53 protein-coding genes are annotated in these 57,671 nt (G+C 38.8%); 25 read left to right on the top strand and 28 right to left on the bottom strand.

Annotation, left to right across the window (positions count from 1 at the left end; genetic code table 11):
* The first annotated feature begins 48 nt into the window (after positions 1 to 48).
* Genes I6F65_RS09265 through I6F65_RS09255 form a run of 3 tightly spaced genes read left to right on the top strand, consistent with a single transcriptional unit; the run spans position 49 to position 2,151 of the window.
* Positions 49 to 873 (top strand): hypothetical protein, encoded by an 825-nt coding sequence (locus I6F65_RS09265; RefSeq protein ID WP_197112552.1) that lies wholly within the window; start codon positions 49 to 51, stop codon positions 871 to 873.
* Entirely contained in the window at positions 870 to 1,343 is a 474-nt protein-coding gene (locus tag I6F65_RS09260) for a pilin (protein ID WP_197112550.1), read from the top strand. Before I6F65_RS09265 ends, I6F65_RS09260 begins: the two co-directional genes overlap by 4 nt.
* Before the next feature lie 19 nt (positions 1,344 to 1,362).
* Positions 1,363 to 2,151 (top strand): PhzF family phenazine biosynthesis protein, encoded by a 789-nt coding sequence (locus I6F65_RS09255; RefSeq protein ID WP_197112548.1) that lies wholly within the window; start codon positions 1,363 to 1,365, stop codon positions 2,149 to 2,151.
* 68 nt (positions 2,152 to 2,219) lie between these two features.
* Here the strand turns inward: I6F65_RS09255 and I6F65_RS09250 are convergent, their stop codons facing one another.
* Complete coding sequence (locus I6F65_RS09250; RefSeq protein ID WP_197112546.1) at positions 2,220 to 4,727, bottom strand: zinc-dependent metalloprotease; 2,508 nt, start codon at positions 4,725 to 4,727, stop codon at positions 2,220 to 2,222.
* A gap of 287 nt (positions 4,728 to 5,014) precedes the next feature.
* Between I6F65_RS09250 and I6F65_RS09245 the strand changes: the two genes are divergently transcribed.
* Complete coding sequence (locus tag I6F65_RS09245) at positions 5,015 to 6,193, top strand: efflux RND transporter periplasmic adaptor subunit (protein WP_197112544.1); 1,179 nt, start codon at positions 5,015 to 5,017, stop codon at positions 6,191 to 6,193.
* Between the two features lie 14 nt (positions 6,194 to 6,207).
* Positions 6,208 to 9,381: an efflux RND transporter permease subunit gene (locus I6F65_RS09240; RefSeq protein ID WP_197112542.1), complete on the top strand. Its 3,174-nt coding sequence runs from the start codon at positions 6,208 to 6,210 to the stop codon at positions 9,379 to 9,381.
* Between the two features lie 359 nt (positions 9,382 to 9,740).
* Here the strand turns inward: I6F65_RS09240 and I6F65_RS09235 are convergent, their stop codons facing one another.
* Positions 9,741 to 10,193 carry a cytochrome c gene (locus tag I6F65_RS09235; RefSeq protein WP_166112664.1) on the bottom strand — a complete coding sequence of 151 codons (453 nt, stop codon included), beginning with the start codon at positions 10,191 to 10,193 and terminating at the stop codon, positions 9,741 to 9,743.
* Positions 10,194 to 10,286: 93 nt separating this feature from the next.
* Positions 10,287 to 10,757, bottom strand: coding sequence for a DUF2721 domain-containing protein (locus I6F65_RS09230; protein WP_024609978.1), 471 nt, complete (start codon positions 10,755 to 10,757; stop codon positions 10,287 to 10,289).
* A gap of 192 nt (positions 10,758 to 10,949) precedes the next feature.
* Between I6F65_RS09230 and I6F65_RS09225 the strand changes: the two genes are divergently transcribed.
* Positions 10,950 to 13,124, top strand: a complete 2,175-nt coding sequence (locus I6F65_RS09225) for a S9 family peptidase (protein ID WP_197112540.1) — start codon at positions 10,950 to 10,952, stop codon at positions 13,122 to 13,124.
* 43 nt (positions 13,125 to 13,167) lie between these two features.
* Here the strand turns inward: I6F65_RS09225 and I6F65_RS09220 are convergent, their stop codons facing one another.
* From I6F65_RS09220 to I6F65_RS09205, 4 genes are all read right to left on the bottom strand, one after another.
* Positions 13,168 to 14,655 carry a cell wall metabolism sensor histidine kinase WalK gene (locus I6F65_RS09220; protein WP_166112659.1) on the bottom strand — a complete coding sequence of 496 codons (1,488 nt, stop codon included), beginning with the start codon at positions 14,653 to 14,655 and terminating at the stop codon, positions 13,168 to 13,170.
* Positions 14,656 to 14,665: 10 nt separating this feature from the next.
* Complete coding sequence (locus I6F65_RS09215) at positions 14,666 to 15,391, bottom strand: response regulator transcription factor (protein ID WP_007580488.1); 726 nt, start codon at positions 15,389 to 15,391, stop codon at positions 14,666 to 14,668.
* 62 nt (positions 15,392 to 15,453) lie between these two features.
* On the bottom strand, positions 15,454 to 16,191 hold the full coding sequence (locus I6F65_RS09210) for a spondin domain-containing protein (protein ID WP_197112538.1): 738 nt from the start codon (positions 16,189 to 16,191) through the stop codon (positions 15,454 to 15,456).
* An 11-nt stretch (positions 16,192 to 16,202) separates the two neighbouring features.
* Entirely contained in the window at positions 16,203 to 16,904 is a 702-nt protein-coding gene (locus tag I6F65_RS09205) for a spondin domain-containing protein (protein ID WP_024609974.1), read from the bottom strand.
* Between the two features lie 183 nt (positions 16,905 to 17,087).
* Between I6F65_RS09205 and I6F65_RS09200 the strand changes: the two genes are divergently transcribed.
* Together I6F65_RS09200 and I6F65_RS09195 are read left to right on the top strand one after the other, a co-directional pair.
* Complete coding sequence (locus I6F65_RS09200) at positions 17,088 to 17,453, top strand: DUF4870 domain-containing protein (RefSeq protein ID WP_024609973.1); 366 nt, start codon at positions 17,088 to 17,090, stop codon at positions 17,451 to 17,453.
* 193 nt (positions 17,454 to 17,646) lie between these two features.
* Entirely contained in the window at positions 17,647 to 19,428 is a 1,782-nt protein-coding gene (locus tag I6F65_RS09195) for a tetratricopeptide repeat protein (RefSeq protein ID WP_331461420.1), read from the top strand.
* Here I6F65_RS09195 and I6F65_RS09190 read toward each other — a convergent pair whose 3' ends face one another.
* On the bottom strand, positions 19,429 to 20,109 hold the full coding sequence (locus I6F65_RS09190; protein ID WP_166112656.1) for a hypothetical protein: 681 nt from the start codon (positions 20,107 to 20,109) through the stop codon (positions 19,429 to 19,431).
* Positions 20,110 to 20,311: 202 nt separating this feature from the next.
* Here I6F65_RS09190 and I6F65_RS09185 point away from each other — a divergent pair, with 202 nt between their 5' ends.
* Both I6F65_RS09185 and I6F65_RS09180 read left to right on the top strand, forming a co-directional pair.
* Positions 20,312 to 21,337 carry a hypothetical protein gene (locus I6F65_RS09185; protein ID WP_024609970.1) on the top strand — a complete coding sequence of 342 codons (1,026 nt, stop codon included), beginning with the start codon at positions 20,312 to 20,314 and terminating at the stop codon, positions 21,335 to 21,337.
* Between the two features lie 115 nt (positions 21,338 to 21,452).
* Positions 21,453 to 21,887 (top strand): YqaA family protein, encoded by a 435-nt coding sequence (locus I6F65_RS09180; RefSeq protein WP_024609969.1) that lies wholly within the window; start codon positions 21,453 to 21,455, stop codon positions 21,885 to 21,887.
* Between the two features lie 14 nt (positions 21,888 to 21,901).
* Here I6F65_RS09180 and folX read toward each other — a convergent pair whose 3' ends face one another.
* From folX to ycaO, 7 genes are all read right to left on the bottom strand, one after another.
* The gene (gene folX / locus I6F65_RS09175; RefSeq protein ID WP_024609968.1) at positions 21,902 to 22,258 is read right to left on the bottom strand and encodes a dihydroneopterin triphosphate 2'-epimerase; all 357 of its coding nucleotides are present in this window, start codon (positions 22,256 to 22,258) and stop codon (positions 21,902 to 21,904) included.
* 3 nt (positions 22,259 to 22,261) lie between these two features.
* On the bottom strand, positions 22,262 to 22,816 hold the full coding sequence (folE, locus tag I6F65_RS09170; protein ID WP_024609967.1) for a GTP cyclohydrolase I FolE: 555 nt from the start codon (positions 22,814 to 22,816) through the stop codon (positions 22,262 to 22,264).
* A 24-nt stretch (positions 22,817 to 22,840) separates the two neighbouring features.
* The gene (gene folM / locus I6F65_RS09165) at positions 22,841 to 23,560 is read right to left on the bottom strand and encodes a dihydromonapterin reductase (protein ID WP_166112647.1); all 720 of its coding nucleotides are present in this window, start codon (positions 23,558 to 23,560) and stop codon (positions 22,841 to 22,843) included.
* Positions 23,561 to 23,693: 133 nt separating this feature from the next.
* A complete protein-coding gene (gene nadE, locus I6F65_RS09160) occupies positions 23,694 to 24,530 on the bottom strand; it encodes an ammonia-dependent NAD(+) synthetase (RefSeq protein WP_166112642.1) in 837 nt (278 codons plus the stop codon).
* A gap of 70 nt (positions 24,531 to 24,600) precedes the next feature.
* A complete protein-coding gene (locus tag I6F65_RS09155; protein ID WP_166112639.1) occupies positions 24,601 to 25,230 on the bottom strand; it encodes a YceH family protein in 630 nt (209 codons plus the stop codon).
* 43 nt (positions 25,231 to 25,273) lie between these two features.
* Positions 25,274 to 28,636 (bottom strand): ATP-binding protein, encoded by a 3,363-nt coding sequence (locus tag I6F65_RS09150; RefSeq protein ID WP_197112536.1) that lies wholly within the window; start codon positions 28,634 to 28,636, stop codon positions 25,274 to 25,276.
* 115 nt (positions 28,637 to 28,751) lie between these two features.
* Positions 28,752 to 30,512 (bottom strand): 30S ribosomal protein S12 methylthiotransferase accessory factor YcaO, encoded by a 1,761-nt coding sequence (gene ycaO / locus I6F65_RS09145; RefSeq protein WP_024609963.1) that lies wholly within the window; start codon positions 30,510 to 30,512, stop codon positions 28,752 to 28,754.
* Positions 30,513 to 30,668: 156 nt separating this feature from the next.
* Between ycaO and I6F65_RS09140 the strand changes: the two genes are divergently transcribed.
* The 4 genes from I6F65_RS09140 to I6F65_RS09125 all read left to right on the top strand — a co-directional run bounded on the left by I6F65_RS09140 (position 30,669) and on the right by I6F65_RS09125 (position 35,831).
* Complete coding sequence (locus tag I6F65_RS09140; RefSeq protein WP_197112534.1) at positions 30,669 to 32,954, top strand: penicillin acylase family protein; 2,286 nt, start codon at positions 30,669 to 30,671, stop codon at positions 32,952 to 32,954.
* A 79-nt stretch (positions 32,955 to 33,033) separates the two neighbouring features.
* On the top strand, positions 33,034 to 33,882 hold the full coding sequence (locus I6F65_RS09135; RefSeq protein ID WP_024609961.1) for an MBL fold metallo-hydrolase: 849 nt from the start codon (positions 33,034 to 33,036) through the stop codon (positions 33,880 to 33,882).
* A gap of 99 nt (positions 33,883 to 33,981) precedes the next feature.
* Entirely contained in the window at positions 33,982 to 35,514 is a 1,533-nt protein-coding gene (locus I6F65_RS09130) for a bifunctional GNAT family N-acetyltransferase/carbon-nitrogen hydrolase family protein (RefSeq protein ID WP_166112624.1), read from the top strand.
* Complete coding sequence (locus tag I6F65_RS09125) at positions 35,514 to 35,831, top strand: multidrug efflux SMR transporter (RefSeq protein ID WP_197112532.1); 318 nt, start codon at positions 35,514 to 35,516, stop codon at positions 35,829 to 35,831. Before I6F65_RS09130 ends, I6F65_RS09125 begins: the two co-directional genes overlap by 1 nt.
* Positions 35,832 to 35,887: 56 nt before the next feature.
* Here the strand turns inward: I6F65_RS09125 and I6F65_RS09120 are convergent, their stop codons facing one another.
* Together I6F65_RS09120 and I6F65_RS09115 are read right to left on the bottom strand one after the other, a co-directional pair.
* Positions 35,888 to 36,583 carry a hypothetical protein gene (locus tag I6F65_RS09120; protein WP_231613140.1) on the bottom strand — a complete coding sequence of 232 codons (696 nt, stop codon included), beginning with the start codon at positions 36,581 to 36,583 and terminating at the stop codon, positions 35,888 to 35,890.
* A gap of 17 nt (positions 36,584 to 36,600) precedes the next feature.
* Positions 36,601 to 37,479, bottom strand: coding sequence for a DMT family transporter (locus tag I6F65_RS09115; protein WP_197112530.1), 879 nt, complete (start codon positions 37,477 to 37,479; stop codon positions 36,601 to 36,603).
* A gap of 235 nt (positions 37,480 to 37,714) precedes the next feature.
* Here I6F65_RS09115 and I6F65_RS09110 point away from each other — a divergent pair, with 235 nt between their 5' ends.
* Complete coding sequence (locus I6F65_RS09110) at positions 37,715 to 38,098, top strand: MAPEG family protein (protein ID WP_197112528.1); 384 nt, start codon at positions 37,715 to 37,717, stop codon at positions 38,096 to 38,098.
* Positions 38,099 to 38,171: 73 nt separating this feature from the next.
* Here the strand turns inward: I6F65_RS09110 and I6F65_RS09105 are convergent, their stop codons facing one another.
* The 3 genes from I6F65_RS09105 to I6F65_RS09095 form a co-directional block, all read right to left on the bottom strand.
* A complete protein-coding gene (locus I6F65_RS09105) occupies positions 38,172 to 39,383 on the bottom strand; it encodes a TonB family protein (protein WP_197112526.1) in 1,212 nt (403 codons plus the stop codon).
* Positions 39,384 to 39,392: 9 nt separating this feature from the next.
* Complete coding sequence (locus I6F65_RS09100; RefSeq protein WP_007580531.1) at positions 39,393 to 39,767, bottom strand: BlaI/MecI/CopY family transcriptional regulator; 375 nt, start codon at positions 39,765 to 39,767, stop codon at positions 39,393 to 39,395.
* A gap of 108 nt (positions 39,768 to 39,875) precedes the next feature.
* Positions 39,876 to 40,574, bottom strand: coding sequence for a pseudouridine synthase (locus I6F65_RS09095; RefSeq protein WP_197112524.1), 699 nt, complete (start codon positions 40,572 to 40,574; stop codon positions 39,876 to 39,878).
* A gap of 109 nt (positions 40,575 to 40,683) precedes the next feature.
* Here I6F65_RS09095 and I6F65_RS09090 point away from each other — a divergent pair, with 109 nt between their 5' ends.
* Together I6F65_RS09090 and I6F65_RS09085 are read left to right on the top strand one after the other, a co-directional pair.
* Positions 40,684 to 40,989 carry a DUF6482 family protein gene (locus I6F65_RS09090; RefSeq protein WP_166114027.1) on the top strand — a complete coding sequence of 102 codons (306 nt, stop codon included), beginning with the start codon at positions 40,684 to 40,686 and terminating at the stop codon, positions 40,987 to 40,989.
* 41 nt (positions 40,990 to 41,030) lie between these two features.
* Positions 41,031 to 41,438 carry a GNAT family N-acetyltransferase gene (locus tag I6F65_RS09085; RefSeq protein WP_197112522.1) on the top strand — a complete coding sequence of 136 codons (408 nt, stop codon included), beginning with the start codon at positions 41,031 to 41,033 and terminating at the stop codon, positions 41,436 to 41,438.
* Between the two features lie 10 nt (positions 41,439 to 41,448).
* Here I6F65_RS09085 and I6F65_RS09080 read toward each other — a convergent pair whose 3' ends face one another.
* The 8 genes from I6F65_RS09080 to I6F65_RS09045 all read right to left on the bottom strand — a co-directional run bounded on the left by I6F65_RS09080 (position 41,449) and on the right by I6F65_RS09045 (position 47,570).
* Positions 41,449 to 41,805, bottom strand: coding sequence for a HopJ type III effector protein (locus tag I6F65_RS09080; protein WP_024609952.1), 357 nt, complete (start codon positions 41,803 to 41,805; stop codon positions 41,449 to 41,451).
* 22 nt (positions 41,806 to 41,827) lie between these two features.
* A complete protein-coding gene (locus tag I6F65_RS09075) occupies positions 41,828 to 42,931 on the bottom strand; it encodes a retroviral-like aspartic protease family protein (RefSeq protein WP_197112520.1) in 1,104 nt (367 codons plus the stop codon).
* A gap of 28 nt (positions 42,932 to 42,959) precedes the next feature.
* A complete protein-coding gene (locus I6F65_RS09070; protein ID WP_197112518.1) occupies positions 42,960 to 43,667 on the bottom strand; it encodes an HAD-IA family hydrolase in 708 nt (235 codons plus the stop codon).
* Between the two features lie 10 nt (positions 43,668 to 43,677).
* Positions 43,678 to 44,622, bottom strand: coding sequence for a tyrosine recombinase XerC (locus tag I6F65_RS09065; protein ID WP_197112517.1), 945 nt, complete (start codon positions 44,620 to 44,622; stop codon positions 43,678 to 43,680).
* Positions 44,619 to 45,230: a DUF484 family protein gene (locus tag I6F65_RS09060; protein WP_024609949.1), complete on the bottom strand. Its 612-nt coding sequence runs from the start codon at positions 45,228 to 45,230 to the stop codon at positions 44,619 to 44,621. The genes I6F65_RS09065 and I6F65_RS09060 overlap by 4 nt, the downstream gene beginning before the upstream one ends.
* On the bottom strand, positions 45,227 to 46,057 hold the full coding sequence (gene dapF, locus I6F65_RS09055) for a diaminopimelate epimerase (RefSeq protein WP_024609948.1): 831 nt from the start codon (positions 46,055 to 46,057) through the stop codon (positions 45,227 to 45,229). The genes I6F65_RS09060 and dapF overlap by 4 nt, the downstream gene beginning before the upstream one ends.
* Before the next feature lie 64 nt (positions 46,058 to 46,121).
* A complete protein-coding gene (lysA, locus tag I6F65_RS09050; protein WP_197112516.1) occupies positions 46,122 to 47,375 on the bottom strand; it encodes a diaminopimelate decarboxylase in 1,254 nt (417 codons plus the stop codon).
* Positions 47,376 to 47,570, bottom strand: coding sequence for a lipoprotein (locus I6F65_RS09045; protein WP_197112515.1), 195 nt, complete (start codon positions 47,568 to 47,570; stop codon positions 47,376 to 47,378).
* 157 nt (positions 47,571 to 47,727) lie between these two features.
* On the opposite strand from I6F65_RS09045, the gene cyaY reads away from it, so the two are divergent.
* The 8 genes from cyaY to add all read left to right on the top strand — a co-directional run bounded on the left by cyaY (position 47,728) and on the right by add (position 57,554).
* Entirely contained in the window at positions 47,728 to 48,051 is a 324-nt protein-coding gene (gene cyaY, locus I6F65_RS09040) for an iron donor protein CyaY (protein WP_024598825.1), read from the top strand.
* Complete coding sequence (locus tag I6F65_RS09035; protein WP_024609944.1) at positions 48,048 to 48,704, top strand: alpha/beta hydrolase; 657 nt, start codon at positions 48,048 to 48,050, stop codon at positions 48,702 to 48,704. Before cyaY ends, I6F65_RS09035 begins: the two co-directional genes overlap by 4 nt.
* A 22-nt stretch (positions 48,705 to 48,726) precedes the next feature.
* Complete coding sequence (locus I6F65_RS09030) at positions 48,727 to 49,773, top strand: DUF2914 domain-containing protein (protein ID WP_197112514.1); 1,047 nt, start codon at positions 48,727 to 48,729, stop codon at positions 49,771 to 49,773.
* A 36-nt stretch (positions 49,774 to 49,809) separates the two neighbouring features.
* Positions 49,810 to 50,748, top strand: a complete 939-nt coding sequence (hemC, locus tag I6F65_RS09025) for a hydroxymethylbilane synthase (RefSeq protein ID WP_197112513.1) — start codon at positions 49,810 to 49,812, stop codon at positions 50,746 to 50,748.
* Positions 50,749 to 52,581, top strand: coding sequence for a uroporphyrinogen-III synthase (locus I6F65_RS09020; protein WP_197112512.1), 1,833 nt, complete (start codon positions 50,749 to 50,751; stop codon positions 52,579 to 52,581).
* Positions 52,578 to 53,687: a heme biosynthesis HemY N-terminal domain-containing protein gene (locus I6F65_RS09015; protein WP_197112511.1), complete on the top strand. Its 1,110-nt coding sequence runs from the start codon at positions 52,578 to 52,580 to the stop codon at positions 53,685 to 53,687. The genes I6F65_RS09020 and I6F65_RS09015 overlap by 4 nt, the downstream gene beginning before the upstream one ends.
* Positions 53,688 to 53,738: 51 nt before the next feature.
* Positions 53,739 to 56,426: a CHASE domain-containing protein gene (locus I6F65_RS09010; protein ID WP_197112510.1), complete on the top strand. Its 2,688-nt coding sequence runs from the start codon at positions 53,739 to 53,741 to the stop codon at positions 56,424 to 56,426.
* Between the two features lie 126 nt (positions 56,427 to 56,552).
* Positions 56,553 to 57,554, top strand: a complete 1,002-nt coding sequence (gene add / locus I6F65_RS09005) for an adenosine deaminase (RefSeq protein ID WP_166114004.1) — start codon at positions 56,553 to 56,555, stop codon at positions 57,552 to 57,554.
* Positions 57,555 to 57,671: the final 117 nt, after the last annotated feature.

The following is a 57,671-nucleotide window of genomic DNA, read 5'->3' as shown; positions in this document are numbered from 1 at the left end:
TTTAGCTTTGTTTATGGCAAATTACTTTATCTAATAAAAGGATAAAGTATGAATTGGAATCAGTTTGGGTATTTCTGTCGTGTTTATAGCTCTAAAACACTCAGTGCAGAGCAAAAAGTTGAATTAAGTACGCAGTCACATTTAAATGTTTATACCAATAGCGGTATGGACGGTAAATTAGCACATGATTTAGTGACGCAAATTGCATCTCAAGATGAAGCAACGTCGCAAAAACAAGCTACGCATTATCAATGTTTACCAGAGTTAGTTGATGAATTTAAGTTTGAGTCTAAGGGTTGGCTTGGTTACTTAACCATTGTGTTTGTTATTTATGTTTTATCCTCTTTGTTGTATCAGTCTTTTGTTGTGCCTACTTTTGTAGAGATATATAGCACGCACACAGTTTCTTTAAATCATGTATTTGATGATTATTTTACTTATTGGTATGTGCCAATCATTTTATTGGTTTTATTATTAAGTATTATTTTTACAGTTATTTTAAAGCTTAAAAAAGCGAGTGCTCTAACAGAGCTACAGCCTTTTTCAGGTTTATTTAAAGTCCTCATTCCTCGCCAATTAATTAATAAATACAACTCTTTAATTACCACGTTATTATTTCCAAGTAATTATAAAGAAGGTGTTAAAGCTTCTACACCCCAAACCGAGCATTTAGCCAAATGCGAGTTGTTAGGTTTAGAAACACAAAAAGAATTTAAAGCGTTATTAAAGCAGCAGTTAAAATTGCTTAATGCGCATATTAAAAGCTATATAAATAAGCTCGTTATTATTTATGGTTTAGTCATTGTTGTGTCTATTTACCTGTTTGTTAAAGCGGCTTATCAACCAATATTTATGCTAGGAGATGTGTTATGAAAACGAAAGGATTTACGTTAATAGAGTTGATGGTGGTGGTATCTATTATTGGTGTTTTAGCTGCGGTTGCTCTACCTCAGTACAGTAAGTATATGCAAAAAGCAGAACTTGTTGACCCACTTGCAATGGCTGCTGCCATTCGAGAAGACGTTACTGTTTATTATCTTGAAAACAGACGCTTTCCAGCAAGTAATGAGCAAGCGGGTGTACCTGCAAGTAAGTTCTTAATTGGTAATAGAGTGACGGGCATCACAGTCGATAATGGTGCTATTCATATTAGCCTCGGTAATAAAGCTTCACAGCCTTTGCAAAATACAGTTTTAACATTCAGACCAGCAGTAGTAACGGGAAGCCCTACAAGTCCAATTGCATGGTTATGTGGATTTGACGAACCAGTAACTGGCATGCAAGCAGTTGGCGAAAACAGAACAACAGTACCAAAAGAAATTTTACCTTCAGCGTGTATATAAAATAGTTTAGGGGATTAAAATGCAATTAACTATTCATCAAATTGATGCATTTACGAGTGAGTTATTTAAAGGTAATTACGCGGCAGTGATCCCACTTGAATCGTGGTTAAGTAACGATTTAATGCTAAAGATTGGCGCTGAAAATAACGTATCTGAAACTGCTTTTACCTGCCAGCAAGACGATGGCAGTTTTGTTATTCGCTGGTTTTCACCGTTAATGGAAATAGATTTTTGTGGTCATGCCACACTTGCGGCAGCCTATGTTTTATGTGAAGAGCATAATATATCGCAAATTCGCTTTATTGCTGATGCGGTGGGCGAGCTAATCGTTAATAAAAACGCTGATGGTAGCTTTGCAATGACCTTTCCTAAACAAGCACCGATTGAGGTACAAAATGTACCGCAGCAATTGCTTGATGGCTTGTCTATACAACCGAGTAAAGTACTTAAAAATCGTCAAGCTTACTTTGCTATTTACGAAAGCGCTGATCAAATAATTGAATTAACAACTAACTCTGAACTTTTAAAAACACTTCATCCACTGGATGTAGTGGCTACAGCACCTAGTGATGAATATGATTTTATATCTCGTTATTTTTGGCCCGCAAGCGGTGGCGACGAAGATTATGTAACAGGCTCTATTCATACGGGGTTAGCCCCTTTTTGGGCGCAGAAATTAGGAAAAACTACGTTAAGTGCTTATCAAGCTTCAAGCAGAGGCGGGGAGTTAAGCTGTGAAGTGGGTGATACAACGGTAACTTTAACCGGACATGCTGTAAGGTATTTAAAAGGCACTATTTATATTTAATTTTTAAATCTCGCTCTATAAAAAAGGCCACGTTTAACGTGGCCTTTTTGCTCAACTTTAGAAGTTGCTTACGCTTCTAACGCTTTTGTAATTAAACGGTCAATATATTTTTTATGCGCTTTAGTTGCTGTATCAGCTCCCCACGCCACACTAGTATCGGCTATTTGAGTTAGCTGATATAACGCCGCTGTTTTAGCTAAGTTATCGTATTTACTTGCTCTGCCAAGACCTGCAATCGCGATTAGCTGATTCACATACTCTATTTGTAAGTTGTGGCTAATAGAGTTTGCGTCTTTGCTTTTTACAAAAATGTTGGCGGTTAAATCTTCCATAAACTGAGTTAGGCTATATTCGTTACCATACAAAGCAGTATCAGAAATACGCAGCAATACGGCTGGGTGTAATAGCTGCGCAAGTACAGATTTTTGCATACCTAAAATCATTTTGTGTGCTTTAGGGTCTTCATTTTTACCAAAGTGATTAAAGCCACGACGTTGCAGTTGTAGGTAGCTGTATAGAGGCTGCATGTTTTGCAGTACGTCTGGTGCAAATACAAACTTGGCTAATATATCCATCGCTTGTGTTTGACGCTCAAGCGATACCGGTGTAAATGGTTTATCTGCGTTTGTATCACCTACTACAGCCCGCTCAACGTACACACCACCAATTTGGCGAGAAACAACATTTGCTTGAGCTCTATACTGACCAAATAAGGTATTAGCAGAGGTAACAAGTTGTTGGTAAGACTCACCTTTAACCGTTGCTTTATCCTTTAGCTCAGTAAATAGTTTATTAATTAGCGCCATACGATCTGCGCCATAGGCCGCAGGGTTTGACGACAAATCACCAATCATTACACGTGGATCGATATGGCGACCTGGTGCGCGCATATCGTCTGCATCGTTACCAAAGGCAAGGGCGTGTTCACTTGAGCGAGCAAGTATTTTTTCAAGTCTAGCTTGCTCAGCAGCTTCATCTGCAAGCGCTACGCTGTAGCCATAGTTAATTGCCCAATCATCGTAAGGACCAGGTTTTGTTTGAAAAATATCACCTTGCTGCATACCAATTGGGGCAATGTTAGCGGGTGCATAATCCATAACAGAACCGGTTACTATGCCTTGGGTTTTGTTTTTATCGTGTACTTCTTTTTCATCCCACAAAATTGATGATTTCATATTGTGGTTAAGACCTAAAGTATGACCAACTTCGTGAAGTACCAATTGCGTTAGACCTTGGCGAAGCATTTCTTTATCTTCAATTTTGTCGCCGCTAGCAAGGCCTTTGGCAAGCATTAGATTTTGTTGAATCTCATGCCCTAGTGAGCAATTTAGCTCGCCGGTATTTGTTGTTTCACCGTGGCTCATTGTTCCTTGTGTGAAAAGTGTGTCGTAAATCCAACGGTTTTTCATAAATACAAATTCAAGCATAATGTCTGAACCCAGTATTTCGCCTGTTAATGGGTTAGCAAGTGCAGGTCCGTATCCGCCAAATGGAGGTTTAGGTGATGAAGTCCAACGCAGTACGTTGTAATTAATATCGCCCGCATCCCAATCTGCATCATCTGGTTGTACTTTTACCTCTAAGGCATTTTTAAAACCGGCTTTTTCAAAAGAAGTATTCCATGTTAAAACAGCGTCACGAATAGTATTGCGCCATTCAATAGGTGTGGTGTTTTCTATCCACCAAGTAATTGGTTTTACTGGCTCTGAAAGCGCTGCACTTGGGTCTTTCTTTTGTAGATCCCAACGTTTTATAACATCTTGATAAGGTGCCCAATCGGTAGATGTCATTTGATCAAATTGATTTGTGAAATAACCAATGCGAGCATCATCCATACGGGGTGCATAGTTGTTGCTAGGTAGAGCAACAAACGAGTGCTGAACTTTTACCGATATACTACGCGGATCGCTTACTGCATTTGAGCCGCGTACCGTTGGACTTGGGTTAGTAAATACATAATCAACAACCACATCTAAGTTATTAGGATATGGACGCTGTTTAATAATGCGTGATTTTTTATCGTCTAACTTGCCTACTTTAAAGCGCTTTTTAGCGTTTTTATCGGCAGGATTTGGTGTAGGCGACACTTTATGAAGTGCTTCGCTTAAAAATAACTTATTTACATTGAATGCTATTTTACCGTCTTCTTCTTTTTCTATTTTAATGCTCGCAAGTACCGCTTCACTAATATTGGCATCACTCGCTTTTGAAATGGCACTGTTTTCGTCAAATTTATAACGAGGTGTTTTGCTAATAATATCGATACGATCAAAGTATTTTCTAAATTCAATTAACTTAGTTTCACGGTACGAACCACGATAATGACCTGCATCTGTAACGCCATCAACAGTATGGGCAAAATATACAAACGGTGTATTAAGTTGGGACTCGTTAATCACCATAAGGTGCTTACCGGTTTTTTCGTCTTGATAAAGGCTAAATATACCGGCAAATTCGGTTTGCCCTTTAATCATTTCACTAAGAGTTTTTGGTTCTTTATCTTCTTTTTTATCGGCTGCAAATGCATGACCGCTAAGCGCTAAACTAAGTGCAAGCGTAATTGTAGTTAACTTCATTTTGAGACTTTTAATATTTGTTAATATAATTGGACTGTACGTAAATTAATATTATTTAACACAGCTACGCGATGAAATTCGATGCGCTTACTTTAACCATTTGATTTAAATAAATAAAAGTTTGTAACAAAATATAACTAACAGATTAAATTACAGACATTTATTTTTACTGCGCAATTATTAAGATGATTTAAGTTATAACTGCAACAGTTGCTTACAAATGTCACCTTAATGTTTCATTTAGCTCTGTTATTATAACGTTAATAGAATTTTGGGGATAATAAGGTATGCAAACAAATTCACTTAAATGGGTTTTTCCATTTGTAGCGCTAATTGTTGGTGTTGTTGGCTTTATGGGAATAAATGCCATTGCACAAGAGCCAGAAAAAAAAGAAGTAATTGATACTCGCCCAACGGTGCAAGTTGAGCCTGTGACTGCAAACGATCACCAAGTTATTATAAATAGTTACGGCGAAGTTAAGCCTCTTGAAAATACACAGCTTTCGGCGCAGGTGTCGGGCGAGGTATTAAGTTGGCACCCTAATTTTGTAGCCGGTGGCGTAGTTGCTCGTGGCGAGACGCTATTTACTATCGAAAAAGATAACTACGAAGCTGCCGTACTTGTTGCTGAGGCAGAAATTGCTCGCGCACAAGCAGGCTTAATAGAAGAGCAAGCGCAAGCGCAAGTAGCGGAGGACGAAGCAAAGCGTTTTCCAAGTAAAGCGCGTACAGATTTATTTTTACGTAAACCTCAAGTATTAAGTGCACAGGCATCTGTTAAGTCGGCGCAAGCTGCATTAAAACGTGCACAGCGTGACTTAGATAATTGTGATGTTACAGCCCCTTACGATGCTTTAGTGATTAGCCGTAGTGTAGGTGTTGGGCAGTACGTAACTATAGGTTCGCAAGTTGCTGAGCTAAACAATATTGAAACCGCCGAAGTGATTATTCCTATTGCAGGGTTTGATAGCGTATTTTTACCAAAACGAATTAAAGGCATTAAAGCTACTGTTGTTCAAAAAGGCTTAAATAGTTTTACCCGAGAAGGGGTAATTGACCGTGATTTAGGGATTATTGATAACGCTACGCGTATGACTAGTTTGGTAGTGCGTATAGATGACCCGTATGGACTTAAAAATAAGCAACCAACAGTTAAGTTTGGTAGTTACGTTCAGGTAAATTTTGCAGGATCAATACTTAATAATATTTACCGTTTACCGCAAGAGTTAGTTAATAACAAAACTGTATGGATAGTTAATGAAGAGCAACAGCTTGAACCACGAAAGGTAACCGTTATTCGTGAAGAAGGTGAGTATTTTTATATCAGTGGTGGTTTACAAGCGGATGATAAGTTAGTTATCACTCTGCCAGAATATCCGCAAAAAGGCATGGCTGTAAAAATCGTTGGTACTCAAAATACTAAAAAAATAGATGCACCAAAAAGTGCCGCCACTGAAGAACTATAAGGGTAGATTGAGTTATGAATAACACTGAACTACCAAATACAGCGCCAAAAGCTGAAAAGCAAACGGGTATTATTGCTTACTTTGCTAATAACTCAGTAGCTGCAAATTTAATGATGTTTTTCATCATTGTAATGGGATTGATAAGTTACTTTACGATTCAGCGACAAATGTTCCCTAACATAGAAGTTAATTACATTAATATTGAAGCTAATTATCCTGGTGCTTCACCACAAGAAATCGAAGAAAGTATACTTATTAAAGTTGAAGAATCATTAAAAGATATAACAGAGATTAAAAAAGGTGTGTATCGCGCATTTAGAAACAGCGGTAGAGCCAGCCTTGAAATTAATACCGATGCAGAGCTAACCGACGTGCTTGATAAGGTAAAGTTGCGTATTGATGGTATTGCTACTTTCCCCTCAGGTATGGAACCGGTCACCATAAGTCAGATTGAGTTTCGTCAAGACGTAATTGGTATGACGTTGGTGGCTGATTTACCCTTAATTGAACTAAAGCCTATAGCAAATCAAATAGAAGATGAATTACTACAGTTATCTAATGTATCGTTGGTGGTAAACGATGTACCGCTTGATGAAATTGCTATTGAGATAGAGCCAGATACGCTACGCCAATATAATTTAACACTCAGTGATGTAATGAATGCAGTGCGTCGTCACTCTGCTAACTTTTCGGCGGGGCAATTAAAAACAGACGCAGGTATTATTTCTGTTCGAGTAGAAAATCAGTTTTACTCTGGTGAAGAGTTTAGACAAATTCCGGTAAAAATTGGTGCTAATGGCGCTAAGGTATTACTGCAAGATATTGCGATAATTAAAGACCAATTTACTGAAGGGGAGCGCTACTTTAAATTTAACGGTGAAAATGCAGTTTATTTATCGGTAAAAGCAACGGAAGAGCAAAGTATTATCCCCGTGGCTGATTCAGTGAAAGCGTATATTGATCAAAAAAATAAAGCGTTACCACCGGGAGTGCGTCTAGAGCCGTTGATGGACTTTACCTACTACCTAAATGCACGTTTAGATATGATGAAAGCTAACCTATTTCAAGGCGCTATTTTGGTCGCAATTATGCTATCAATCTTTTTACGCTTTAAATTGGCGCTTTGGGTAATGATTGGCTTACCGGTGTGCTTTTTGGGCGCGATGATGATGATGCCATTGTTTGGTGTGACGATTAATATTGTGTCTTTATTTGCATTTATTATGGTGCTAGGGATTGTGGTGGACGATGCCATTGTCATAGGCGAAAGCGCCTACACCGAAATAGAGAAAAAAGGTGGCGGTGTTGTTAATGTGGTCAATGGGGCAAAGCGTGTAGCGACTCCAGCTACTTTTGGTGTACTTACAACCATAGCTGTGTTTGCACCATTTACGCTTTCTAGCGGTCCTGAAAGTGCTTTATTCTACGGTATTTCGGTAGTTGTTATTCTGTGCTTAATTTTCAGCCTTATTGAATCGAAATTAATTTTACCAGCGCATATTGCACATACGCATTTTTCACCGATTAAACCCGACGGTTGGCGTGCGCGTTTTAATAATCGTTTTTTTGGTTTTGTTAATGGTCCTTACAAACAATTTATAGTGAATTGCATAGAGTGGCGCTGGACAGTTATGTTTGGTTTTATTGCGCTGTTAATCTTAACTTTTGGTTTGATTTCATCTGGTCAAGTTCGTACGATCCCTTCGCCTAAGGTACCCCACGATTTCCCTCAAATTAATCTAGAAATGAATGATAATGTGTCAGACATTCAAACCATTAACGCGATTCGTGAAATTGAAGCTATGGTGCTAGAGGTTGATAGAGAAACAGAGCGTAAAGAAGGCCAGAAAATGGTGCGTGATGTACTGGTGTTTAATCAAGGTCGTACTGAGGCGCAATTACTCGCGCCATTAGTAGATGAAGATTTACGTTTATATAATGCATTTGAGCTGTCTCGACGCTGGCGTGAAGCGATGCCAGATATCGCAGGTGTTAAATCACTAACTATTCAAGATGATGTTGGTGCTGGAGGCGGTGGTAGTGATGGCGAGTTTGGCTATTTATTATATGGATCAGATATCGATACGCTTAATAATGCGGGTCGTCGTTTTATACAGTTATTACAACAGCAGGAAGGTTTGTTTGATATTAGCTCAACTATCGACCCAGCAAGCAAAGAAATACAAATGAGCTTAAAGCCTGTTGCTTACGACTTAGGTTTAGACTTAGCGGCGATAGCGAATCAAATTGGGGCAAGTTTTTATGGTGGCGAAGCGCAGCGTGTTATTCGTCGTGGTGAAGAAGTACGCGTAATGGTGCGTTACCCTAAGCTCACTCGTGAAGCATTTTCATCGCTTAAGCATGCGGTTGTTACAACACCACAAGGCAGAGAGGTTTTATTAGGAGATGTGGTTGAGCTGACAGAAACACCTGGTATTAGCTATATTCGTCGAGAAGGTGGTTATCGTACAGTGTACGTTTATGGCAACATTGACGAAGAAGCAATCGAACCGGGTGAGGTGGTTAAACAAGTTAAAGAAAACCTACTTCCACAACTTAAAGAAGAGTACCCAAGTGTTAAGTCTGAATTAGGCGGCGCAATAGAAGAGCAGCAAGCACAAGCAAATGAGCAACAATTGTTTTTTATTGGCGGTATGATTTTAGTTTACATATTATTGGCTGTACCACTTAAAAGTTATTCACAACCTTTAATAGTGATGTCGGTTATTCCATTTAGCCTGACAGGCGCAATTTGGGGGCATTACTGGTTTGGTTTAGACATGAGCTTAATGTCGGGTTTTGGCTTGATTGCTGCTGCTGGAGTAGTTATTAATGACTCGTTGGTAATGACTGACTTTATTAATCAGGCACGCCGCGCAGGCGTTCATACTAAAGATGCCGTAATAGAAGCTGGTTGCGCTCGCTTTAGGCCTATATTACTTACCTCAATTACTACATTTGCAGGTGTACTGCCAATTATGTTTGAAACAAGCTTGCAAGCTAAGTTTGTTATACCTATGGCTGTAGCACTTGGTTTTGCTGTTATGTTTGCAACATTAATAACACTTATATTAGTGCCATGTTTGTACATTATATTAAGTGATATTGGTAAGGTGTTTCCACGCATTTTAGGTGGGATTAGAACTGTATTTAAACGTCGCCCGCAGAAGGTTTCGTTAAACAAATAAAGTACTAGGGTCTGTTGAACTTTCAAGGTTAAATTTGCAGCAGTCTGTTTGGTATTTAGGCAAGGCAGAGCCTATACAGTGTGGTTATTCCCCATAAATAGGCGATAACGTAGCATTAATGCCAAACAGGCGCTGCCCAAAGGGTTCTTCCTAGAGGCTATTTACTCTTTGTTGCTCGGTTTTGACTTAGCCCACTAGGTTACAAATCTCGCGCCGCGATTAAATAGCCCCTAGTTTGAACAAATTTTAATCCGCAAAGATCAACAGACCCTAGCATAACAAATACAAAAAAAGCACTCAACGGTTAACGTTGAGTGCTTTTTTATTGTTACTACTTTAAGTAGTTACAACAATAAAAATTAATCTTTAAATTGTTTATGGCAATCTTTACAGCCTTTAGCCCATGCACCAAATGCTTTACCAATTACGGCTTTATCGCCCGATTGAGCTGCTAACGCTAGCTTATCTGCATTTGCTGCAAAAGCATTCGCTTTTTCAACAAAGGTTGCATTTTCGGCCCAAACAGCAGCAAGTGCAGCTGTGTCGCCTTTATCAGTCCCTTCGTAAAACGCTTCCCATGGCATTTTAGATAAAGCAGCGGCGTTGTTAGCACGCTTTTGAAATTGCTCTGCGTCAAAAGGTACTTTGCCTTTTAGCATTGCGCCCATGTCGCCAATTTGAACTGAAATCATAGAAAATGCTGCTTGGCGGTATTCAATAGCATCGCTTGGCTCTTTAAATGCTGAGTTAGCTGATACGCTAAGCGTACATGTTGCTAATGCTATTGTTGCTAAGATTGTTTTAAATTTCATAGTTTGCCCCTGTTGAAAATTATATTTGTTGATTAAGTATATTGTATCTAACGTCGTTTTTATTCAAGCAAATACGATGGATTTAATTAAAACTTAATCATTAAGTCCTATATCAGCAAATATCATCCCTCGGCGCATACTTCTGGTAGCCAAAAATACTTCTCCAAGTAATGAAATAAATGCACATATGAGAAATGCCATTGCTGCAACAAAACAACAAGCAATGGTTACACTTAAATTAATAGACTGAATGTGCGATAAAAATAAAAACATAACAACAGCACACACCAATAGCGCACTTAATACGCTTAAACTAAAAGCGATATGTATAAAACGAGATCGCTTTAATAGTGCTCTAAGTTCGGTAGCTAATGATTTGTTAAAATCGTCGTCTGTATTTACTTTTAGTCTTCGCTCTAGTAGCCGTGCTCGGTCGGTAATTCGCGCCAAGCGATTAGATAAAACACCTAAAGTAGCCGCTATACCAGTGATTAAAAATACCGGAGCAACGGCTGTTTGAATTACTTTAGCCATGGTTAAAATATTTATTACTTCGCTATTCATTACTACCCTTAATCAGTTGAGCTTAAAAGTGACTTATTATATTTACAGAGTACCTGATGTAGGCTTGTTAAGTAAAAAGGAATTACGTTGATTTACTTTACATAGCTTCACAAACTAAATCACAATAAAGGTCATTTATAGGTATATTTAACTACTTAATAAAAAATAAAAACACAATAAGGATTTTGACTGATGAAACATACTCCATTTGCACTTGCTGCATTGTCGCTAGCTATTTTAAGTGGCTGTAATCAAGCCCCAGAAGTAACTCAAAAAAATAATACGCAGGTTAAAGCAACTCAAGTTGCACAAGCTGTTGCGCCTATTGCTAAAAAAGTACCGCATGAAATGACTATTCATGGTGATACACGCATTGATGATTACTATTGGCTACGTGATGACGAGCGTAAAGCACCTGAAGTGATTAACTACTTAGAAGCTGAAAACACATACACTGATGCAATGCTCGCACATACTAAAACACTGCAAAGCGAGTTGTTTGAAGAGTTAAAAGGGCGTATTCAAAAAGACGATGATTCAGTCCCAGTTAAAAACGGTGATTATTTTTACTCATCGCAAACACGTGGCGATAACGAATACACTACTTACTTACGCAGTAGCGATTTTTCAGGTACCGATCAGCAAGTTATTTTAGATGTAAACGAACTTGCTAAAGATCACGATTATTATGCGGTAAGTGGTTTAGATGTAAGCCCTAATGGTAATTTAATGGCTTATGGCGAAGATACTGTTAGCCGTCGTATTTATAGCGTAAAAATAAAAGATTTAACTACCGGTAAATTACTCGAAGACACACTTGAAGGCACCAACGGTGGCATTGTGTGGGCAAACGATAATAAAACTGTTTATTACATTAAAAAAGATTTACAAACTTTATTAGGTTACCAAGTTTATCGTCATACATTAGGCACACCACAAGCTGATGACGAGCTAATTTACGAAGAAACTGATACCAGTTACTACATGGGTATGAGTAAAAGCAAAGACGAGTCAGAAATTTATATTTGGCATAGCAGTACAGCGGCATCTGGCGTATCGGTGTTAAGTGCTGATGATACTAAAGCAATGCCTAAGCGTTTAATTGAGCGCGAAGCAGGGCTTGAATATGATATTTCGAAGCTAGGGAATACTTACTACATTGTCACTAATTTAGATGCTGTAAATTTTCAGCTAATGAAAGTTGATATTGATAAAGCAGGCGACAAAGCTAATTGGCAAAGTGTGATCCCAGCGCGCGACGACATTAAACTCGAAGGCATTGATTTATTTAATGACTACTTAGTTTACCAAGAACGTGAAATGGGCCAATCAAAGTTGATTGCGCGTGATTTAAAAACAGGTAAAGAGTTACCACTGAGCTTTAACGACAGCGCCTATACAATTGGTACTTATGGCAATAACGATATAGATAGTAGTACGTTACGTGTTTACTACACAAGCATGACTACACCAAGCTCATCGTACGATGTAGATTTAGCGACTGGCGATAAAACGCTTCTTAAACAACAGGTTGTGTTAGGTGATTTTGATGCTAAAAATTACGCGTCAGAGCGTATTTTTGTAACCGCTCGCGATGGCATAAAAGTACCGGTAAGTTTAGTTTACCGTAAAGATGCGTTTAAAAAAGATGGCACTAACCCGCTACTGCAATATGGTTATGGGTCGTACGGTGCAACAATGGATCCAACGTTCTCAAGCTCACGTTTGAGCTTGTTAGACCGTGGTTTTGTATTTGCAATTGCCCATGTACGTGGCTCGCAAATGCTAGGTCGCCCTTGGTACGAAGATGGTAAGCTACTAACTAAAAAGAATACGTTTAACGACTTTGTTGACGTAACCAAAGCATTGGTTTCTCAAAAGTATGGCGCAAAAGATGAAATATTTGCGTTAGGTGGCAGTGCTGGTGGCTTATTAATGGGCGCAGTAGCGAACCAAGCGCCTGAGCTTTATAAAGGCATGGTTGCTGCGGTACCGTTTGTAGATGTAGTAACAACGATGCTTGATGCGAGCATTCCGCTTACAACAAATGAATACGGCGAATGGGGTAATCCGAACGAAAAAGCGTATTACGATTACATGCTGTCTTACTCGCCATACGACCAAGTATCTAAGCAAGCGTATCCTAATATGTTGGTAACGACTGGCTTGCACGATTCACAAGTTCAATACTTTGAACCTGCAAAATGGGTTGCTAAGCTGCGTGACTATAAAACTGATGACAATAAGTTACTGTTTAAAATAGATATGGAAGCAGGGCACGGTGGTGCATCGGGTCGCTTTAAGCGCTTAGAAGATACCGCGCTAAACTATGCATTTATGCTTGATTTAGCGGGTATTAAAAAGTAGTTAATCTTTATATTTAAATAGATTTAACTCAATAAGGTGCTTTTTAAGGAAGCACCTTTTTTTGTGGCAAATTAAAGCTAAACATAGTGCCTTTACCAATTTCACTTTGTACGTAAATTTCGCTATCCATCAGTTTTAATAATCCCCTACAAATAGCCAGCCCTAAACCACCTTGCTGACGACCTTCTTTATTTGAGTTGCTTGCCTGATAGTGCGGATCAAAAATAGCACTTAGTTCATCTTGTTTTATGCCTACGCCCGTGTCTGATACATGCACAAATAATTGATTATCGTCACTGCGTTGTACATTTACTGCGATACTGCCGCCGCGAGAAGTATGCCTAATTGCGTTATCTATTAAGTTACTCAACACACGCTCTAATTTAGCTATGTCGGCAACCACAGGGAAATCACAAATCGCGGGTTCTACCGATAAACTAATACCTTTTTTATCAACGGCTAAACTAAATTTTGCCATACAATCGTAAATGAGTTCACCTAAATTAAAGGTTTCTTTATTTATGTTTATTTCGCCATTTTCTAAGTGAGCAAGCTCAAATATTTGTTCTATGAGTAGCTTTAATTGCCCACAATTATTAAGCGATACCTGTAAGTATTCTTGCTGCTCTTTTTTACTTAGCTGCTCGCCGGACTGGTTTAATACTTCTAAAAAGCCTTGCAGTGAAGCAAGCGGTGTACGTAGGTCGTGCGATAAGTGAGTAAGCAACTCTTTGCGTTGTTTATCGCCTTGTTCAAGCGCTTTAAATTGCTCGTTAATACGGGTAAGCATGGCTTGAATACTTCGACCTAAGCTATGCACTTCGTTACTTTTTTGCGTTGAATAGTTACTTAGCTTGGTGTCGGTAAGGCTGTAATTATTCGCTTCAATATTACTTACATCGCGCGCTAAGCGCTGAATAGGATTAGTAAAAAAGCGCAGTAAAATGAGCATAGCAATGAGTAAAAATGCAAGTGCAGAGCCAAGCCATAAAGCGGCTAGCCATAACTTGTCATTATTTTTTACCGTGCTTAGTGAGGTGTCGTAAGCTTCGCCACCAATAATTACATATAAATAGCCTTGTAACTTATCGTGATTGAATACTGGTGCGGCTGAAAATATTTTTTGTTGCTCTTTATTACGAGGATTATCACCATAAATAGGTGCAGCGCTTGGGTTGTTAATCAGCTTTTTTAAAGGCGTTAAACTAATATGCGTGCGTTTAACTTTCCCTGGCTTTGCTGAGTAAGTAAGAATTTTTCCGGTTTCGTCTACAAAATAAAATTCAAACGCAGGACCTAATAACATTAAAGTATGAAAAAGATTTTCAAGCGCTTTGTAGTCGTAAACACCTTCTTTTATTAATGGATTATCTTGTACTAAATGCTCAGCTAGCGCTAAATGTAGGTTTTGTTCGGCGTGGTGTTTTGATGTGAGTTCTAATTGCTTGCTCCAGCCGTAAACAAGGACGCAAATAAAACAAAAAATGACGACTAGCGATATAGCTAATTTTTGATACAAAGATAATTTCATAATAGGTGTCTTAATTGAGTTGGCTAGGGTTTAGTTTGTAACCAACACCCCAAACGGTTTCGATGATCGGCGCTTGTTGGTGTTCTTCTAGCTTGGCACGTAAGCGGTTGATATGTGAATTAACCGTGTGCTCGTAGCCACTATGCTGATAACCCCATACTTTATCGAGTAATTGCTGGCGACTAAAAACATGATTTGGGTGGCGTGCAAAATAAACGAGTAAATCAAATTCGGTGGCGGTAAGGTTAAGTGCTTGTTTGCCTAAATACACTTGGTGCGAACTAAATTCTATATTGAGTGAGCCTACATTTAGTGTTTGTTCGCTATCAACGGGGGAGTTGTCGTTATTTTGGCTAGCGAGTAGTTGTGCTCTGTGGCGTAATTGGGTTTTTACTCTGGCTTGTAATTCGCGTGCAAAAAATGGCTTACAAATATAATCATCAGCGCCCATTTCAAGACCAATTACTCTGTCCATATCGCTACTAAGCGCGGTGAGTAAAATTACGGAGGTAGTTGGGTAATGCTCTTTTATTTTTCGGCATAAGCTCAAACCGTCCATTTGCGGTAAATTTATGTCGAGTAAAATAAGCCCATAGGGATGCTTGGCTATTTTTTTTAAGGCAAGTTCTGCGCTTACAACATGATCTACATGTAAGTTAAGCGAAGTAAGTTGTGTGGTAATTAATTTACCTATTTCTCTGTCGTCTTCTACTACTAATATTTTTTCGTGACGCATGTATAACCTCGTAAAAAGGGGGGCATCCATGCTCCCTTACTTCCCCATTACAAGCTGGAACTTTACTGCGTGCGCGTAATTACTATTTTCGATACCGGATTATCAAACTTATGCTCAACACCGAGTACTGATGTTGATAATCCATCTTGATTTGACACAATGCCTGGATGCATTGCAATTATATCGGCAGTATCGTCACGTATTGGATTAAATCCTTCACCGCTAGCGGCAGGTCCTGGCACTGTTTCAGCTGTTTCTGTATTCGCTTCAGTACCTGCATCATAAGCAACGGTAGTACGTGTTATAGAACCACCGACTTCTAATGTAGATACATCTACAAGACTAAGACCGGTAAATGTGTCATTTGTATTCCCAAGCATTGCAGCAAATGACAAATTAAGTGTTTCCAGTGATTCGGCAGAAATAGAAACTGTGGTTGTTTCTCCTGGACCAATACCACCTTCAGCAGAAACTGCCGCTAGAGCGTCTTCAAATAATAAGTATTCATCATTCGCGCCACTTTCAGCAAGCATCTCTAAACCTACTGATGCTGGAGCACCAAATGTCCAAGGCGCTTCATCTTCAAAAGCAATCACAGATAGCGGAGATAAGGGTTGCCCTGCGGTTAAATTACTAAAAGTAATAGTAAACTCACTAATTACAGGTTCAACAACAATTGGCTCTTCAATTACAGGCTCTTCAATTATCGGATCGTTGTCGTCGTTATCGCTACATGCTGCCAGTGCAGTTGCAAGCATGATAACTAAAGCACTCTTTTTTAAATTATTAATAGATGACATAGTCAATACTCCTACTTAACTGTAACAGTTAACTTAGCTACAGGGTTTAACCATCTGTGTACTGTATTGCTAACGTCGCTATTACCAGCAGTTAAATCATCATCGCCTAAATTACCAGGGTGAATATGAACATTGATATTTGTATCGTTACTAACAATACCTGCGCCACCAGTACCTGCATCACCACCTGGTGCTGCTGGAATACCTGGTACACCTGGCGCACCAGAACCTTCTACTACTAGTTCATTATTTTGTTCAGTACCGGCATCATATGCATTTAAATAAACAGTATAAGTACCTGCTTCTGTAGGTATTTTCCAGCTATCTAAACCCGCGAAAGCATCGTTAGTAGGTAATAACATTGCTGTAACCGACAGGTAATCGTTACCATCGGTTGTTGTTAATGTGGTCATTGCTGACGTTGCAGGAGTAAGTAAACCACCTGCAGGGTTAGCAGCAATATCGCTACCAGCAGCAGTTGCTTGTGCCATAAGTGCTGCAATATCTCCGCCTTCAGCCATTGCTTGTAGTGCAGATGAAGCTTCTGTTGCAACTTCAAACAGTTTATCTTCAGTGTTATGAGCAGTTATTAGTACGGGTGTAAAGTGCATGCCTTTAGTTAGATTTGTAATTTTTAGGTCTAACTCTGCAGCCATAGTTGATTGGCTAGCTGCTGCTAAAATAGTTGCGATTGTAAATGTAGAAGCTTTCATTATTATTTCCTGTAAGTGATGATTCGAGTTAAGTATTGAATAATCGTTTCCAGAAACTCTCACAAACTTATCACTTTTTTATCACAAGATTTCACGTTGTGATTTTTTTGTAAATACAGTGGTTGATTTGTAGACATTTAGCCAATTAAGAGGCAACATATACAAAACAAAATGGAGAGTGTTATGGAAGAAAATCAAGAAGTTAAACCGGTTAATAAAGATGACCGTACATGGGCAATGCTATGCCATTTAAGTGCGCTTGCAGGGTTTGTTGTGCCATTTGGCTCAATAATAGGACCATTAATAGTGTGGCTTATTAAAAAAGATGAAATGCCAATTGTTGATGAGCATGGTAAAAAAGCACTTAACTTTCAGATAACGATGGCAATCGCATATTTAGTTTGTTTTTTACTGATTTTTGCAGTGATAGGTTTAATTTTACTGCCTATAGTGGCTATTTTCTCGTTAGTAATGGTTGTAATAGCAAGTATTAAAGCAAATGAAGGTAAGGAGTTTAATTACCCTCTAAGCTTAAATTTAATAAAATAATAACTTCACTTATTATTTTAAAAACCCAGCTAAAGGCTGGGTTTTTACGTTAAAGCACGGCTATGTTGCGGTGGCTTACTTTATAAACGTTAACAAGAGGGATCTTTATTAAAGGTAGTAAATTAAAGAGAGTAAATCACCATTGTTAATTTGGTGTATAATAAAGGTTAAATTTATTGTTTGGTGCTGTCGCGTGAAAGGATTTCAAATAAGGCATTTTGCATTTATGCTATTACTGCTTTTATGTACAAAAGTTGAGGCTGATAATTCATATGTAGTTGAGTGTCGCAATAGCATGAAAATGCAAACGGCAGAGCTTAGTTTAGTCAATTGCGAGCAGAACTTATCTTCTTTAGATCAACAAAAATTTCCGTTAGTTGCTGCTAAATTAATGTTGTATCTACATGATATTAATAATGAGCTGGGGAAAGGCTCAGCTGCAGAGAATTATTTATCTCAAATAAAAATAAGTAAAATATTTACTCAAAGTACCGAAATACAATATTTGTGGTTCAGAAAAATAGCTACTGATAACTTTTATGATAATGCTTACGAAGAGGCAAAAAATTATTATCAAAGCGCCTTTGAAATTGCAAAAAAAGAAAACAAAATACAATGGCTTGCTAAAAGTTATAACGACTTGGCGAGCATTGCAAAAAAACAAGGTGATTACCCTCAAGCGTTAGCTTATTTTCAAAAAAGCTTAGCCTTAAAAGAGGAGTTAGGAAATGACTTTTATACGGCAAACACACTCAGTAATTTAGGGCTAATTTATAAAACGCTAGAGAAATATGATGAGTCACAGCATTACTTTGAATTAGCATTAGAAAAACTGGTTAACTACACCGCTACTCATGATGATTTAAAAGCACTAGAATATTTAGCTCATATTTATCAATCATTAGCGCATATTTACACTATAAATGGTGAATACCAAAAACAGCGATTTTATAGTGAAAAAATAATCGATTATTACCAACAAACAAAAAATTTAAAACAGTCTTTGTATGCACTTATAGTGTTAACACGCTTACATATAAGTGCTAATGAATATAAACCAGCGCAGCAATTCCTCGTTAAATTAAATCAATACTTAGATACTTCTGAAAACCAGTTTCGCGGTGAAATATTTTTACTGAACTCGCAAGTGGCACAAAATGAAAAAAGAAGTGAAGAGGCTATTAACTATATTAAACAAGCGATTGAGGCTGTTGACAGTACTAACGAAGACACATTAAAAATGGAAGTGTACTTGTATGCAAGCGAATTGTATTTAAATACGGGCTACCCGTATGACTCAATTGTTTTTCTTAAAAAGTACCAAGATTTATATGAACAATTATTGCAGCAAAAATACAGCGAAAATATTCAAATAAAGCAAAGTGAAATTGAAAATGAAAGAATTAGTGGTCGGTTACTCGATCAAGAAATTATTAACCAAAAAAAGCAGCAAAGAATAAACAAGCTACTTAATATTACTCTATCAATATTTGTTTTATTTTTAATTATCGGCTTTTGTTTTGCAGTTTATATTTTTAGAAAACGAAAAACTCACCAACACCTTATTACTGTAATTGAGTCACATAAACAGCAGCTTTTTTTATTAAATAATATTGAAAAAGAGGAGGTGCAGGGGGCTACACACGCAGTGGATAATACGCTGTCTGAGTTGCTTGTAATTGCTATGCAAGATTGTTTGGCGGTATGGGAAAAGTACACACAAACTAATAAGGTAGAGTTGGCAGAGCGAAGCCAAATATGGAGTATCTCGATTGACTCTGGCAGGCTTAGAACACGATCACTTGATAAGTATCTTAACTTAAAAAAGATCCCCGAAAATCCTCGATGGCGAAATGTAGTTAAAACCTGTCACTTCATTTTATCTGAGTGCGAGCTCGATAAAAAAGACAGGGAGTTGTTAACTCAAGGGCTTAACAACATTATGACGATAGTAAAAAAAGAATCTATGCAGTAATTAATGTGAATGATTTAACTCATTAGTTTTAATTTTTTTTGGTGCTGTTTTAATCGAGCGACGCTTTTCTTCATATGTTGGCTTTATACTTTTGGCCACATAAACACACTCAAAAGAAAGCCCATGAGATAATTCATAAGTTATTGGCTTAGTACCTTTTGAATAAATAGCATCAATTAGGGTTTGCGGCCCGGTAAAGCGCGGAACTAAATTAGGCAATTTGGCTTTATAGTTAACACTCGCATGAGCATTACACATTGATACCGCAGCAAACCCAGCAATATTAAGTTTATTAATAGGAGTATTACCATTTTCAGATGAACTTTGGTTTCTGCTATTAAATGGATCGATCAAGTCGTGTATCGGTGGTACTTCAATTATATTTACAGTGGAGGTGGCTAATGCCTTTGTTGATGCAATTTGATTAGCATGTTGACCAGAAAAATGATTGTCATCGAGTGATACATTTTGGCTCATCATCCATTTTTCGACTTCAAAATATTTAGATCGCAAATGGAACTCTTCAATAATTTCTTCTTTATTCATTTCAAAAGAAGTAACGACTGTTATGTTTTTTTGATTTGTAGTTAGCTTATCAAAAGCAAGTAAATGCGCATTTACATTAGTAGAAACCGCGACGAGTGCACTAACAGATAATGCATTTAATATTATTTTTTTCATTATTGTATCCTTTAGTTATAACTCTAATAACAGTAGTCAAACTGCCTTATTTAATCTAATTCTAATGGGGGTAAATTTAGGGTCTATTTGAAAGAGCCCCTATTTTAACCCCTTAATTTAAAATACATTTTTATTTTTACTGCTAAGTTTCAATGAGCCAGAGGTATGGCTAATCATAAATTGAAACTTAAAGGATATTAAAATGAAAATATTAAAAAAACTCATACTTGGTACCTGTCTTATGAGCGCAGCTTTGCATGTAAATGCGGGTACGGCAACGGTCACAGGTAATGTAACGGCTGATAACGACTTTATTGTTGTGCACTCCCAAGGCAGTGTTAACAACGTTGTGCATCGTGGCGCACATGGAAGCCAATGGAAAAAAATTGAAGAGTTTAAGTTCGCTGTTAATAATTCAGCGAGTGCTATGGAAAGCTGCTCAGTTAGCGTAATTGCTTGGGGTGACGGAAGTAGTGCTCAAGGATTTGCAGGGATTTTTAAAGGTGACCATACCGTTTATACTGGTTCAGGAGTATTTAGAGCGCATCAATCCGATATTGCATCGACGGGATGGGCGCAAAGTGGTGGTCCAAATGCTGCACAAATAACCACGCTTATAAATGCACAAACAAGCCTGCCTTATACTATGAATAACGGTACTGTTGCTAGCGGCACTCCACCGTGGATGGCGTTAAACTTTCCTTTAGCGAATGTGGTTAATACAAAGTTATTTCGTTGGATTTGGTCAACAAGTAATAAAAGTAAGCGCACCTACTCAGTATTTACAGCCCCATGTGGAAAGTTAGTTAAATCGGAGAGTATTGCAGTAAGTGTGCCTGGAGAGCATTTTCAGTGTTACAACGTTGAGAAAGCAGACCGACTTCCAGAAGAAACAATTATGATTGCAGATCAGTTTGGTAGAACAAAGGCAGTTTTAGGGAAGCCTGTTTTGTTATGTAATCCGTCAACTAAAATACATAATAAACAAGAGTTTAAAATGCTAAACTCAAAACGACACTTAGTTTGCTACAACTACGTTAAGCAAAATAAAGTTAAGAGCCAAAATCTATTAATTAATAACCAATTTGCTCCAGACAATATTGTAAGCGGTCAGCGCGAATTGTTTTGTGTACCTTCAAGTAAAAAGCATGTTAGACCTACACGCCCACGCCCAGTTGAAGAAGTGGCTGTTTTGAAGCCCGCAAAGCTTAATAGAATAAATAACTAATAATTTAGGTCGTTAAAAATAGACTATATGATTTATTTATTTTTGATAAAGTAGGCATCATATTATTTTAAACCCAGCAATTAGCTGGGTTTTTACGTTTAGCTATAAGGGCGTTATGCTTTATTTCACGCTATTTGTTAGTGCATTTATATCTGCCACATTACTGCCTAGCTCATCTGAAGTGATTATGGTGGGAATGATTTCTCAAAATACAGTAAACCTTTGGCTTTTATGGTGTGTTGCAACACTTGGTAATGTTTTAGGCAGTTGCGTTAACTATTGGTTGGGTACACAAATATTACGCTTTAAAGATAAAAAGTGGTTTCCGGTATCACAAAGTGGGCTTGAGAGCGCGCAAAAGCAATTTAATAAATACGGTGTGTTTAGTTTGTTGTTTGCTTGGTTACCTATTGTAGGCGATCCGCTAACAGTGATTGGGGGGATATTTAAGGTACGATTTAGCTTATTTTTATTGTTGGTAACACTAGGCAAAGGCGCGCGCTATTTAGCGGTTATCGCCCTTGCCATAGGATTTGAAAAGCTTTTTTGAATGAACTTTGTCGGTTATTTAGCCCAATCAAGCGTTAACGACACCGAGTCAGCAAAACGCAGTGCGTGGGGTTTATCTACACGCGCTTTGGCATAATGTACACTTGGGTGTATGTGGCAAACAGCAAGAATTTCAGCAACCAGTTTTTCAAGTAGTAAAAAATGACCTTGCTCTACTAAGCTAATCACTTCTTTGGTGATTACTTTATAGTTTAATGCTTGGTCTACTTCATCTGTTTTACAGGCATCATCAGCAGGGTAATGAATCTCTAAGTTAATCACTACGTCTTGCTTTTTTTCGCGCTCATCTGGATTAAAACCAATAAAAGTGCGTAGGCGTAAGTTGGTTACATTAATAATTGCATTAGCCATAGATTAACCTCTTACTAGCTGCAAAAATTCGTTACGCGTTTTTGAATCAGCTCTAAAGTTACCTAGCATTGCAGAAGTTCGCATACTTGAATTTTGCTTTTCTACACCGCGCATCATCATACACATGTGCTTGGCTTCAACAATAACACCTACACCTTTTGCACCGGTTATTTCTTCAACCGCTTTGGCAATTTGATGGGTTAGTTGCTCTTGAATTTGAAAACGACGTGCGTACATATCTACTATGCGTGCAAATTTAGATAAACCGAGTACTTTGCCATTTGGAATATAAGCAATGTGACAACGACCAATAAATGGCAACAAATGATGCTCGCACATAGAGTAAAGCTCTATGTCTTGTATGAGTACCATATCGTCGGCGTCAGAGGTGAATATTGCGTTATTGGTTATCTCTTCAAGTGTTTGACGATACCCTTGCGTTAAATATTCCATTGCTTTTGCTGCGCGTTTTGGCGTATCAAGTAAGCCTTCACGATTAGCGTCTTCGCCTACAGCGGTGATTATTTTTTGGTAACTATCTTTTAATTCATTATGCATAAATGTCTCAGTTTATTAGCTTATTTACTTTAAATGACGACCGCCATCCACAGGCAAAGAACGACCTGTGATGTACTGGCTTTGTAATAGTAAATCAATGCTATTGATAATTTCTTGGCATCCGGGTTCAATGCCCATTAATGATTTTTTTAGGGTTTTAGTACGGTACTGATCGTCATCATGCTCATTAAAAATAATGAGCGATGGAGCAACCGAGTTTACTTTTATATTTGGCGCATATTTAGCGCTAAACGATTTTGTTAGATTTTCAAGTGCAGCTTTACTTGCTGCATAAGCTACATGTTTTGGGCTGCCAGTTTCTACTACGTAATCTGTAAGATGAATGATATCAGCAGGTTTTTTTAAACTAGCTTGATAGTTTAATAGTAAATCGGCACACATTAAATTAATTAAATAAGGTGTTTTAGCATGAATACGCATCATGTTATCAAATAATTGAACGTAGTTAGGATTGTTACCTTCACAGTCCCAGCTTGATGCATTATGTACAATTGCTCGCAATGACGTTGTATGCGTATTAAGCGTGTTTATGAAGTTACTTATACCTTCATCGGTACTAAAATCAGCATACACACACACAGCGCCTTGTTGCTCTAATAAATCAACAGCCTTATGGCGAGTACGATACGTAATAATTATTGCCTGCCCTAGGGCGATATAATGCTGAGCCAGTGCCAAGCCAATACGTTGGCCGGCGCCGGTTATTAAAATGGGCGATGTCATATAATGCAGTGTTCTCTTTGGCGGGTGGTTAATAAAATTTCAAAGCGTTATTTAGTTAGCATATACGCAGAGTTTAAATCAGTCGATCAAAAAAGTAATTAATGCTTATTAGGCATTAATTACTTTATATAGCTTACATGTCATCATAAATAGTTGGAATTGCTTGGCGCTTATGTTGTGTACGTAGGTAAATACCTACAAGCTTTTCTTCAACATCTTTAGACACAGGTTTCCCTTCTAAAAAGTCATCAATTTGTTCATAACTTAAACCTAGCGCTTCTTCATCGGTAAGCCCTGGGCGATCGCTTTCTAAATCGGCTGTCGGTGCTTTTTCTACTAATAAAGCGGGCGCACCTAATGCTGTTGCTAAAGAACGTACTTGGCGTTTTGATAAACCAAAAAGAGGAGCTAAATCGCAAGCGCCGTCACCAAATTTAGTATAAAAACCAGTAATGTTTTCAGCACTATGATCGGTACCCACAACTAAGCCTTGGCAAAAACCGGCTATTTCGTATTGTGCAACCATGCGTTGACGTGCTTTTACATTGCCTTTAATAAAGTCTATTTTTGCTTGCTCTGGTAATGTTTCACCATTACCAACAACAGCAGCTATTGCTTGTTCGTGAAGCGCATCGGCAGCAGGCTGAACATTAACGGTCATACGCTTGCTTGGCTGAATAAAATCAACAGCCATTTGTGCTTCATCTTCATCGGCTTGCACGCCATAAGGTAGACGCACAGCAATAAACTGGTATTTATCTGTACTGTGTTCTTTATTAAGCTCGTTTACGGCAAGTTGGCATAAACGTCCACAGGTAGATGAATCAACACCGCCACTAATGCCAAGCACTAAAGACGTTGAATAGGCAGCTACTAAACGTGTTTTTATAAAGTTAACTCGACGAGTTATTTCAGCGTTTACATCAATCATTGGCTGAACTTTCATTTCAGCTATAATTTCGGCGCGCATGGGTAGCTCCTTATTGTTTAAATTAATTTATATACGCAATAGACTTATTATGTGATTTAGTACGGTGTAATTAAAGCCCTAAATGGTCTTTTATCTGGCGAAGCTCTGCTTTTAACTCTTCAATTTCGGTGAGTAGTTCATCTAGCTCGTTATTTTGGACTGTATCTAACGTTGCGGTTGCCGCATTATTTATTAAATTAGACTCTTGATCACCAAACAGATGAATATAACGGCTATCGCGTTTACCCGGCTCTCGATCTAGTTTATTAACGTAGTCACTTTTAACAAGTTCGTTTAACGCATTTTCTACTTCGTTTACGTTACTAAATTGAGCAAGTCTATTACTGCGGGTTTTTAATTCACCTGGGGTTTGCGCGCCGCGTAATAACATTAAACAAACAATCGCACGTTGCTGATCAGTAAACTGTAAATTACTAAATTGCGTATTACAAAAGCGATGGTCGTATTTATTTACACGACCAGACAGCCCTTCGTCTATTGTCACCAAACGCATTTCAATTAATTCATCTAGTGTATTTTGTACGTCATTTTCAGTAAGATTTAAAACTGGGTCACGATTAGATTTTTGATTACACGCATTGACCAATCCATTTAAAGATAAAGGATAGTGCTCCGGCGTTGTACTTTGTTTTTCTAGTAAACACCCAATAATACGTTGTTGATTTGCTGATAACTGCATAAATAATCTCAAATTAGTAAGCGTATTTTATTAGCTTACACCTTTATTGAGTGCCAAGCCATTGTTGAAGCTTTGGTTGTAATGCAGCTAAATCGAGAGGCTTACTTAAATAGTCGTTCATGCCTGCGGCTAAGCATTTTTCTTTATCGCCCTGCATGGCATTGGCTGTTAATGCAATAATAGTAATATTTTCATTACCTTTACCCGCATCGCCTTCTCTAATAGCTTTAGTTGCTTGGTAGCCATCCATTTCAGGCATTTGGCAATCCATTAAAACTAGCTTATATGGTTTCCCTTGTTTTGCATTGAGTTTTACAATTGCCTCAAGCCCATTTTCAGCAATATCAAAAACCACTCCTGCTTGTTTTAATAAAGCAGAGGCAACAACTTGGTTAATTTTATTATCTTCAACTAGTAAAAGTGTGGGCTCGGTTGAATCAACAGTTGTTGCTTTAGTTAGTTTATTTTGTAGTTGCGCTTGATTTTGTTGCTGCTCTATATATTTATCATTTGTGAGTGAGTCAAATAAATCAGAGGGAGTGAGTGGTTTGAAAATCATACAGTTGACCTCCATACCAAGCTTTGACTCTTCTCGTGAGTAGCTCATAGGAGCCATTATCACTAACTTACAGCTGTACATAACTATAAAGTTTTTGAGGGTAGCAATATGTGACGGAGTGGCTTTTTCAAAAAAGTAGTAATCTACTAAAATAGCATCTGGCTGAATGGTTATATTTTTTAGATAATCAGCTACATCACAGTAGCTATGTATGCAGTTAACAGTTGCACCCCATACAGTGAGCTGCTTATTTGCAGTGCCTGCATTTAAAGCACATTCATCAATAATAAGAATACGTTTATTTTTAATTAAATGACTCGGTAAATCTTGCTCTTTACTCAAGCGTGGTTGTATTTTTATGGTGAAAGAAAACGTACTGCCTTCGCCTACCATACTATTCACACTTACTTCGCCATTCATAAGCTCACATAGTTGTTTAACTATAGCTAGGCCTAATCCTGTTCCACCAAATTGGCGCGTAGTTGAGGTATCTGCTTGCGTAAAAGATTCAAATAATGAATTTTGTTGTTTAGGATCAATACCAATACCAGTGTCGATCACTGAGCATTGTAAAAAGGAACCATCGGTTGTTTCATCTATTTTTGCCGTTATTATTACTTCACCATTTAAAGTAAATTTAACCGCATTACCAATTAAGTTATTTAAAATTTGGCGTAACCTATTAGGGTCACTAATTATCTCACTTACTGTAATTTTAGTTGCGTCTAAAATAAGTTTTGTGTTGTTTTGTTCTACTTTTAAAGCAAATGATTCAACTACTTCACCTAATAACCTTGGGAGATTAAACTGTACATTTTCAATATCGAGCTTACCCGCTTCAATTTTCGAAAAGTCTAAAATATCATTAATTATATTAAGCAGAGATTGAGCTGATGATTGTGCAAGTTCAATGTGATGTTCTTGCTGCTGATCTAATTGAGTTTGTTTTAGTATGTTTAACATCCCCAAAACGCCATTCATTGGGGTGCGAATTTCGTGGCTCATACTCGCTAAAAACTCACTTTTTGCAGCAACTGCTTTTTCTGCGTCTTCTTTAGCGGTAACTAATTGCTGTTCTGTTTCTATTCGTTGTTGGCTTGAGTGTAAGCTACCAATTAATGCAGCGACGGCAATTAAAAAACTCTCTTCATTTTTAGACCAATAGCGTTTTGATTCACACTGCTCTGCACATACCATTCCTATTACGCCACTGCCAGCAGGAATAATTACGCATAGCATAGACTTAATGTTTAATGGGGTTAAATAACGTTTTTTGAGAGGTTCTAAAATAGGATTATTTAAAGTATCAGGAGCATTAAAAACAGCCTGATGATCTATAGCATTAAAAAAGTTAGGCGTATTTTGTCTAAGCCAAATTGGCTCCACTTCATTTTCGGGTGAAAGTTTACTATGTACAGCAAAAGGGTTTAGCTGACTTTTATCTTTATTAAAAAGTAAAATACTGGCACGTTCAATATTAAATGCTTGGCAAACAGCTTGCGTAATAATGTCTTTTGATTGGCTTAATTGACCGTTTAAAATTAACTTATTTACAGTAAGTGAAGCTAAAATTTCGTTATGTAGCGCTGTTTTACTATTTTCTAATTCAATTTTTTTGCGATTATCAATATTTTGTAACGAACCAAAAATTCTTACACAGCGTCCATTTTTTAACTCTGCTTCGCCATGTACAAGTACCCAAACAGATTCACCTTCAGCATCTATTACTTCTAGTTCAACTTCGTAGCTCTCACCATATTTAATAGCACGCTCAATTAAGGGTTTAATGGTTTCTCTGCTAGTGCCTTTTTTAAAGTAGTTTAGATCTTTAGGCCATTCTGGTTGTGCATTAAGCGGGTATTTAAATATTTTTTTAGTCATGTCTGACCAATACACTTGCTGAGCTTCTAAATTAAAAGCCCATGCGCCAATTTGGGCTAGATCACTCATGGTTTCGAGCATTTTTTCGTTTTGTTGTTGGCGCTCAAGCATTTTTAAAAAGAATAAAAATGCCCAAATTAATAGCCCACAAATAATTATTATTGCTAAGCGTAGTGGCCATATAGCTGAGTTAGGAGGGCTCCAGCCGACCTTCGGAACGACATAGAGTTGCCAGTTGCCACCTTGAAAATTTAAAGTAAATTCAATCGGGTTTATGTTTGTAATATTTTGATCTCCGTAAAAAAACTCACCTTTTTTACCTAATCCATTACGCCCTTGTATAGCTATGGTGTATTCTTTTTCGAGCTCATAAACCCCTGAGTTGACATATACTTTTTCAAGATCTAAAACAACGGATAATAAGCCCCAAAAGGTATTATCCGTTTGTAAATAAACAGGAACGCGTGCCACTAGCGCTAAATCACCTTGCTCTAAAGTGAGAGGACCAGCCATAACTATTGTATTTGTATCGCGAGCTCTAATTGCATTTTCGCGCTGTTTTTCATTTTTTAAAAAGTTAAGACCAATTGCTTTTTCGTTTTCTTTTAGCGGATAGCTCATTTGAATAATCATGTTTGGAGCACCAGCAATACTACGTAACTCGTTTGATGTTTTAAAAAGAGGGGCGGCAATTTTTCCAAAGCGTTCTTGTGTTAAATCAGGTTCTGCAGCAACGGCAACGCCTAAACCTCGTACTAGTTGAATATTAGAAACTAAAGTAGATTCGAGCTGCGCTCTGTAGGTACTTACTTCGGAAAGAATTTGCAGACGATGGGTATCTTTAACACGATTATAGTTAATACGATCAAGAACTACCCCAACTAGTACTGTTAGCGTAAGCGATAACCAAAAGGTCAGCTTAAAGTTATGAACATTCGTTTTTTTATTGTTACTAGACGGTGGCATTAGCTACATCGTGGCGTTAATTTAGGCAAATTAACTATAGCTAATTTATTGCACAAATGAAAACGGCGCATTAACAAATGCGCCGTTTATTTTTTATAATTAGTAGTTTAGCGAGTTACGAATCGCTAACTTCACGCGCCCAATGATTTTGCTTTGCTACGTGTAGCTTGCGGTAACCATCAAGTAGTGCCGCATGCTTTTTAAAGCCTTCAAGCGATAAACCAGGAAAAGTTAAACCGTTAAACTGCTTTTTACCTTCGGCAATTTCTATAGCCAGCGCTACATTATTAGCACCAAACATTAAGCCTAATGCATCTTGGTAATCAGCGTATTCGCGCTCGTCATCGTATTTAATTTCAAGAATCGCTTTTAAACAGCGGAAGTGGCGCATTGCATCTTCGTTTACTTGACCTGTATGAAGTATCCAATCAACCCAATCAATGGCTTCTTCGCTGCCTGCGGCTAAACATAGGTGCGCTTTAAGCTCACCTATACGCAGTGTGTGCCATGGTGTGTCGGCATCAGTTGCTAAACCAATAAATTCTGCGGCGCGGATAATATCGCTATGACCGGCTTCTTCTAGGCTGTCGTAAATATCCATCCATTGCTCGGTGCTAAACTGATCAAGCGATAAAAATGCTTCGCGAAATTTTGCGCCTTCGTTATTGTTGCGCCAGATAAGCTCATCAACAGGATAAATGTCTGACATGCCCGGTACTAAAATACGACATGCGTATACGTTTAGGTGCGTGTAATCCATGATGTAGATATCATGATCCATGCTGTGAATTAGGTCAGTACAGAAGTTATATTCTTGCTCTGTTGTGCCGCTAAAGTCCCAATGTACAAATTCAAAGTCAGGTTTTGCACGGAAAAAATCATGCGAAATCAAACCGCTTGAATCAATAAAGTGCAGTTCAATGTTCTCTGGTGTTGCTACTTCGTCGTTATCAAATGTTGCAGGTTGGAATACATCTAGTTGATCTAAACGACGACCTTGTAGTAACTCGGTAACGGTACGCTCAAGTGCAACTTCAAATGATGGGTGAGCACCAAAAGAAGCAAATACAGAACCATCAGTTGGGTTAATAAGCGTTACGCTCATTACTGGATAAATCCCCCCAAGCGATGCATCGGCAATACGTAAATGAAAGCCATGGCTGCGAAGCTCTTCACACGCTTCGTGAATTAGAGGATATTGCTTAACAACATCTTCAGGCACGATTGGTAAACAAATACCTTCGGCGATGATGCGGTTTTTAATAGCGCGTTCAAATACTTCTGATAAACCTTGTACGCGAGCTTCAAACTTCGTGTTACCTGCGCTCATACCGTTAGATACAAAAATATTACCAATAACGTTTACCGGAATGTATACGTCTTGGTTATCGCGTTGGCGTGTGTACGGCAGGGTACAAATGCCACGATCAATATTGCCAGAGTTAAAATCAAAAAGGTGTGATGCGTTAAGTTCGCGCTCTGGGTCAAAGTAATCCCATAAGCTTTCATCCATAATACCTTGTGGTACTTCATCGCCTTCAACTTTAAACCATTTTTCAGTTGGGTAATGAGTAAACTCGCCATTGGCAAATTCTTCACCTAGATAAAAGTCTGCAAAAAAGTAGTTACAGCTTAAACGCTCAAAGTATTCACCGAGTGCTGAGGCAATAGATGCTTTGTCGGTTGCGCCTTTACCATTGGTAAACATAACACCGCAGTCACTGTCTTTTATATGAACCGAATAACAGTTAGCTACAGGGTTAAGCCAAAGCGCTTCTTCAACATTAATGTGTAGGGCTTCAAGCTTGTTTTGCATGGTAGAGATTGACGATTCTAGGTCGCGGTCTTTACCTTTGATAAATGTTTTTTCAGTCATATTGATCTCAACTAGTTCTGCACGATGTGTGGAGCTGACATTATCGTGGATTTTGATGTTTATTTCACCCTTTGCGAGCAAGAACATTATTATTTAATAAAACTGCGGTTATTATATGCTCTTAACGCTTGGTCAAAACGTGCAAAGGAAAGGTTGATGTTTAAAGTAATCAAACGCTTGTTATTATTAATTGTGATTTTAGGGCTGGCAAGTACCGCCGTTGTTTATGGTGTACTTAGTTTAAGTTTACCTGCCCTTGATGGAAACGGACGTAGTAACGCGGTAGTAGAGCCTGTAAAAATTTCGCGCGATGCACTCGGGCAAGCAGTGATAAATGCAAATAGCCGAAACGACGTTGCCTATGGTTTAGGTTATGCGCATGGGCAAGACCGATTTTTTCAAATGGATTTACTAAGACGTAATGCCGCAGGCGAGCTAAGTGAGTTATTTGGCGAAGCCGCGTTGGGGCTCGATAAAAAGATGCGTTTTCATCAATTACGTAAACGCAGCCAAATTATTTTACAAACGCTGCCTGAGACCGATAAGCAATTACTTAAAAGTTACGCTCAAGGTGTAAACGAAGGTTTAGCGCAAGTAGGGTATTCAAGCTTTGAATATTTACTAACAGGTGCACCACAAAAGCCATGGCAAAGTGAAGACAGCCTACTTGTGATATTTAGCATGTACCTTGATTTGCAAAGCGCCACATTTGAACGCGACCAAGCACTCATTCAAATTGAGCAAGCGTACACAAAGCAAATGGTTGATTTTTTAACGCAACCAAGTAAGTACCAAGCCGCGCTTGATGGCAGTAAATTAGCGCCTTATAGCGGCGGCATACCTACTTTGCCAACTCAAACACAGCATACAGTTAAAAGTATTGAAGCCAACCAAGAGCGCGGCAGTAATAACTGGGCTGTTACAGGAGCGTTGACTAAAACAGGCGCTGGTATGGTGTCGGATGATATGCATTTATCGATGGCAGTGCCTGCAATTTGGTACAGAGCCCAGCTAAATTATATACAAAATGGAAAACCTGCTCAGGTAACTGGTGTATCGCTGCCCGGAGCGCCGGCAATTGTTGTTGGCACTAACAATAATATTGCATGGGGGTTTACTAACGGCTATTTAGATACAGCCGACTGGATTGCATTAAACGATGATAGTAAAACATGGCAAGTAGATGAACCTATTGCATTACCCGATGGGGGAGTCGAAAACTACTCATTAATACTCAGCGAATATGGCCCTGTAAAATACATTAACGAAAAACCTTATGCATTGAGCTGGGCTGCACATCAGCCTTACGCCGTTAATATGCAACTCTTAAAATTAGAGCAAGCCAAAACAGTAGATGATGCACTTGCCGTAGCAAGCGATGTAGGAATACCTGTGCAAAATCTTATGGTGGTAGATAACCAAGGGAGCGCAGCGTGGAAGCATATGGGCGGCATACCGGCTCGTAAAACGCCTAGCGAGCTCGGTGTAAATGCTGATGACTACTCAGCGCTTTGGCAGCAAACCGAATTACAACGTCCCTTTATTAAAAACCCACAAAGCGGGCGATTATGGACTGGTAACTCTCGCGTGGTATCGGCTGAGGATAACGCTCGTTTTGGCAATGGTGGCTATGCACTCGGTGCACGTTCGAGCCAAATTCGCGATAGATTATTTGAAAAACAAACATTTGCAGAGAGCGATTTTTACGCACTACAGCTCGATAATCAAGCTCGCTTTTTAATGACTTGGCATGCGTTGCTATTAAAGCAATTAAAAGCCGATAAAACTAAAAATCAGCAATATATAACAGCGCTCGAAAATTGGCAGCAATGTGCGTGTTCAACCTCCATAGGGTATACCTTAGTTAAGCGCTACCGCGATGAAGTGATTAATATTTTATTTAGTAATATTGAAAGCCAACTAAATAAACAACAAGGCACACTTAAATACGTAAAACGAGATTTAGAGCCCGCAGTTTGGCAGCTTATTAACAACAAACCCGACACCTGGATAAACTCACAATTTAAAAGCTGGGATGCACAATTACACGGTGCATTTAACCAAACTATTACTAAGCTTACTGAGCAGTTTGGCAATAACGTGCAAAGCTGGCAGTGGGGCAAGGTCAATGAGTTAGTGATAGAGCATCCGTTTGCAAAGCAAATGCCGTTACTTGCTAAGTTATTAAATATGCCCACAGCAGCGGGTTTTGGTGATAGCTACATGCCCGCCGTACAAGGGCGTAGTTTTGGCGCATCGCAGCGCTTTATTGCACAACCTGGGCATTTAGAACATGCAATTTTAGCTATTCCGGGTGGGCAATCGGGGCACCCTCTTTCTGAATTTTATAGAGCGGGGTTTAGTGATTACGTAGAGGGTAAACATACACCTTTATTGCCGCAAACACTTATACATCAAATAGTCATAAGCCCTGTTAAATAACGTTTAAGTGATAAGTGAGTGAGCTTAAATAGTGATAAAAACGTTCTATATTTATTAATTCATACAATAGAGAACAAAAATGAAAAAAATACTACCCGCATTAATAACAGGTTTATTACTAAGTACAGCAGCGCAAGCCGACGAGGGACCAGTAACAGCACAAAAGCTAAGTGAGCATGTATACGTACTATTTGGGCAAGGCGGTAATATTGCAGCAAGTGTAGGCGATGATGGCATTTATATTATTGATGATCAGTTTGCCAAGTTATCAGACGACATTAAAAAAACGATTAGCGATTTAAAGCCAGGCAGTGCAGAGTTTGTTATTAATACGCACCATCATGGCGATCATACCGGTGGTAACGAAAACTTTGCTAAAGCGGGTGCGCACGTTATAGCACACGACAATGTACATAAACGTTTAGAAGAGCAGCATGGCGAAGGGTCAGACTTTTTACCGCGCATTAGTTTTGGTCACGATTTAAAACTGCATTTTAATAATGAACACGCCCATGTAGTGCATTACGAACATGCACATACCGATGGCGACTCGGTTGTCTTTTTTAGTAACGACAACATAGTGCACATGGGCGACATTTACTTTAATTTTGGCAGCTTACCGTTTGTTGATGTAGATAGCGGCGGCAGCGTTGATGGTATTTTAGCGGCAGTAAACGATGTAGTTAATCAAATTGACGGCAACACTAAAGTAATACCAGGACACGGTAAGGTAAGTGACCGTTCAGGACTGATAGCGTATGGTAAGCTAGTTCAAAACGCGAAAGATGTGATGCTAAAAGCAATGCAAAATAATGCAAGCTTAGAGCAAGTACTTAAAGCCGATCCATTGGCAGAACTTGGTCTTGAATACGCAGGCTGGTTACCAAAAGAGAAAGTAACCACACTCTTCTATCGCAGTTTAAAGTAGTACATCTAAAGTAAAAAACATGATACAAAGCTGAGTGTATTCTTGATTTAATCGAGCGTACATTCGGCTTTTATTTTCTTATGCCTAAAGGAGTTGTGTATGTCGGCAGAAAAAACCCATCTTGAAATTTGTAACTTAACCAGAGAGCAATATCCGCAAATTAAAACCTTGATGGATCAAGCGTATCCCGACTTAGGTGGTGCGTGGCCAAGTCATACCATTTTTAGATTAATAGACCAATTTCCTGAAGGGCAAATAGGTATTGTAGATGACGGTGTGCTGGTGGGCTTAGCATTAAGTGTACAAGTTGATTACACACGTTTTTCAAACCCGCATACGTACGAAGACATTGCAGATGGTCACGACCGTGTATTTAGCGATACCGATGGCGATGCGCTATACGGCTTAGATGTTGCCATTAGCGAAACTCACAGAGGCATGCGATTAGGTCGTCGCCTTTATGATGCCCGTAAAGAACTGTGCCGCCAATATAACCTACGCGCTATTTTAGCGGGTGGGCGTATTCCGCGTTATTACAATCACAGTAATGAAATGACGCCAATGGAATACATTGCAAAAGTAGATCAAAGAGAGCTGTACGACCCTATTTTGAGTTTTCAGTTATCTAATGATTTTCAGGTAAAGCGTTTACTTAAAAAGTATTTACCGGAGGATCAAGAGTCAGTTGGTTACGCCACATTACTTGAGTGGAATAACATAATGTACGAGCCAACCGATACGGTGCTTGAGTCAACTAAATCGATAGTGCGCGTAGGTGCTGTGCAATGGCAAATGCGTTGTGTTGAATCGGTTGAAGAAATGCTAAAGCAGGTTGAATACTTTGTAGATACCGTATCTGACTACAAAAGTGACTTTATATTATTCCCTGAGTTTTTTAACGCACCACTAATGGGCTTAGGAAATCAAAGCAACCAAACGGAAGCGATTCGCTATTTAGCGGAGTATACCGAAACGTTTAAAAACGCGATGTCGCGTATGGCAATAGAATACAACGCCAATATAATTACCGGCTCTATGCCACTAGCTGAAGATGATAAAATTTATAACGTGAGTTATTTATGTCACCGCAGCGGTAAAATAGACGAGCAACGTAAAATACACATTACCCCGCACGAGCAAAACGATTGGGTTATTCAAGGCGGCGACAAAATTGCTGTATTTGAAACCGATGCCGGGCGTGTAGGTATTCAAATTTGTTACGACGTAGAGTTTCCTGAGCTTTCACGCATATTAGCAAAACAAGGGTTAGATATTTTGTTCGTCCCATTTTGGACAGACACTAAAAATAGCTATTTACGTGTGCGCCACTGCGCGCAAGCGCGTGCAATAGAAAACGAATGTTATGTGGTTATTGCAGGCTCGGTAGGTAACTTACCACAAGTAGAAAGCCTTGATGTGCAGTACTCACAATCGGCTGTGTTAACGCCATCGGACTTTTCGTTCCCGCACGATGCAACACTTAACGAAGCCACACCTAATACAGAAATGCTGTTATTTAGTGACCTTGATATGGATAAGCTTAAAATCCTTCACAGCGAAGGTACAGTGCGTAACTTAAAAGATCGACGTGAAGATTTATACGACGTAATTTTGAAAAAGAGAGATGTTTAATGGCGTGGATTTATTTGGTTATTGCCGGTTTACTTGAAATTGGCTGGCCGATAGGTTTAAAAATCTCACAAAACCCAGATACTCGCTGGCAGGGCATCGCAATAGCGGTGGCATTTTTAGTCGCTAGTGGCTTTATGTTGTGGCTTGCCCAAAAGCAAATATCTATGGGTACGTCATACGCAGTATGGACAGGTATTGGCGCCGCCGGTACGTTTGTAGTGGGTATATTGTTTTATAACGATGCGGCTACGTTTGGCCGTATTGCCGGCGTACTAATGATTGTTAGTGGTGTGATAACACTTAAAATAAGCTCTTAATTTATATTTTAAAACGGTATTTTAAAACTGTACTCAGTTTTTTAGTGCCGTTTAGATTAAAAATATTGAGTCGTTTTATACTCGTCTATCGCTCTTTTTATAATATCTGCGCATTCAAGAGGATGTGTTTGAGCAATAAAATGCCCACCGAATATTGTGACAACCTTTGTATTATTAAATACGCTTTTTACCTCATCAACAGCACGTTTATTAACTAATAAGTCGTTTGTAGGTTTGATGTATACCACAGGCGTAGCATGTAAGTTTTTAGGTTTACTTAATCGAGATATGTTCTGCAGTCTATTTTTTAGTTTAGCTTTATTTGCGAAGCTAATTGATTTAAATACATCTAAAACTTGGCTTTCACTTCCCGAACCTGCAAATCCCATTTTATTTAATAGCCATATATTTAATTTTGATGCCTGCAAAGCAAATGTAGGAATTAGATAGGCATACCGAGATAATAAACTAGGCGCCGAAATGAAGCTTGCCAGAAATACAATCTGCTTTACATTACTACCCAATAAATTACATAGCTCATATGCTATTGGTCCTGAGTATGACTCTGCCACGATAAATAATTCAGTGCTTTGCAAATGTTTAGCTAGATATTGTGCTTTTTTAGCATAGCTATCGCCTTCGAGTTCATCTAAACAAAACACTTGAATATCTAAAGCCTTAGGAAGTACTTCGAGTATTCCTTTAAAAAGCATTCCTGTTCCATCAAGCCCCGGTAGTAGTAGTATTTTCAATTAAAACCCTTTTTAATTTATAGTGGCAACATGACTAAAACAGCGGCAATGGCTATGAGTATTAAGCCTGCAGTATCTTGTTTTTTAAGTGGCTGTTTTAACCAAAGTACAGCAATTAGCATGGTAAAAAAGACTTCAACCTGCCCAAGTGTTTTAACGTAAGCAACATGTTGTAAGCTCATTGCACTAAACCAGCCAATAGAGCCGATACAACTAAAAACACTAATTGCGGCTGTAGTGCCTTTGTATTGCCACAGTTTACTGAGTGTTTGCGGTTTTTTTAATAATAAATAGCTCAGTAGTATTAGTGTTTGTAAGCTAATTACAAACAGCAAAACCCAAGCGGCTGAGTGTGGAAATAATAATCCTGAATTTAAGCTCGCTTCACGTACCCACAGTGATGTAAGTGCAAAGCAAGTACCACATGCAAGCCCCAACAAAGCCGTTTTAGCATTAAAGGTTTTTACACTGGTTATGCCGCTGAGTAGCAATACGGCAATAGCGCCAAAAAATATACCAAGCCAGCCAAGTAAAGAGAGTGCTGAGCCAAAAAATAATACACCTAAAATGGCAGCCACTAACGCCTCGCTTTTAGCAAGACCAGCCCCTACAGCGTAGTTATTCATTTTAAACAACTTAACCATTAAACCAGTGGCAAGTATTTGCATAACACTTGCGCCTACAATAAATCCCCAAAAGGCATTATTAAATGTAGGCATGGCTGTATCTTGATATTGATACAAACCATATAAATACATGGCAGCAATAGGACCTGCAATAATAAAGCGGGAGAGGGTTACGCCAGCAACACTCACATCGTTGCTTAATTTACTTTGCAGGGCATTACGCCATGCTTGCATGAAGGCGGCTAAAAAAGTGAAAAATATCCAGGTCATGGTCGTCATCGTTAAAATGTAAGGTAGTAAAGTTAACACGCCCTAGTAAAGCGATGCATTAACTATGATGTTGAATATTCATCATCTGCGACATTATGTCGCATGGGTTTGAGGATAAATTTAGCTATAGTAAGCCTGATGTTATTGTTAGCCGCCAGCGTTTGTCATAAAACGTATCTGGCGGCTTTTTTATTACGCTTATGCTAAATTATCCGAAACATCAAAAGGATAAATTATGACAACATTAGTTGTATGTGCATTACTTGCGGTATTAATGCCTTACTTTGCAAAAGTGCCGGTTGCTATAGCAATGGCAAAATTAGGTCGATACGACAATAAACATCCAAGGGCGCAACAAAAAAAATTAACCGGCTTTGGTGCACGGGCGCTCGCTGCTCATCAAAACTGTTTTGAATCGCTCGCTGTTTTTGCTGTCGCTATTGCAGTTGTACTGGGCACTAACTCTGTAGGTGCAGTGACCGAAACGCTAGCGGTTACACATATTGTGTCGCGTATTTTGTATTGCGTATTTTACTATATGAACCTAGATATAATTCGCTCATTAGTGTGGTTTATTGGTTTGGGTACAGCCATTGCCATGATTGTGGTGAGTTTGTAGGTTTATACTTTAAAACCACAAAGCAAGCAGCCTAAAAGGGCGCTTGCTTTGTAGTCTTGAACAACTCGTGGCGTTAATGCGATACTTTAATTCGCTCAATTAAATCGGTAGGCGCCACTTCACTATTAATCGCAAAATCTAGTTGTACAAGTACATCTTCAAAACCTGAATCAGATGCTTTATATTTCCATTTTGCTAGCGCCTCTTTCGCTGATTTATCAAAAATATCTTTAGGTTTAGATTGAATAACACTAATGTTTTTTGTTTTACCGTTTGCTGCAATATCGTATTTTAATACAACAGAGCCGCTGATCCCTTGTTGAGCTGCTTGTATTGGGTAAGCAGGTTCAATGCGTATTGTTGGTGAAATATGTTCCTCTTGCGTTTTATTTACTTCTGGTTGCTTTGCAATCGCTAATCCACTTAGCATACTTGCGGCTACAAGTAATAAGCCACCTTTAGCAAGCTTTGAACGCTCCCCACTGTGTTTTATATTAGTTAGTCGTTGTAACATGGTTTTTTTATCTCCGTAGTGTGAATAAGCCATAAGCCCTGTGGGCGCATTTGCCGCGCAGTTTATTAAGGCTTTGCTATATAAAATATGTTGTTGTGTGGTTTTATTGCTAAGTACCCGTTCATCACAAGTCAGCTCTTGTAGTCGGCGCATGCTTGCGTAACAAACCCAAGCTAGTGGGTTAAACCACAGTAAAATAGTAGGCAGTAACATAAGTGCGTTTGTTAGGTTGTCTTTGCGTTTTATGTGTACGTTTTCGTGCTCTAAAATAAGCGCTAATGTGGCTTTATCAAACTGGGTATTGTAGTTACTCGGTAACACCAGCTTGCTGTTTAAAATACCGACCACCATTGGCGTGGCTACATGTTGGCTGGTATAGACATTAACACCAGTGGTAATAGTGCCTTCAAATTGGGTTAACTCAGTTAACTGCAGGCTTTTAACAAAGCGGGTATGCGTAATAAAGCTAGCTATTAATAACCCTGCGGTAATAAGTACATACATGAGCGCCCAGCTAATACCCATTTCATGTGTAAAAGGCTGGTTAGGGGTGATTAAGTAATGGCTAATATTGCTATTTTGCAGTGGTTTAATCGCATTTGGTAAATTAGCAATAACCAATGCTGCAGGTAATAGCCATGCTAATTTATATACAAACCGCGAGCCAAGGGCTTTTAAACCAAATCGCTCGAGTAAAATAAATCCACAAAACAAAATGCTTAATAGTAATTGCTGCTCAATCAACCAATTAAAACTAGTTTGAATAACCATGTTAATCCCTTACTTTTGGTTTTTTTCCCAGTCATCTATAACTTTTTTAAGCTCGTTTATATCTTGCTGAGAAAGCTGCTCCGATTTAGCAAAACCGCTTACAAGTGGCGCAATACGTCCACTAAAAAAGCGCTCAATAAAGTTTTGGCTTTCTTTTAAGGTGTAGTCGGCGCGCTCCATACAGGGCATATAAATATATTGGCGACCTTCTTTTTCAAATGTAAGTGCGCCTTTTTTTACTAGTCGACCTAGTAGGGTTTTAATGGTTTTTTCGTGCCATTGCTTATCGTCGCTTAAGCGCTCAATTATTTGGCTCGCGGTAGCGGGGTAGTTAATCCAAAGTGCGTCGAGCACGTCAAACTCTGCTTTTGATAACTCAATCATGCTATTGCCTACAAATGTAATCTTTAATTAAAGACTACGCCTGTAATCTTTAATTGCAAGTTTATTTTTTAACTTTTTAGGATGCTAATTAAGCTAATAGGTAGAGGGTTAGGTGCGGGCTTTTAAAATATCGTTTTTGTTTATTTGTATATACTGCCCTTCACAAAGGTTTAAATCCTCAAGTACAAGGTCACTAAATTGAGCTCTATATAAGTCAATAACTTTGTATCCGCAGTAATGCGCCATTTTACGTATTTGTCTGTTTAGCCCTTGTTTTAAAACAATACTAAACTGATTACTGGCTATTTTATTTACTTCACAAGGCAGGGTTATGTGTTTATCAACGGGTACGCCTGCTGCCATTTTTTTACAAAAAGCATCGTCTAAAGGCTTATTTACGGTGACTAAATAATGTTTAGGCTGGTGGAAGTCAGGATGTATTAGTTGATTACAAAAATCCCCATCGTTGGTCAAAATAAGCAAACCACGAGAGTCTTTATCAAGGCGACCAATAGGGTAAACGCGGGTGAGTGTGGGCAAATGGTGAATAAGGCTGGCTGGGTCATCAATATTTAATTTGCAGTCAATACCTACTGGTTTGTGGTACGCAAAATAAACTAAATCGGCAGCACCTTTAATTTCTTTTTCATTCACTATTACAATGTCTTGCTCATCAACGTGATCTATATGATTCGCTGGGCGATTATTTACAGTCACCACACCTTCATCAATTAAACGCGATGCCTGTTTACGAGAACAAATACCTGCATGGGCAATATATTTAGCGAGTCGGATTTTTGTGCTCATAACGTGTGGCGCCAGCGGCTAATAAAAATTTGATCGTGATTATAGCAAAGCTGCGTATCGATAATGTTAAATAACCTGAACTCAGGTTAAATATAAAAAGGTAGCCAAGATGGGTATTAAATTTTCACAGTTAAAGAAGCATGAGCCGCTACAAAAAGTCATTGTTCACTCGTTAGATATGGCGCTTTATCAAGTATCGGTAATGATTAATAACGTTGAATACTATGTCACAGAAGACAGCGGTGAGTTTTTAAGAGCGCTAAGCCCACTGCATGTTCAAAAGCGTTTTGACAAAATAGCGTATGCCGAAATGGTACTGCGCCAAACAAGCGCTTACGACGAAATGTGCGGTCAGCCATATAAAACCAGCAGCAATATGCTTGAAGTACCTTACGGTAAAAATAATCTGTATTGATAGAACTAGTTTGCTAGTATCGGCTCCTTTAAGGGCGGCACATGTATCAATTAAAAGCAGATAATACCGATGCGTTAAACTCAGCGCTTCGCACAAAAATGGTTGAATTTAACGCCCAGCATTTTGATGCGCAAAGAGTGCCATTAGGCTATAAATTTACTGATGAGCAAGGCGAGCTTGTTGCCGGTATTAGTGGGTGTGTGTTTGGAAATTGGCTGATGATTAGTTGGCTTTGGTGTAGCGATAGTGCGCGAGGGAAAGGGCTTGCAGATAAATTGCTAACGGCACTTGAGCAAGTTGCTATTGAATTAGGAGTAACAACTGCTCAGCTTGATACACTTGATTTTCAGGCAAAACCTTTTTACGAAAAGCGCGGTTATAGTGTTAAGTATCAACTTAATAATTACCCACGCTCAGGTACGCGTTATTTTATGGAAAAGCCACTTTAATTTTTGTTGGCTATTTTGCTTTTAGTGGCTCGCCTTCAAAGGTAATACCTAAAAATGGTGTTGCCTCTGGTGCTAACATAAAAGTTCGAATATTTAGGTGATCATCGCCTTTTGGGTTTTGCAGCACGTCGTCTCGGTAAAATTTACCAAAACAATCTAAGGTATTTTTTTTACTTAAATCGTTTAATTTAGCAAATGCAAAAATTTTACACGAACCGTTGTTCTCACTCGCAGAGCTAAGTAATCCATGGTTATTAAAGTCGCATGCGGTAAATGTGTAATTTGCCTCAATAACAGCAATAGTATCGGTAAATTGAATGCTTTTTGGGTTTTCTGCAAGGGTTGCTAAGTAGTCATTTAACGTCATGTTTTATTCTCATATTTTATAATTATTTAGCGCTCAACTCTAGCTCATCTGTTTGCTGATTTATATTGAATTTAAATCGTGATAAAAAGTTCATTCCTAGTAAACCTTGTCCGCGTGTGTTTTCAATGCTCAACACTTCAAAACCATAAATAATTTGCGAGCCCACTTTAAACGATTCAATTTGATAACGCTTTACAACAATTTGACCGTTAGCTGTATTTACCGTTACATCGCCTAAATATAAAGGCTGTGGCGAAATTTGCTCAATTATACTTGTAGGTAGCGAGGTCACGCTTGCGCCTGTATCAATCATTAGTTCGGTCGATAGATTATTATTTATTTCGGTGTTTATTAAGTAATGCGCGCCGTAAGGCGTTAAAGCAACGAAGTCGTCTTGCGATTGTGCTTTATTGATCATAGCTTGCAGTGTTTGCACTTGGCTTTTTAGATTGTGCTGGTTTGGCATTCGATCAAGGGTTGCTTGTGCGCTAATTAAATCGCCTTGCTGATAGTAGGCGTACGCAAGCGGATATAAAAACTGTGCATTATCGCTTTTATAATCAAGCCAAATTTGTGTTTGCTCAATAATAGCTTGCCAATTTTGTTGCTCAGTTAATGTGTGTAATTCGTTTTGAGTGAGCGTATTTAAACGTGTATTTACGTTGTTTTGTTGATGAACAGGTAGTAATGAATTCAGCTCAAATAAAGCAATAATGGCGTTTTGTGTTTGCTCGCTATTTATTAAATACTCAACCTGCAAATTAAGTAATTCTACGTTATAAGGGCTGTTATTTAATAGCGCATTGAGAAATGATTCGCTGAGTAATAAATTGCTATTTAGCCATGTTTTAAGCTGCACTAGCCACGATGAATAAAGGTTTTTTGCAATTTCTGGGTAGCTATTTTTGAGTTGTTGATAGCTACTAAGTGCGGCTTCAAATTGGTGTTGTTTAAATTGCTGCTTTGCCGTATTTAGTAACGTATTTTGTTGTTTAGGCAATATGCTTTGTTTAGCACTTTGTGTTTTTTGTGGTTTAGTTAACGCAGGCTGCGGCCATAATAAATAAGCGTTAAGGCTAAGCGAGCCAATTAATAGCAAGGTGATTAGCTTGGTAGAGTGGCTCATTGTGACCTCTTACTTTTGAACGAGTAGGTTATTTAATAAAGTGCGTCAAGGCATGAATATTGGCTATTTCAATATCAGCCAGCCCTTTATAAGCATAATTAGCGCCTTGATCGTTTAACCATACCGATTGGCAGCCGGCATTATTTGCGCCTTGTACGTCGGTATCTAGGCTATCGCCAATATGTAAAATATCGCTTTTAGCAACGTTTAAATGTGTGGCTGCTTTATCAAATAAGGTGCTGTGAGGTTTTGCTTTACCGTGCATACCGGCTTGTAATACTAGCTCAAATTTATCGTGTAAGTTAAAGCGTTCAATTTCAACGTTACCGTTAGTAATTGCAACAAGCGTAAAGTGTTTGGCTAGGTTATCTAGTAAGTTAAGTACGTCATCGCTTACGACTATGTTGCTGCGCGCATCGGCAAAGGCGTTATAGGCGGCATTTGCATGGCGCTCCACTTCATCTGCGGTAAAGCCAAGTTTAGAAAGCGCTAAACGTAGGGTGTGTTTGCGCCATTTGGTTACATCATCCGCGAGATCTGGGTTTTGTATTACGGCAAGTTCTCGGCACAGTTGCCAGTACTTTTGCCCTTGCTCTTGATAGCCCGGTAGCGCGTTTAAATAATTTTGTTGGGCTTTAACGGCTGCTTTTATAATAGGGTGATTGCTGTATAGCGTGTCGTCTAAATCAAAGCTCATGACAGAAAATGGCTTAATAGCACGATTAAATCGGATCATATTTATTTCCCTAATCAGTTCGTTTTTTTGCGCGAGGGTGGGTGTTGTCGTACACCTTGGCTAAATGTTGAAAATCTAAATGTGTATACACTTGTGTAGCCGACAAACTGCTGTGCCCTAGTAATTCTTGCACGGCGCGCAAATCACCAGATGATTCTAAAATATGTGACGCAAACGAGTGGCGCAGCTTATGCGGGTGAACCTGCGAGCTAATGCCTTGTTTTATTCCCCACTCTTGCATACGCAGGCGCACTTGGCGAATCGAAATACGATTTTTTTGGCTACTTAAAAATACTGCTATTTCATCGGGCTTTGTAAATTGAGGGCGTATTGTGAGCCATTTTTTTAATGCGTCTAACGCTTTTTTACCCACCGGAATTAATCGCTCTTTATTGCCTTTACCACGCACTAAAATTTCGCCATTAGCAGCGCTAATATCTTGCATGTTAGCGCCAACTAATTCGCTTATACGCAGCCCTGATGAATACATAAGCTCCATCATTGCTTTATCTCTAATTGCGAGAGGCTCGTCGTCGGGTATTTCGAGTAAGCGCGCCATTTGATCTACGTCGAGATTTTTAGGTAAAGGCTTTGCAAACTTAGGACCTTTTATACCCACCGCCGGATTATGGTAATGCGATTGCTCGGCAATGTTTTTTGCTTTTAAAAACTTATACAAACTACGAATGCAGCTGAGCTTTAAACTAATAGTACGCCCACTTAATTGTTTTGAGCGTAGTGCCATGCTGTAGCGGCGAATATGCTCGCCTTGCACGCCAAACCAGTCGTCACATAATTTGCTAAAATAAAGGGCTGCAAAGCCAAGCTGGCTTACATATTGGTTTACGGTGTGCGCTGAATATTGTTTTTCAAACTTTAAATAGTCGCTAAATAGCGTTATGGGTGTACGCCAATTGTCGCTTAACTGGGTAGTATTAGGCGCATCGTCATTCATGCTAGTTTTTGCAACCGCAGGTGTAATGCGTTTATAAAGTCGAGTACAAAGAGGTTATCTTGAGCGGGCTCAAAATGGTTTACGTTACAGCTACCAAACGCCAAAATAGCGATAGGGTGTTTAGTGTCACCAATTAAATAAATCGCGACAGATTGTGTATCTTCACTAAATAATAATTCGCGCTCTTGCTGATTAATACGCCCTAAATAATGCCCAGAATGGGTAAGGCGATGCGCAATAAGCTCGTCGTACTCGGGATTGTATTTTACTAATTTGCAGTCGTTAACATCTTCACTTGAGCAAATTATATTGCGTAGATTATTTGCAAGAGTGTCAAAATCGTCATGATTCCAAAGCTGGCGATGGCACTGGCTAAACAAACGATATACAAGCTCGTTTTGCGTTGCATGTTTGCTCATAGCGTCTATTTGGCTTTTTAAAAGCGTGTTGTGCTCGCGTAATTGGCGTTGCTGAATATGTACCAGCGACGTTGCACCTTGAGCTTGCTGTTGCAGCTCAAGTTGTGCGAGTAGCTCTGGGTGCTGAACTAAAAAATCAGGATGTTGCTGTAAGTAAGCAATAACCTGTTCTTTACTTAGCTCGCTCATAGCGCTACTTGTCCGTCGAACACGTGCTCTGCCGGGCCGGTCATGCGTACCGGATGACCTTCGCCACTCCAACGTACTTGTAGGCTACCGCCTGGTAAATCTACTTGAACGGTTGTTGATAACTTATTTTGCATATGACCAATCACCATTGCTGCACACGCACCTGTGCCACAGGCTAGGGTTTCGTTAACGCCGCGCTCCCACACTCTTAATTTAATGTGTTCTTGCGATACAACTTGCATAAAGCCAATGTTGGCTTTTTGCGGAAAGCGTTCGTGGTTTTCAAGTAATGGACCCAATATATCAACTTGCGCGGTGGTTACGTCGTCAACCTCTAGCACGCAATGCGGGTTACCCATAGATACCGCGCCACTAAATACGGTGTGCTCTTGCGTTCTAATAATATAAGTAAGCTCGCGCTTGCTCGCTTTTAAAGGGATTTTACTTGGCTCAAAATTAGGATGACCCATGTTAACCGTTACTTGACCGTCTTTTTCTATGTAGAGCGTTAAGTTGCCCGACTTGGTCGACACCGTAATTTTATGCTTGTTAGTAAGGCCCTTCATACGTACAAAGCGGGCAAAACAGCGTGCGCCGTTACCGCATTGTTCTACTTCGGTACCATCGGCATTAAATATTCGATAATGAAAGTCGAGATCAGGAGAATATGGCGCTTCAACCATCAGCAATTGGTCAAAGCCAATGCCAAAATGGCGATCTGCCAATTTTTTGATTTGATCTCGCGACAAAAAAACATTTTGTGTAATGTTATCAATCACAACAAAGTCGTTGCCTAAGCCGTGCATTTTGGAAAAATTAACTAACATAGCGCTCTAATTCGGTTTTGCTCTGTGCTAATCATGCCACAGAGCAGCTAGTAGACAAAAACGTTTATGGTAAAACTTTCTCACCTTGATAAAGGCTTTCAATAGTTTCGCGTTCGCGAATAAGGTGATGCTGCTGACCATCTACCATTATTTCTGCAACACGCGGACGCGAGTTGTAGTTTGAGCTCATGGTAAAGCCATATGCACCAGCACTTCGTTGTGCGAGTAAATCGCCTTGTTTAAGCGCTAGTTCACGATCTTTTCCTAAAAAGTCGCCGGTTTCGCACACAGGACCCACAATATCAAAGTTGTGAGTAGGTGTTTCGTCGTCGCGAACGGATACCGGAATAATTTTTTGCCACGCTTGATAAAGCGCAGGGCGAAGCATGTCGTTCATACCTGCATCTACAATGGCAAAAAATTTGCCTTGGTTTTGTTTAATAAATTCAACTTGAGTAACTAAAATACCCGCATTAGCTGCAATAGCGCGTCCTGGTTCAAAAATTAGTTCAAGGTGTTTATAGTTAGCTAAGCGCTCGGTAACTTGCGCTGCATATTCACTTGGGTGCGGTGGTTGCTCGTTGTTATATGGCACGCCTAAACCGCCACCAATATCTAAGTGAGTTAGCTCAATACCGTTAGTTTTTAGCTCATCAATAAGCGCCATTAGTTTATCAAGGGCTTCTAAAAATGGTCTTACTTCAGTTAATTGAGAGCCAATGTGGCAATCAACACCAATTATTTTTAAGCCAGGTAAAGCTGCTGCTTGTTGATAAACACTCACGGCAGTTTGAATATCAATACCAAATTTATTTTCTTTTAAACCAGTAGAAATATACGGATGTGTTTTTGCATCTATGTCGGGGTTTACGCGAATAGAAATAGGCGCTTCTAAGTTAAGCTCGCAAGCCACTTCAGAAATACGCTCAAGCTCAGAGGCTGATTCAACGTTAAAACATTTAATGCCCAGTTTTAATGCGTAAGCTATTTCGTCAGACGTTTTCGCCACGCCCGAAAAAACCACTTTAGAAGCATCGCCTCCCGCTTTAATTACACGTGCAAGTTCGCCTTTGGATACAATATCGAAACCCGATCCTAGGCGCGCTAATATATTAAGCACGGCTATATTTGAGTTTGCTTTAACGGCGTAACAAACCAAGCTTTTATGATTTTTAGTGGCGTTAGCAAACGCTAAATAATGGCGCTCAAATGTAGCACGCGAGTACACATAACATGGTGTACCGTATTGCTGCGCTATGCTTGCCACACTTATATCTTCGGCAAATAATTGGTTGTTTTTGTAGTTAAAATAATCCATTTATTGCCCCTGACTTTGCTGTGTTTTGGCTTGCTCAGCGGTAGTGACTGGCTGAACTGTATTTTGAGGTTGGTTTTGTTCCGTTTGTTGCTCTGGTAAATATAACGGACCGCTTTGTCCGCAGCCAGCTAAGGCGCTTAACAGTACAGTGCTTATTAATAGTCTTTTTAATTGTAAGGTATGTGTCGCTTTCATTAGATTAATATGGTTGCTGGCTTTATAATCGCAGAGTAACAGAATATCTAAAAAATGCAGCTATTCGCGGATGATTTTATTCCTGTTACACTAGCTGCACACTTTTAAAGCTAAAACGTACCCAATATTAGGCGGCTCGCCTGCAAAGGAAATAACAATGACTGAACACGAATATCACCAATTAGCCGAAGCTCTTATGTTCACTATTGAAGAGCAGGTTGATGATTGCGAAGCTGATTTAGACTATGAATCGGCACAAGGTATTTTAGAAATAATTTTTCCTGATAAAAGTAAAATAGTGATTAACAAGCAAGCACCTTTACATCAAGTGTGGGTTGCGACTAAATTTAATGGTCATCATTTTGAATTACGTGGTGATAAATGGATAGATAACCGTTCTGGCGCAGAGTTTTGGGAATTTATGAACGATGCATCTACACGTCAAGCGGGTCAAGAAGTTAAGTGGCAATCAACACTATGAGTTTAGAATTTGTAGAATACCCAGCTCAAAGTGAGCACAAAGCAACGGTTATTTGGTTACATGGCTTAGGTGACTCTGGGGATGGTTTTGCACCAGTAGCACCACAGCTAAATTTACCAAGCGAACTTGGTATACGGTTTATTTTTCCGCATGCGCCAGTGCAACCGGTCACCATAAATGGCGGCATGGAAATGCGTTCTTGGTACGATATTAAATCTATAGAATTAGATAAACGTGCCGATGAACAAGGTGTAAGAGACTCTGCTGCAAAGGTAGAAGAATTGATCAACCAAGAAATTGCTAATGGTATTGCTGCAAATAAAATTATTTTAGCTGGGTTTTCACAAGGCGGTGTTGTATCACTACATTTAGCACCACGTTTTGAGCAAAAGCTCGGAGGTGTTATGGCGCTGTCTACTTATATGTGTGTACCGCAAAAGTTTGCAGATGAAGCAAAGCATACCGATTTGAATGTGTTTATGGCTCATGGTAGTCAAGATAACGTAGTGCCGCACAGTGCGGGAAGAAGTGCGTTTGAAGTATTAACAGCACATGACATGGATGTAAGCTGGCAAGAGTATCCAATGGCTCATCAAGTTTGTGCAGAAGAACTACAAGCTATTCGCCAATGGTTAATTGCCCGTTTAAGCTAATTTTGGAGCCGCTGAGGTTAATATGAGTCAAAAAATAGTTATTAAAGCAAATGTTAAACGCGAACCACAAGATGCCGTGCCAACGGTTAGTTACGTGTGGAACTGGCGTCGTATTGTGAGTATTTCTATGTTGGTACTAATGACCTCCGCTGCTGTTATTTACGGCTTAACGAGCGCAGTTAATGCTGAACAGGGCGAACATCCAAATGAGCAGGAACACTTTTTAAGTTTTAAAAATAGCGTAGAAAATGATGATACATTATTAAGTGATAATGTTGAAAATCAGCTTATTACTGAGGCAAGTATTGACCCTATGCTTGTTGTGCAAGCACAGCAAAATGAAGATTCAAATAACAGTAATACTGTTGATGACCTTAACAGTAATGCTAGTGGTAGTTCTAACGATACTGCTGAAATAAAGAGTTTCTCTCAAATTGATGATGAAGTATCAGTAGAACAAAGTAATGTAGTAGCAGAGTCTAATATAGAGTTTATTACAGATGAAAATACTCAGTCATTAGCAGCGGTAGAATCCGGTATTAATCAAAATATTATTGAAGATAATACAGATGAAAGTAATACAGCGGTAAATAGTTTGAATAATAGCGAAGTCGATGAAGTAGATACTATTAACTTGCTGCCAGAGATAGAAAATGACGATGGTGCGTTGACCGGTACTGAAGGGTTTTCGCCAACGGCGCAAGTGGCGAGTGTTGCACTTGGCGCACAAATAGACACAGGTAAAATAAGCCGAGCAGTACTTACACGCAAAGTTAGTAAACGAGAGCCAACCAATGTGTTTGCAGCAGATATTCGCTTAAGTCAGTTTGAAGAAGATCTATCGTTTTTTAGCGAGTTGAAAAATTTACAAGGGCAAGAAATAAAGCACGTGTGGTCTTTTGAAGGCAATACAATGGCTGAAATTGCTCTTAACGTAACGTCTTCACGTTACAGAACATATTCAACAAAAAATATTATGGATTCACAAACAGGTCATTGGCGTGTTGATGTGGTTGATGAGCAAGGCAATTTAATTGCCCAAAAAGAATTTAGAATTTTAGCTGACTAAATACAGTTAAATAGTAGTAATTAATTGGATATCCCTATGACAGAAAAAACAAAATTAGTACGCATCGCAACTCGTAAAAGTGCTTTAGCACTTTGGCAGGCTGAGTTTGTAAAAGCACAACTTGAGCATTTTCATGCTGATGTACGTGTTGAGTTGGTCCCAATGTCGACTCAAGGGGATATTATTTTAGATACGCCATTGGCTAAAATTGGCGGTAAAGGTTTATTTGTTAAAGAGCTAGAGCAGGCTATGTTAGATGGGCGAGCAGATATTGCCGTGCATTCAATGAAAGACGTGCCAGTAGAGTTCCCAGAAGGATTAGAGCTGTATACTATTTGTGAGCGTGAAGATCCGCGCGATGCATTTGTATCAAATAACTTTGCTAATTTAGGCGAGTTACCACAGGGTGCTATTGTGGGTACCTCTAGCTTACGTCGTCAGTGTCAAATACGTGCGCTTCGCCCTGATTTAAAAATTCGTGATTTACGAGGTAATGTAAATACGCGTTTAGGTAAATTAGATGACGGTCAATACGATGCGATTATATTAGCTGCAGCGGGACTTATTCGTTTAGAAATGCAGGAACGTATTGCTGATTACATTGAGCCAGAAGTGTCGTTACCAGCAAATGGTCAAGGCGCTGTAGGTATTGAGTGTCGTATTGATGATGAAGTAACGAAAGCATTACTTGCACCACTTGAGCATGCCCAAACACGTATTCGCGTAAATGCAGAACGTTCGATGAACCGCCATTTAGAAGGTGGTTGCCAAGTACCTATTGGTGCTTATGCGTTAGTTGATGGCGAGCAGGTGCATTTACGTGGTTTAGTTGGTGCCGTTGATGGCAGCGAAATTTTACGTGACGAAGTAACAGGTCATGTAAATGACGCAGAAAAACTAGGTATTGAGCTTGCTAAAAAATTACTAGCTCAAGGCGCAGATAAAATATTAGCTGAAGTTTATAGAGACGCATAAATGACACATATTCTGATAACTCGGCCCGAAGGAAAAGGCGCAGCCCTTGCACAGCAATTAGAGCAAGCGGGTTATCAGGCGTCTTTGTTTCCTGTATTAAAAATAACGCATTTAACCCCCTCCAGCACTGAACTTAGCCCGCTGTTAAATGCGGATAAAATAATATTTATATCGCAAGATGCAGTTAGTGCACTTTCGCAATTAAAACCAGATATAAATACTAAAGCGCAGTTTTATGCGGTTGGACAGCAAACAGCCGACATTATATATGAGCAATTTGGTGTGCGCGCAGCAGTACCAAAGCAGTATGATTCAGAAGGGTTACTTGCGCTTAAATCGCTTGAGCAGGTTGATGGCTGCAATATTGTATTGGTTAAAGGTCAAGCAGGACGCCCCGATATTGCCAAAACACTTAAAGAGCGAGGCGCTTTTTTAAATAGTTGTGTGGTGTACAAGCGCGAACCAACAAAAGAGTTAATTGCTAACTGGACAGACCACTGGCAAACCCAGAATGTACAGGGTATAGTCTTAACAAGTAATGCAGCAGTTGATGCAATATTCAAAAGTGTTGCTGAACTAGAACTACAATGGTTACAACAGTGCCAATTTTATGTTGCCAGCGAGCGGATAGCCGCCTATTTACAGCAGCAAAAAGTAAGTTTGGCTAATATACACATTGCAGCAGGAGCTAGCGATACAGCTATGTTTGCCTGCATTAACCAGCAAGGTAGCAAAATGAGCGAACAGTCAAAGCCGATCAAAGCAGAAAAAACCAATCCTACAACATCTAACGCAGTGCCTTTAAAAAAGAATGATGTAGAAGCCAAAAAAACAACTGAAAATAACAAACAAAAGGTAAGCAAAGTTGCAGTACTTGCGCTTCTTATTTCGTTAATAGTTGCATCTGGTGTTGGCTATGAGTTTTATCGAAAACTGAATGCTGGCAAAGTACAAAATTTAGCGGTAAATGAGTTAAGCGACCAAAATAAGCAACTTCAAAAAGAGCTACAAACGCTTAAATCGGCGCAGTTTAATTTGCAGCAAGCGCTATTGGATAGTGAGAAAAAAGTTGCTGCAGCACTTAATGAAAGCACTGCTCAAAATCAGCAAGAGCTAAAAGCAGCATTGCAAAAGGCGCAGCAGCAAGGCTCGTCTTTAAATCCACAAGAAGTAACCAGCTTGCAGCGTATGGCTGAGTTTAAACTATGGGCTGAAAAAGATTACCAAGGCACTAGTGCTGTTTTAAAACGCTTAGATGCATTACTTAGTGAGCACCCAGGTACCGTTGAAGTTCGCCAAGCTATTATGCAAGACATACAAACGCTTGATAGTTTAGAGCCAGTAGCAACAGAAGCTATATATCTGCAGTTAGGCAGTGTTTTGAGTAGTATTGACGATTTAGCTTTTAAGGCTGTTAATTTACCAGAAGAAGTGTCAGAAGTAGATGACAGTGCATTAAGTGAAGATATTAGTGATTGGCAGCAAAATATGAGCAATAGCTGGGATAGATTTTTGGGAATGTTTTTAACAGTTCATCAGCGAGAGGGAGAAATAATAGCTCCCTATCTTGATGATCAAGAGCGTCATCTTATTACTCAGCGCATTAAGCTTTATATTACTCAGTCACAAGATGCACTCTTAAATAAACAAGCAAGTATTTACTTTAGTGCTTTAAGTGAAACGAAACGTTTGGTGAGTGAGTACTTTAAGCAAGACGACAATAGTACAAAGATGGTTTTAAAATCGATAGCAAGCCTTGAAAAAGAGCAGCTTAACTTTAATCCTAAAGTAATGCTAAAAAGTACGGAGCAGGTTAAGGAGTGGGTACAATGATAGGACTAATAATACTCATTGTCGCATTAGTACTTGTTATTGGTGTGGCTCCTTATGTTATCAATGAAAAAGGTTATGTACTCTTTTCATTTAATGACTACACCGTTGAAGGCACTATGTTTGCGTTTATCGGTACTGTTATTTTATTTATTGCCGTTTTGCTCATTGTATATAAATTGGTTCGTTATTTACTCTCTATTTATCATAATACTAAACATGGCTTTTTTGCTCGTAGCCAAGAGCATAAACAAGCAGCTATTGAGCAAGCACTTTGGAGCGCCATTAATGATGATTACGAGCATGTAGAGCAGGCTCTATCAGGTAATAGCGTTCCAGATAAGTTTGAAGATATTCGCTTAGCATTACTTGCCAAAGCAGCGCTTGCTAGTAATCAAACAGATAAAGCGCTTGAACATTTATTCGAAATAAGTCCAGAGCATCAATTAAAAGTCGCGAAACTTTGGTTAGCAAGTGGCGATAGCAGTGCAATTGAATCGCAAATGCGTGTAAGTGCTGAATCTAAAAAAGCGACTCCGCTTGAGTTAATGCTTTATACAGAGGTGTTAGTGCAACAACAGCACTTTAGTACTCTGGAAGATTTTTTACCAAAATTATTACGCAAAAAAATATTCACAAGCGAGCAGTGGACTCGCGTTTTTAGTGCTTATTTTTCAGCGCAGCCGGCTGAAGAAATTACTAATAAATATAAGCAGCTCCCTAAAAAGCTACAAGCTTATGCACATATCGCTTATTTAATGAGTATGACAGCGACAGGTAAGCTAACTGTGATTGAGGGCGACTTAATTAAAATGGTTAAACACAATGATCAACATGAGCAGCTTGCTTATATATTAAGTGGTGTAAGTAGTGCCGACGCTATTAAGTTACAAATCAGCATTCAAGATCGCCTTAAAAAAGATGAAAACAATAATGCATTATTGTTAGCACTTGCTTGTCTTTCTAATGCTCAAGGAAATTATGACCTTGCGGCTAGAGTGTTTGATAAGGCACTGAATTTGGATAATAAAAAACAATTTACCCAACAAGCAGCATTAAGTTATAAAAATAGCGCACAAGCAGAAAAGGCACTCGTTTTATATCAATAAATAACTACACTATAACTACTTAGAATTTTTAGTAGTTCAGGAGCACAAGCATTGAAAAAATATTTATTATTAACCTTTAGCTTGGCTTGTGCTTACTTTTTTACTGGATATTTTAGTAATTACCTTCTTGCTATCGATGGATATGCAGTTGCCTCATGGCCACCCTCTGGTATTGCCCTTGCTAGCTTTTTAATTTGGGGTCGAAAAGTATTTCCTGGAATTATGATTGGTGCCTTATTTACTAATTTAATTCACCTTGATAAAGCAGCCGATATTTTACAGTTAAATGTGTTATTGCAAGCAATTGGTGTAATGTTAGCGGCGACTTTGCAAGCTTGGGTTGGTAGGCAAATTATAGTTAATGTAATAAAAGCACCGCTCGATTTATCTTCTATAAAACATAGTATACAAAGTTTAATTGTTGGTGGACCAATATGTTGCACCATTGCTGCTAGTGTTGGCACTAGCTTATTAGTATTAAATAATGTAATACCGATACACGCCGCCTTTGATAACTTTATAGCATGGTGGATAGGCGATAGCATTGGTGTATTAATTTTTACTCCTTTATTACTCGCTGCATTTAATTACTCTGAAATGCGTCATCGTTTGCAGGTTATTTTGCCCTCGTTATTAATTTATACACTTATAAGTATTAGTTTTTATGGTGCTGCGAGCGTTAAAAAAGAAAAAGATAGCCAAAAGCAAGAAGCTAAAGTACTTGCTGTACAAAATGCCATAAACCAAAAGCTTGACGGAATTACTGCTCACTTAGGATTGCTAGCTACATACTTTGCTAGTAGTGATGACGTGAATTTTAGAGAGTTTAAACAGTTTACTTCAAAGCAACTGGACTACAGCCAAGAAATTTTAGCATTTGAATGGATACCTTATGTACCAGCAAATAAACGCACAAATTTTGAAGTCCGTGAAAATACAGCCCCTGATAAACCTTTTTACATAAAAGAAAAGTCACTTGATGGAAGTTGGCAACCTGTAGGTGCTCGTAGCAATTACTTCCCTGTAAAATATGTATACCCTTTGGAGGGTAATGAAGATGTTTTAGGGTTTGATTTAGCTTCTAGTAAAGTAAGAGGTGCTGCACTTAGTAAAGCGAAAGAACTTAATGAACTTGCGCTAAGTGAGCCAATTAATTTAGTCCAGAATACATCTGAAAAAGGTGTACTCTTTTTATATCCTGTTTTTGGCGAGTCATCTACCGAAGATGATTTTCAAGGTTTTGTGGCAGCAATTGTTAGTCTTAAACGTTTATCGCAAACACTGTTATTTGATCACAACAACTTAATTTCAGCTAGCTTTTTTGATACAACGACACTAGAGAAAAAGCAGCCAATTTATATTGCCGATACCGATAATTCACAAATGCTGTTTAAGCAATATCAATTGTTGATTGGCAAGCGTATGTGGCAGGTCGAGTTATATGAACCACCAGTTAGAACGCCTTGGTTAATGTATTGGCTTGCACAAATTGTAGGTATGTTATTTGTGTGGTTACTGATTACATTTTTGATTTCAGTTACTGGTACAAATATACAAATTCGTAAACAGGTAGCTAAGCAAACACATACATTACGTAAAGAAAAACAAAAAGCAGATGAAGCGAGTTATATTAAAGGGCAATTTTTAGCAAACATGAGCCACGAAGTTCGCACGCCTATTAATGGAATAAAAGGGCTGCATTATTTAGCGTTACAGCAAAATAACTGGCAACAGGCGCGAACATATATAGAGCAAGCTGATGGTGCACTTGGTGTGTTATTAAGAGTGTTAAATGATGTCCTCGACTTTTCTAAAATGGAAGCAGGCAAACTCGATTTAATGCAAGAGCCTATCAATGTAGGTAACTTAGTTGATGAAATGACTAATTTGATACAATTTGAAGCTGATGTTAAGTCATTAAACCTTCAATTAGATTATGATAAAACAACAAATTTGGTAATTTACAGCGACCCGATCCGCTTAAAGCAAGTGCTCTTAAATTTACTTAATAATGCAGTTAAATTTACTTCCAAGGGAGACGTTACTCTTAAAGTGTGGCAATCACAAAAAATGACCTATTTTAGTGTTAATGATACAGGGATAGGCATTAATGCAGCTGCACAAAAAAAATTATTTAAACCTTTTTCACAAGCTGATAGTTCAACCTCTCGACAGTATGGTGGAACCGGTTTAGGTTTAAGTATTTGTAAAAAATTGGTTGAGCTTATGGGAGGCGCTATAGATTTAGCAAGCCATGAGGGAAAGGGTTCTACATTCACATTTAGCCTACCATTGAGTTCCCCACTGCCTAAAGCAGAGCAAATACAGCAACAATATGATGAAATAGATGTCGATACCTTATCGTTTGCTGATTACCGGTTACTCTTAGTTGAAGATAACCCGCTTAACCAGCATGTTGCTAGTGCAATATTAAAAACCAAAGGTTGCATAGCCGATATAGCGAGTGATGGTTTTGAGGCAATAGAAAAGTTGACTGAAAATACTTATGACATTGTTTTGATGGACATTCAGATGCCAAAAATGGATGGCTTACAAGCCACTAAAGTTATTCGTAATGAGCTAGGGTTAATTGATTTACCTATTATTGGTTTGTCAGCAAATGCGCATGATGATGATGTTAAAAAAGCAGCTACTTGCGGAATGGATAATTATATAACTAAGCCGATTGATGCAAATACATTATTTAAAACACTATGGCATCATTTATCGCATAAATAAGCTGCATTATTTTTTGCATAAAAAGCAGACATATGACCGCTTAAATTTGCTACAAACCATATAGACTTGAAAAATAACTATATCTGCGTATCATGCGCGCAAATTTAACTAAACTGGGTTGCTATTATGATCAATAGAAAATTACCTTTGCTAGATATTCATCGCCATTTAGACGGTAATGTACGTGCGCAAACAATATTAGAACTTGGTCGTCAGTTTAATATAGAGCTACCTGCAGATAACGTTGAGGCATTAATTCCTCATGTTCAAGTTATTGACCCAGAGCCAAACCTGATGGCTTTTTTACAAAAGTTAGATTGGGGTGTCACAGTACTTGGCGACTACGATGCGTGTAGACGTATTGCTATTGAAAACATTGAAGATGCACAAGCCCAAGGGCTTGATTATGTAGAGCTACGATTTAGTCCTTACTACATGGCACAAAGCCAAGGTTTACACCCAGAAGGGGTTGTAGAGGCGGTTGTTGATGGTATTAAGTCAGCAACAAAGGGTGCGAATATAAAAGCTAACTTAATTGGTATTCTATCGCGTACTTATGGCATAAAAACATGTCAAAAAGAGCTAGATGCATTACTCGCGTTTAAAAATGATTTAGTGGCTGTTGACTTAGCTGGTGATGAGATTGGTTTTCCGGGCGAGTTGTTTGTAGAGCACTTTAAACAAGTACGAAATGCTTATTTGGCTTCTACTATTCACGCAGGTGAAGCGCTCGGCGCTCCAAGTATTTGGCAAGCAATTAACGAGCTAGGCGCGAGCAGAATAGGGCATGGCGTAAAGGCAATTGAAGATCTAAAATTAATGGATTACTTACGTGATAACCGTATTGGCATTGAGTCGTGCTTAACAAGTAATATTCAAACCAGCACAGTGAACGACTTAGCTAAACACCCGCTTAAACAATTTTTAGATCACGGTATTTTAGCGTGCATTAATACTGATGACCCTGCGGTTGAAGGGATTGAAATTGAGTATGAATATGCTGTTGCAGCGCCTAAGGCTGGTTTATCTCAAGCTGATATGGAAAAAGCGCAAACCAACGCATTAAAAATAGCATTTTTAAGCGATGGTGATAAAAAAGAGCTTTCAGCGCTCGTTAGTGCACGTTAAGTTTTTAATACTGTAAATATAGAAATGCCGCTTTATAAGCTAACACCGATCAGTTAAGGTATTTTTGATCGGTTGACCGATCTTTTGGTTGCTTCACAATACCCTTATCATCTTTTG

This window comes from Pseudoalteromonas sp. SWXJZ94C (assembly GCF_015864385.1).
Lineage (GTDB): Bacteria > Pseudomonadota > Gammaproteobacteria > Enterobacterales > Alteromonadaceae > Pseudoalteromonas.
Note: the sequence above shows the minus strand (reverse complement) of the source record. Positions and strands in the feature narration are given on the sequence as shown.

Bases quoted from the DNA above. Each gene is read 5' to 3' on its own strand.
- I6F65_RS09265 (WP_197112552.1), top strand. From the start codon at position 49: ATGAATTGGAATCAGTTTGGGTATTTCTGTCGTGTTTATAGCTCTAAA.
- I6F65_RS09260 (WP_197112550.1), top strand. From the start codon at position 870: ATGAAAACGAAAGGATTTACGTTAATAGAGTTGATGGTGGTGGTATCT.
- I6F65_RS09255 (WP_197112548.1), top strand. From the start codon at position 1,363: ATGCAATTAACTATTCATCAAATTGATGCATTTACGAGTGAGTTATTT.
- I6F65_RS09250 (WP_197112546.1), bottom strand. From the start codon at position 4,727: ATGAAGTTAACTACAATTACGCTTGCACTTAGTTTAGCGCTTAGCGGT.
- I6F65_RS09245 (WP_197112544.1), top strand. From the start codon at position 5,015: ATGCAAACAAATTCACTTAAATGGGTTTTTCCATTTGTAGCGCTAATT.
- I6F65_RS09240 (WP_197112542.1), top strand. From the start codon at position 6,208: ATGAATAACACTGAACTACCAAATACAGCGCCAAAAGCTGAAAAGCAA.
- I6F65_RS09235 (WP_166112664.1), bottom strand. From the start codon at position 10,193: ATGAAATTTAAAACAATCTTAGCAACAATAGCATTAGCAACATGTACG.
- I6F65_RS09230 (WP_024609978.1), bottom strand. From the start codon at position 10,757: ATGAATAGCGAAGTAATAAATATTTTAACCATGGCTAAAGTAATTCAA.
- I6F65_RS09225 (WP_197112540.1), top strand. From the start codon at position 10,950: ATGAAACATACTCCATTTGCACTTGCTGCATTGTCGCTAGCTATTTTA.
- I6F65_RS09220 (WP_166112659.1), bottom strand. From the start codon at position 14,655: ATGAAATTATCTTTGTATCAAAAATTAGCTATATCGCTAGTCGTCATT.
- I6F65_RS09215 (WP_007580488.1), bottom strand. From the start codon at position 15,391: ATGCGTCACGAAAAAATATTAGTAGTAGAAGACGACAGAGAAATAGGT.
- I6F65_RS09210 (WP_197112538.1), bottom strand. From the start codon at position 16,191: ATGTCATCTATTAATAATTTAAAAAAGAGTGCTTTAGTTATCATGCTT.
- I6F65_RS09205 (WP_024609974.1), bottom strand. From the start codon at position 16,904: ATGAAAGCTTCTACATTTACAATCGCAACTATTTTAGCAGCAGCTAGC.
- I6F65_RS09200 (WP_024609973.1), top strand. From the start codon at position 17,088: ATGGAAGAAAATCAAGAAGTTAAACCGGTTAATAAAGATGACCGTACA.
- I6F65_RS09190 (WP_166112656.1), bottom strand. From the start codon at position 20,109: ATGAAAAAAATAATATTAAATGCATTATCTGTTAGTGCACTCGTCGCG.
- I6F65_RS09185 (WP_024609970.1), top strand. From the start codon at position 20,312: ATGAAAATATTAAAAAAACTCATACTTGGTACCTGTCTTATGAGCGCA.
- I6F65_RS09180 (WP_024609969.1), top strand. From the start codon at position 21,453: ATGCTTTATTTCACGCTATTTGTTAGTGCATTTATATCTGCCACATTA.
- folX (WP_024609968.1), bottom strand. From the start codon at position 22,258: ATGGCTAATGCAATTATTAATGTAACCAACTTACGCCTACGCACTTTT.
- folE (WP_024609967.1), bottom strand. From the start codon at position 22,816: ATGCATAATGAATTAAAAGATAGTTACCAAAAAATAATCACCGCTGTA.
- folM (WP_166112647.1), bottom strand. From the start codon at position 23,560: ATGACATCGCCCATTTTAATAACCGGCGCCGGCCAACGTATTGGCTTG.
- nadE (WP_166112642.1), bottom strand. From the start codon at position 24,530: ATGCGCGCCGAAATTATAGCTGAAATGAAAGTTCAGCCAATGATTGAT.
- I6F65_RS09155 (WP_166112639.1), bottom strand. From the start codon at position 25,230: ATGCAGTTATCAGCAAATCAACAACGTATTATTGGGTGTTTACTAGAA.
- I6F65_RS09150 (WP_197112536.1), bottom strand. From the start codon at position 28,636: ATGCCACCGTCTAGTAACAATAAAAAAACGAATGTTCATAACTTTAAG.
- ycaO (WP_024609963.1), bottom strand. From the start codon at position 30,512: ATGACTGAAAAAACATTTATCAAAGGTAAAGACCGCGACCTAGAATCG.
- I6F65_RS09140 (WP_197112534.1), top strand. From the start codon at position 30,669: ATGTTTAAAGTAATCAAACGCTTGTTATTATTAATTGTGATTTTAGGG.
- I6F65_RS09135 (WP_024609961.1), top strand. From the start codon at position 33,034: ATGAAAAAAATACTACCCGCATTAATAACAGGTTTATTACTAAGTACA.
- I6F65_RS09130 (WP_166112624.1), top strand. From the start codon at position 33,982: ATGTCGGCAGAAAAAACCCATCTTGAAATTTGTAACTTAACCAGAGAG.
- I6F65_RS09125 (WP_197112532.1), top strand. From the start codon at position 35,514: ATGGCGTGGATTTATTTGGTTATTGCCGGTTTACTTGAAATTGGCTGG.
- I6F65_RS09115 (WP_197112530.1), bottom strand. From the start codon at position 37,479: ATGACCTGGATATTTTTCACTTTTTTAGCCGCCTTCATGCAAGCATGG.
- I6F65_RS09110 (WP_197112528.1), top strand. From the start codon at position 37,715: ATGACAACATTAGTTGTATGTGCATTACTTGCGGTATTAATGCCTTAC.
- I6F65_RS09105 (WP_197112526.1), bottom strand. From the start codon at position 39,383: ATGGTTATTCAAACTAGTTTTAATTGGTTGATTGAGCAGCAATTACTA.
- I6F65_RS09100 (WP_007580531.1), bottom strand. From the start codon at position 39,767: ATGATTGAGTTATCAAAAGCAGAGTTTGACGTGCTCGACGCACTTTGG.
- I6F65_RS09095 (WP_197112524.1), bottom strand. From the start codon at position 40,574: ATGAGCACAAAAATCCGACTCGCTAAATATATTGCCCATGCAGGTATT.
- I6F65_RS09090 (WP_166114027.1), top strand. From the start codon at position 40,684: ATGGGTATTAAATTTTCACAGTTAAAGAAGCATGAGCCGCTACAAAAA.
- I6F65_RS09085 (WP_197112522.1), top strand. From the start codon at position 41,031: ATGTATCAATTAAAAGCAGATAATACCGATGCGTTAAACTCAGCGCTT.
- I6F65_RS09080 (WP_024609952.1), bottom strand. From the start codon at position 41,805: ATGACGTTAAATGACTACTTAGCAACCCTTGCAGAAAACCCAAAAAGC.
- I6F65_RS09075 (WP_197112520.1), bottom strand. From the start codon at position 42,931: ATGAGCCACTCTACCAAGCTAATCACCTTGCTATTAATTGGCTCGCTT.
- I6F65_RS09070 (WP_197112518.1), bottom strand. From the start codon at position 43,667: ATGATCCGATTTAATCGTGCTATTAAGCCATTTTCTGTCATGAGCTTT.
- I6F65_RS09065 (WP_197112517.1), bottom strand. From the start codon at position 44,622: ATGAATGACGATGCGCCTAATACTACCCAGTTAAGCGACAATTGGCGT.
- I6F65_RS09060 (WP_024609949.1), bottom strand. From the start codon at position 45,230: ATGAGCGAGCTAAGTAAAGAACAGGTTATTGCTTACTTACAGCAACAT.
- dapF (WP_024609948.1), bottom strand. From the start codon at position 46,057: ATGTTAGTTAATTTTTCCAAAATGCACGGCTTAGGCAACGACTTTGTT.
- lysA (WP_197112516.1), bottom strand. From the start codon at position 47,375: ATGGATTATTTTAACTACAAAAACAACCAATTATTTGCCGAAGATATA.
- I6F65_RS09045 (WP_197112515.1), bottom strand. From the start codon at position 47,570: ATGAAAGCGACACATACCTTACAATTAAAAAGACTATTAATAAGCACT.
- cyaY (WP_024598825.1), top strand. From the start codon at position 47,728: ATGACTGAACACGAATATCACCAATTAGCCGAAGCTCTTATGTTCACT.
- I6F65_RS09035 (WP_024609944.1), top strand. From the start codon at position 48,048: ATGAGTTTAGAATTTGTAGAATACCCAGCTCAAAGTGAGCACAAAGCA.
- I6F65_RS09030 (WP_197112514.1), top strand. From the start codon at position 48,727: ATGAGTCAAAAAATAGTTATTAAAGCAAATGTTAAACGCGAACCACAA.
- hemC (WP_197112513.1), top strand. From the start codon at position 49,810: ATGACAGAAAAAACAAAATTAGTACGCATCGCAACTCGTAAAAGTGCT.
- I6F65_RS09020 (WP_197112512.1), top strand. From the start codon at position 50,749: ATGACACATATTCTGATAACTCGGCCCGAAGGAAAAGGCGCAGCCCTT.
- I6F65_RS09015 (WP_197112511.1), top strand. From the start codon at position 52,578: ATGATAGGACTAATAATACTCATTGTCGCATTAGTACTTGTTATTGGT.
- add (WP_166114004.1), top strand. From the start codon at position 56,553: ATGATCAATAGAAAATTACCTTTGCTAGATATTCATCGCCATTTAGAC.